We start from the raw sequence: 57,471 nt of genomic DNA, 5'->3' as shown, positions 1-57,471 counted from the left end.
GTCGTCGTCGAGCTCATCGTCATCGTCGATCTGGAGCGCGCTGAAGTCGTCGCCCTCGAGATCGTCGATCCCCGGGCGGTCGTCACCGTGGTCGGCCAACTGGGCTTCGAGGTCCTCGTCGCGTCCGCTCATCACCACTCCTTCTCGTCGGCTCCCATCGTGTCAGGTTCTGGGGCAGAACACACGCGGACTTCGCATCCTGGCCGGGCCCCCAACCCGCCGCCACCCCCGCCCGTGTGGGACGCCGACGACCCGGCGTCAGACACGGCGTCGGCCCGGCCTCCGCCCCGGCGTCCGGACGGCCGGACTCCCATGTCACGCGCGCAACGCATGTGGGAAGCTGACCCCGTGGAACTCATCGATGTCGATCACCCTCTGGTCGCACACAAGGTCTCGCTGCTGCGCGACGTCAACACCGACTCCCCCACCTTTCGCAACCTGGTCGCCGAGCTCGTCACGCTGCTCGCCTACGAGGCGACGCGGCGCGTCCGGGTCGAGCCCCACGATGTGGTGACGCCCGTCGCGCCCGCCCGCGGCGTCCATCTGAGCCTGCCGCGGCCGCTGGTCGTGCCGATCCTGCGCGCCGGGCTGGGCATGCTCGACGGCATGATGCGGCTGATCCCGTCGGCGGAGGTCGGGTTCGTCGGCATGGTGCGCGACGAGGAGACCCTGCAGCCGTTCACCTACGCCGAGCGACTGCCGAAGGATCTGTCCGGACGCCAGTGCTACGTCCTCGATCCCATGCTCGCCACGGGCGGATCGCTGGGCGGCACGGTGCAGTTCCTCGTCGACCGCGGCGCCGACGACGTCACGTGCATCTGCCTGCTCGCCGCCCCCGAGGGCATCGAGAACATGCGCAAGCTCGTCGACCCGATCGGCGTCCCGTGCACGCTCGTCGTCGCGGCCGTCGACGAGCGGCTGAACGACGTGGGCTACATCGTCCCCGGCTTGGGCGACGCCGGCGACCGCCTCTACGGGCTCGCGCAGTAGCGAGGGCACACCCGGGCGGGTGGAAAGACTCCTCCGGGTGGTTTTTTTGTCGGACGCCGCCGCTAGCGTCGTCTTCCACAGCAACGCGTCCGAGGAGGAACCATGCCTGACAACGACACCAACCAGCCGAACCCCGCCGAAGAGGTCGAGGGCCAGCTCGACGCCGAGGGCGTCGAGACCCAGGCTGACGCCGAGGCCGCCCAGGGCTCGCGCGACGAGAGCAAGGCTGAAGACGACATCTCGTCGGGCCAAGCCGACCTCAGCGGCCAGGCCGGCGAGACGACCGACGAGAAGGCGGCGAACATGCTGGCCGACGAGGCGTCCGCGGAGGGTCGCGCCTGAGGCGTCCGGCCTGATGCGGGGGTGACGCTCGCCCGCCCGGGGCGTCCGGCCGGTCGGCCGGTGCCCCGCGCGGGCGCGCCCCCGCGGCGGCGTCCGGGGGTCTGATCGCGGTCGAGGGGCTCGTCGCGGCCTCGATATGCTGTCGGGGTGCTGACGATGCAAGATGCCCTTCGACGCCTCAACGACTACTGGACCAGCCGGGGCTGCCTGGTCGTCCAGCCTTTCAACACGGAGGTGGGCGCCGGCACGATGAACCCCGCCACGGTGCTGCGCGTGCTCGGCCCCGAGCCGTGGGACGTGGCGTACGTCGAGCCGTCGGTGCGTCCCGACGACTCCCGGTACGGGGAGAACCCGAACCGGTTGCAGACACATACGCAGTTCCAGGTGATCCTGAAGCCCGAGCCCGGCGACCCGCAGGAGCTCTACCTCGGCAGCCTCGAGGCGCTCGGCATCGACCTGGCGGCGCACGACGTCCGGTTCGTGGAAGACAACTGGGCGCAGCCGGCCATCGGCGCGTGGGGCCTGGGCTGGGAGGTCTGGCTCGACGGCATGGAGATCACGCAGTTCACCTACTTCCAGCAGGTCGGCGGGCACAACCTCGACCCGATCCCGGTGGAGCTGACGTACGGCGTCGAGCGCATCATCATGGCCGTCCAGGGGGCGACGCACTTCAAGAACATCGTCTACAGCCTGGCGCCCGACGGCACCGAGATCACCTACGGCGAGGCGTTCGGCCAGTCCGAGTACGAGATGAGCCGCTACTACCTCGACGACGCCGACGTCGAGACGAACCGCACGCTGTACGAGGCGTACGTCTCCGAGGCGACCCGCATGGTCGAGGCGCGGCTGCCCGTGCCGGCGCACACCTACATCCTGAAGTCGTCGCACGCGTTCAACGTGCTGGACGCCCGCGGCGCCATCTCCACGACCGAGCGCGCCAAGGCGTTCGCGACGATGCGCCGGCTCATGCGCGAGACCGCGACGCTGTGGATCGAGCGGCGCGAAGAGCAGGGCTTCCCGCTGCTGAAGCAGGTCACCGACGAGGTGGCCGAGCCGGAGGCGTCCGACCGGGCGGGGCTCGGCGACGAGCCGCGCACGCTCGCGCTCGAGATCGGCCTCGAGGAGCTGCCGCCGCATGTCGTCGGGCAGACGATCGAGGCCGTCCGGGCGGCGCTCACCGAGAAGCTCGGCGCGACGCGCCTCACGCACGGAGAGATCACCGTCGACGGCACGCCCCGGCGCATCGTCGCCCTCGTGGACGCCGTGTCCGCCGTGGAGCCCGATGCCGAGCAACTCAAGAAGGGCCCGCGCTGGCAGGCCGCGTTCGACGCCGACGGCAACCCGACGAAGGCCCTCGCCGGCTTCATGCGGGGCCAGGGCGTCGGCGTCGACGAGATCGTGAAGGCCGAGTTCGGCGGGAACGAGCACGCGGCCGTCCGCATCGCGATCGCCGGGCGGCACGTGCTGGACGTCGCGGCGTCCATCGTCGAGGACGTCGTCGCCGGGCTGCGCGCCGAGAAGAACATGCGCTGGCGCGACCCCGAGTTGTCGTTCAGCCGGGCGATCCGGTGGCTGGTGGCCCTGTGGGGCGACGCGGTGGTGCCGGCGCGGATCTCCGACGTCGTCGCCGGTCGCACCACGTACCTGCAGCGCGTGACCGCGGGCATGACCGGCGGCCGCCGCTCCGACGGCGCGCTCGTGGGGCATGTGGACGTCCCCTCCGCCGACGAGTTGCTGCCGACCATCGGCGCCGGATCCATCGAGGTGTTCACCGGTCAGCGGCGGTCCGCCGTGGTCGAGCAGGCCGAGGCGCTGGCGTCCGGGGTGGGCGGCACGATCGACTTCGAGGGCGAGTCGGCCCTGGTGGACGAGATCACCAACCTGGTCGAAGACCCGCACGCCGTGCTGGGTCGCTTCGACGAGCGCTACCTGGAACTGCCCGCGCAGATCCTCACCACGGTGATGCGCAAGCACCAGCGGTATCTGCCGCTGTACGACGCCTCCGGCGCGCTCATGCCGGCCTTCGTGACCGTCGCGAACGGGCTCTGCGACGACGACCTGGTCGCGCGGGGCAACGAGGCGGTCGTCCGGGCGCGGTTCGAGGACGCGCTGTTCTTCTGGAACGCCGACCTCAAGACCGAGCGCGTGGACTTGTTCGTGCCGGGCCTCGAGAACCTGATGTTCGAGAACAAGCTGGGCTCGGTCGGCAAGCGGGCGCGGCGCATCGCCGACGTCGCCGCGGCGCTGGCCGGGCGGGTCGAGGTGTCGGACGCCGAGCGCACGACGTTGACGCGCGCCGGGGAGCTCACGAAGTTCGACCTCGCCACCCAGCTCGTGGTGGAGATGTCGTCGCTGGCGGGCTTCGTCGCCGGAGAATACGCGGCGCGGCGCGGCGAGACGCCCGAGGTCGCGCAGGCGCTCGTGGAGACGGAGAAGCCGCGGACGGCGTCCGATGAGGTGCCGGCGTCGACCGTCGGCGCGCTGCTCGCCGCCGCCGACCGCGCGGACCTGCTGGTCGGCATGTTCGCCGTCGGCGCCCGGCCGACCGGGTCGTCGGATCCGTTCGGGCTGCGGCGCGCGGCACTCGGGCTCGTGCGCATCCTGCGGGAGGTGCCGGCGCTGGCGGCGGTGCGGGTGTCCGACGTGCTGGCCGCCGCCGGCGAGCGCTACCGCGCCGAGGGCGTCGCCGTCGATGACGAGACGCTGGCCGCCGCCGGCGAGTTCGTGCTCGGCCGGTTCGGGCAGCTCATGCGCGACGAGGGGCTGACCGTGGGCCAGGTGGCGGCGGTGGAGCCCAGCATGGACGTTCCGGGGGCTGTGGCGGCGCTGTTGGACGACCTGCGGCAGGCGTCCGGGGAGGCCGGGCTGCAGCCGCTGGTGGAGGCGCTCGTGCGGATCGACCGGATCGTCCCCGAGGGAGTGGAGCCGGGCCTGGATGAGGCGCGGCTCGCGTTGCCGGAGGAGAAGGAACTGGCGCGGGAGGCGTCCGAGGTCGGGCACGCGGGATCGCTGGCCGCCTTCGCCGCCTCGTCGGGACCGCTCGTCGAGGCGATCAACACCTTCTTCGACAAGGTGCTCGTGAATGACCCCGACCCCGAGGTGAAGGCGGCGAGGCTGGGGCTGCTGGCGTCCGTCCGGGAACTCGCGCCCGCCGGGCTGGACTACGCGGCGGTGGATGCCGAGCTCTGACCCGTGGGCGTTTCTACCTGACGTTTTCCACCCTCTGAGGTGGAGAACGTCACACGCCCCCAGGCGAAGCCGTGCCTCAGTTCGGGCGGGCGAGATCGTCGACGCGCTCGGCTCCCGGCAGCTTGAGGAGATCCGCCCCGGGCAGGAACAACTTCGACCCACGGATGCCCGAACCGATGCACACCCACGGGACGTCCGCGGCGGCGGCGTCCACCCAGATCGGCCAGTCCTCCGGGACGCCGACCGGCGTGATTCCGCCGTACTCCATCCCGGTGGCGTCGACGGCGTAGTCCATGGGGGCGAAGGACGCCTTCCGCGCGTTCAACTTCTTCCGGACGAGGCCGTTCACGTCCACGCGACGGTCGGCGGGCGTCATGCAGACAACGTGCTTCTCGACCCCCGCGCGCGTCCCGCGCACGACCACCGCGTTGATCGAGGCGTCCAGCGGCACGTCGTAATGCGCGCACAGGTTCTCGGTGTCGGCGTACTCGGGGTCGATGGCGGCGACATAGGCGTCGAGGTCGAGCGAGCGGATCGCGTCGCCCACCGGCGGGGCGAGCAACTCCGGGTGGTCGGCGGCGGGCAGAGGCTCGAGACGTCCGGCGACGCCGGAGTTCAACAGCTGCTGGCTCATGCTCCCACCTTGTCACAAGGGCACCACCCGTGACGCGGCGGCCCCACGGCGAGGCATCCCCGCGCCGCTCGCTGCACCGTTGGGGTTCAATGGAGCCGTGACGTCGATCCCGGAGATCTTCCCCCCGCGCGGCCTGCGCATCACCAGCGGGCCGCTGGAGCTTCGGGGCATCGGCGAACCCGAGATGCTCGCTCTCCTGGACGTGGTGCGCGACGGCGTCCACGACCCCGCGACGATGCCGTTCAGCTTCCCCTGGACGGACGCGCCCGCCGACGAACTGCCCCTCAACTACCTGCAATGGTGGTCGCGGCACGTCACCGACTGGACGCCCGCCGCCTGGTCCATCGACCTCGCCGCGGTGTGGGAGGGCGAGGTCGTCGGCGTCCAGGGCGTCACGACGCGCGACTTCCTCGTGACCCGCGGAGGCGAGACCGGCTCGTGGGTGGGACGTCGTTTTCACGGCCGCGGCATCGGCACCGCGATGCGCCGGGCATGGGTGGCCTTCTTGTTCGGTCATCTCGGGTTCGAGTACGTCACCTCGTCGGCCTTCGTCGACAACGCCGCGTCGCTGCGGGTGAGCGAGAAGCTGGGGTATCGCCCCAACGGAAGCGTCTGGTACGCGCGCCGCGGCGAACGCGCCGAGTGCCGGCGGCTGCTGTTGCGGCGCGAGGACTTCACCGGCGCCCCGCCGATCGCGGTCGAGGGCGTCGAGGCGGCGCGACGGTTCATCGGCATCGTCCCCCGCTGAGAGGGCGAAGACCCAGCGCGGTGCCGGGCACCCGCTGGCTGAGGCTGCGGTCTTGAGAAGCGTCGAACGGGCCGTCCGATCGAGATCACGAACCACCGCCCTCGTCGCTGAGAGCGCAGGTGTCACCAGCACACCAGTCGACAGCGTTCGTCGCGCTCGGCTCCACTCCGGGACGCCGATCGAGTGGTGCGCTGGTGACATCCAGGGCAGAACAGCCCCTCTGCCCACCGCGGCGGGCATTGCGAACGAACTCAGACGAACTGCCCCAGCAACGCGAGCGCGTCGGGCATGAACGGCTTGTCGGGGTCCTCGATCCAGGCGCGCAGATCGTCGGGCGTGAGCCAGGCGCCCCAAGCGACCTCCTCGGCTTGGTGCCGGATCGGCCCGTCGTACACGCATTCAAAGCGGAACCCGTAGTAACGGGTGTGTTCGTCGGCGTAGAAGCCCTCGCCCAGGCTCCGCAGTGCGACGCCGGCCACACCGAGCTCCTCGCACGCCTCGCGGACGGCCGCCTCCCGCGGATCCTCCCCCGCCAGCAGCACCCCGCCCGCCGTGAAGTCGTAGTAGCCGGGGTAGACATCCTTGGTGTCGGTGCGTCGGTGGACGTAGATCCGCCCCGACGAGTCGCGCACAATCACACCGGTCGCCCCGTGAATCAGGTTCTCGCCCCGCACCTTCCACCGCGGAGCCGAACCCACCACGGCCCCGGTTTCGTCGAACAGCGCCACGATCTCGTCCCTGGCCACGCCCTCACTCTAGGACGCCGGGGCGACGTCAGTCCGATCCGTTCGCGGTCGGCGTCAGTAGTAGTAGGGAGTCAGTAGTAGTAGGGAAAGCGCGACCAGTCCGGACGCCGCTTCTCCAGGAAGGAGTCGCGCCCCTCGACCGCCTCGTCCGTCATGTAGGCGAGACGGGTGGTCTCGCCGGCGAACACCTGCTGCCCGACCAGGCCGTCGTCGATCGCGTTGAACGCGAACTTCAGCATCCGCTGGGCGGTGGGCGACTTGCCGCACACCGTCGCGGCCCACTCGAGACCGACGTCCTCGAGGTCGGCGTGCCGGACGACCCGGTTCACCGTTCCCATCTCATACGCCCGCTGCGCGTCGTAGGTCTCCCCGAGGAAGAAGATCTCCCGCGCCACCTTCTGCCCCACCTGCCGCGCGAGGTACGCCGAGCCGAAGCCGGCGTCGAAGCTGCCGACGTCGGCGTCCGTCTGCTTGAAGCGCGCGTGCTCCTCGGACGCCAGCGTCAGGTCGCTCACCACGTGCAACGAGTGCCCGCCGCCGGCCGCCCACCCGTTGACCAGGGCGATCACGACCTTCGGCATGAACCGGATCAGCCGCTGCACTTCGAGAATGTGCAGCCGCCCGCCCTCCGCGAGCGCCCGCCGTTCGTCGACGGTCTCGGCCGTCTCGCCGGCCGCGTATTGGTAGCCCGACCGGCCCCTGATGCGCTGGTCGCCGCCCGAACAGAACGCCCAGCCGCCGTCTTTCGGCGAGGGGCCGTTGCCCGTGAGCAGGACGCACCCGACATCCGCCGACTGCCGCGCGTGATCGAGCGCGGCGAAGAGCTCGTCGACCGTGTGCGGCCGGAAGGCGTTGCGCACCTCCGGGCGGTCGAACGCCACCCGGACCGCCGGAACGTCCTTCGCGCGGTGATAGGTGATGTCGGTGAACTCGAACCCGGCGACGGGCTCCCACACCTCCGGACGGAACGGGTTGGCTTCCATGTGCGGCACCCTACCGGGCACCTCCGCCCTCGGACGCCTCCCCCGGGTCGCCCTCGGCCGCCGGCCGGCCGGCGCCGTGGGCGTCCCTCTTCTTGTGGGGGATCAGGTGCATCACGCCAACCACGATCGCCCCCACGACCAGGCCGATCACCGCGGACGCCAGCGTGTTCACCAGCCAGCCGAGGAACCCGCCGAGCCCGCCGGGCACTGCGTGGGCGACGGCCTCCTCGGCGTGATGGACGAACTCGTACACCGGGTGCCAGCCGAGCTCGTTCACCCCGACCAGGATGATGTGGCCACCGACCCAGAGCATCGCCGCGATGCCGACGGTCGAGAGCACCTTCATCACGATCGGCATCGCCTTCACGAGGCCGCGGCCGAATGTTTGCAGTGCGGGCGAGGGACGCCCGGCGAGGTGGACACCGATGTCGTCCATCTTCACGATCAGCCCGACGACGCCGTAGACGAGCAGGGTGATCACGATCGCGACGATCACGAGCGCGGCGGCCCGCAACCAGAACTCGTACTCGGCCACCTCGTTCAGCGAGATGACCATGATCTCGGCGGAGAGGATGAAGTCGGTCCGGATCGCGCCGGCGACCATCTTCTCCTCCGCGTCGCCGCCTTGGACGGCCGCCGTCTCCTCCGTCTCCTCCTGGTGGCCGGCGAGGCTGCCCCAGATCTTCTCGGCGCCCTCGAAGCAGAGGTACGTCCCGCCGAGCATGAGCAGGGGCGTGAGCGCCCACGGCGCGAACTGACTCAGCAGCAGGGCCACCGGCAGGATGAACACGAGCTTGTTGCGCAACGACCCGACCGCGATGCGCCGGATCATGGGCAGCTCGCGCTCGGGCTTGAACCCGTGCACGTACCGCGGCGTCACCGCCGTGTCGTCGACGACCACCCCCGCCGCCTTCGCGCTCGCGCGACCGGCTGCCAGGCCCACGTCGTCGATGGACGCCGCGGCCATCTTCGCCATCGTCGCGACGTCGTCCAGCAGAGCGGCCAGCCCCCCGCTCATCGGCTGCCCCCCTGCGCATCGATGTAGGCCTTGATTTCAGCGACCGCGTCGCGCAGTTCGCCGTGGGTGGCGGCCTGCTCGTCGCGCTTGAGGTCGACGCTCAACTCGCCGCCGGGGATCAGCTGGGCCAGCTCTACCTCGGCCGGGCCGTCGGCGCCCGACTTCATGAGTCCGGCGTTGAGGTCGTGAACGCTGAGGCCGACGCGTGCCAGGGCGGCCTTGTCGACCTCGCCGTCGCGGATGATCGTCGTCGGGCCCCCCTCCAGCAGACGCTCGATCCGGGGCCAGCGCTGGGCCACCCGGTCCAGCACCGCGTTCGCCGCGACCAGCACGACCGCCCCGAGGATTCCGCCCACCAGCGAGTTGTCGGGCCCGATGATCGCGTTCTGGACCACGTTGCTGAGCAGCAGGACGACCACCAGGTCGAGGTTGTTCATCTGTGCCAGCAGCCGCTTGCCGCCGAGGCGCACCAAGATCAAAATGCCTAGATAAACCGCGGTCGTGCGGACGATCTTCTCGACCGGGGGAATGTCCATCCCCGTGAGCAACGCGGCCCAGTCAACGTTCATGGCGGCACGCTACCCGCTTGGCGGCGGCGCGACGAGCGCCCGGCCGGGCGGTCCGGCTAGGGTGTGCGCACGCCCCGCCTCGAGGAGGAACCCATGGAGCACCGAGGCCCCCTGCCCGACATCGACGTCCCCGACATCGGCCTCTACGAACTCCTCTGGGAAGGACTCACCGACGCGGACGCCGCGAAGGTCGCCGTGCTCGACGAGGCGTCCGGGGTGCGTCGCACGTTCGGCCAGGTGAAGCGCGACGTGGACGCCTTCGCGACGTGGCTCGCGGCCCGGGGTATCGGCCCGGGGGACGCCGTGGCGATCGACCTGCCGAACGGCCCCGACTACCTGTCGGCCTTCCACGGGATCGTCCGGGCGGGCGCGGCGGCGACGCCGGTGAACGCGGCGGCGACGGCGTCCGAGATCGGGCGTCAGCTCACGACCACCGACGCCCGCATGATCGTGACCGCGCCGGCGCTGGCCGAGCGCGTCGTCCGGGGGGCGGCGCAGGCCGGGCTGGAGGCGTCCGCGGTGCTGGTGACGGGCGAGGCCGGCACGGAGGCGTCCGGGTGCGGGTCGTTCGCCGAGGCGCTCGCCACCGAACCGTCGCCCCCGGAGATCAGCATCGACCCGGCGACGCACCTGGCGTGCCTGCCGTTTTCGTCGGGGACGTCCGGGCTGCCGAAGGCCGTGATGCTCAGCCACCGCAACCTCGTCGCGAACATGCTGCAGTTCAACGAGGTGCTGGCGCCGCTCGGGGACGAGGTGAGCCTGGTCGCGTTCCTGCCGTACTCGCACATCTACGCGCTCACGACGAACCTCAACTACGGCCTGCTGCGGCGCGCCACCCAGTACACGATGGCCGGGTTCGACCCGGCGCTGTTCCTCGGGATCGTGAGCAAGCACCGGCCCGCGATCCTGTTCGTGGTGCCGCCGGTGGCGGCGTTCCTGGCGAAGCATCCGGCCGTCGACAAGGCCGATCTCAGCTCGGTGAAGCTCATCGTCTCGGGCGCGGCCCCGCTGGACGGCGCCGTCGGTGACGCGCTCGCGGTGAGGCTCGGGGCCCGGGTGATCCAGGGGTACGGCATGACCGAGCTGTCGCCGGTCACCCATGTCATCCCGCTCGACTGGCCCGACCCCGACCTCGGCACGATCGGCACCGCGATCCCGAACGTGCGGTTCCGGGTGGTGGACCCGGACAGCGGCGAGGACGTCGCGGTGCCGGCGTTCGGGGAAAGCGAGCCCGGCGAACTGTGGTGCTCCGGGCCGAACGCGATGCTGGGCTACCTCGGCGAGGTGCCGGACGCCGACGCGGTGCGCGACGCCGACGGCTGGGTGCACACGGGGGACCTGGTGGTGGTGGACAGCCGCGGGGTCGTCCGGATCGTCGACCGGATCAAGGAGCTGATCAAGCGGCGCGGCATGCAGATCGCGCCGGCGGAGTTGGAGGCGCTGCTGGCGTCCCACCCGGCGGTGGCGGACGCGGCGGTGCTCGGCGTCCGGACGAAAACGGGCGAAGAGGTGCCCCACGCCCTCGTGCAGCTCGCACCGGGGGCGGAGGCGTCCGGGAGCGAATTGCGCCAGTTCGTCGCGGGCACCGTGGCCCGCTACAAGCAACTCGGAGGCGTCACGTTCGTCGAGAAGGTGCCCCGCTCGGCCGCCGGGAAGATCCTGCGGCGCGAGCTGCCGGCTCTGGTGGGGTCGGGCAGGTAGGCCTCAGCCTCGCACGTTCCGGGCGCGGCGCGGTACGTCGGTGATGATGGCGTCGACGCCGCGATCGATCATCGCGCGGATGTCCTTCTCGGCGTTCACGGTCCAGACGTGGACGGACAGGCCGCGCTCCTGGCTTTTGTCGATGACCTTCCGGTTGGCCCAGCGCATGGGTGGATGGATCGCCCCGACCCCCAGCTTGTCGACGTACTTCCACGGCTTGAACAGCGGGTCGGAGTAGAGGGCACCCAACTCGGTCGAGGGCCGGAGACCGAGGATGCGGCGCAGCGAGTAGTGGTTGAACGACGACAGGATCACCTGATCTTTCGCCCCGGCCTCGGCGACGATCTGGAGCACGCGCTCCTCAAGCCCGTGGTAACGCAGCTTGTTGTTCTTGAGTTCGATGTTGACGAGGCGTCCGGCGCCGGCCACGAGGTCCAGCACCTCACGGAGCAGCGGGATGCGCGCCCCGGCGAACCCTTCGCGGCCACCGCTGGCGTCCAGACGCCGGAGCTCCTCGAGACTGTGGTCGGCCACCCACCCGGCGCCGTCGGTCGTGCGCTCGAGCGTTTCGTCATGGATCACGACGACCTCGTCGTCCCGGGTGAGCTGCACGTCGAGTTCGACGCCGTCGGCACCCTGCTCGAGGGCCTCTTCCATCGCGGGGAGCGTGTTCTCGGGGGCGTCTCCGCTGGCCCCGCGGTGAGCCCAGATCTGCGTCATGTCGGTCACGATGCCAGTCTCCCGGCGCCCGTCCGCCGTCCGCGCGGGGGGCCACGCAAGGTTCACCCCCTCTTCGCCCCGCGGTCACCGGGACCGGCATCGAGGGACGGCTGCGGGCCCGATCCGCGAGGGACGAGACGCGTGGCGTCGGCCGGACCGGTTTCGGGTGGGCGGCCGGTCCGCCGCCGGGTCGCGGTGGGGGGCGGCGGGTTCTCGGCACCCTGTCACCAGCACACCGCTCGACGCGTCTCCCGGCGCCACCTCCCGGGCAAAGACGGGTTGAGCGGTGCCCTGGTGACACCCGACTCAGCAGCCCGGCCTCTGCCCATCGCGCATGCACGCCGACGTCACCGCGAGGCACCCCGCGATTCCCCCACCCCGACGGGACGCGCGGGGTTTCACACGAGCTTCCGGGACTGAAAATGTGAACGGCCCGACGTCACGGGCACGCCCCAACGCGCGTGAAGGCCCGTGTAGTTTCGCGTGGGTGAGAGCCCCGACACCCATCGACAAGATCGCCGACGACTACACGCGCGAGCTCGCGACGCTGTCTCCCCTCCTCGCGACCGACCTCGGGCTCCCCGGCCACGACCACCTCATGGGCGACCACTCTCCCGCGGGCCACGCGGCCCAGGCCGACCTCCACCGTCGGACGCTCGCCCTCCTCGACTCCGCCACCCCGCTCGACGACACCGACCGCGTCACCGTCGCCGCGATGCGCGATCGACTCGGCCTCGACATCGAGGCCTACGAGGCGGGCGACCACCTGCGGGCGGTCTCGAACATCGCGTGCCCGGTCCAAGAGTTCCGCGACATCTTCGACCTGATGCCCACCGAGACCGCGGACGACTGGGCCAACATCGCGTCGCGGCTCGCCCAGGTGCCCGATGCGATCGCCGGCTACGTGGAATGCCTCCGGGTCGGCGCCGACCGCGGCCTTCTCCCCTCTCGCCTCGGCGTCACGGACGCCTTCGTCCAGGCGCGCATCCTCGCCACCGAGCCCGACTCCTTCTTCGCGACGTTCTGGCGCGACGCCCGTCCCGGCGGCTCCGAGCCGGCTCCCGCTCTCGCAGCCGATCTCGAACGCGGAGCGCGGGCGGCGGCCGACGCATACGGGGCGCTTGCGGACTTCCTCCACGACGAGCTCCTCGGGCAGGCCAAGCGGGACGCGGCGGTCGGCCGCGAGCGCTACCAGCGCTACTCCCGCCTCTTCGTCGGTTCCACCGTCGACCTCGACGAGACCTACGACTGGGGCCTCGACGAGCTCGCCCGCATCGCCGCCGAGCAGGACGCCCTCGCCGCCGCGATCGCCGGGCCCGGCGCGACCCTCACCGATGCCGTGGCCGTCCTGAACGCCGACCCCGCTCGCCTCCTCCGCGGCACGGACGCCCTCCAAGCCTGGATGCAACACGTCTCCGACCAGGCCATTCGCGAGCTCGACGGCACCCATTTCGACATCTCCGAACGCATGCGCACCCTCGAATGTCGCATCGCCCCCACCCAGACCGGAGGCATCTACTACACCGGCCCGAGCGCGGACTTCTCCCGCCCCGGACGCATGTGGTGGTCCGTGCCCGCCGGCGTCACCGAGTTCTCCACCTGGAGCGAGCGCACCACCGTCTACCACGAGGGCGTCCCGGGTCATCACCTCCAGATCGCGCAGGCCGTCGAGAACGCCGCCGAGCTCAACCTCTGGCGCGGCCTCGCGTGTTGGGTCTCGGGTCACGGCGAGGGCTGGGCGCTCTACGCCGAGAAGCTGATGGACGAGTTCGGCTACCTCGACGACGACGGCGACCGCTTCGGCCTGCTCGACAGCCAGCGCCTGCGCGCCACGCGCGTGGTGCTCGACCTCGGCTTCCACCTCCGCAAGGACGCCCCCGCCTCCTTCGGCGGCGGCCGCTGGGACTACGACAAGGCCTGGAACCTCCTTCGCAGCAACGTCGCCATGGAGGAGAAGTCCTTGCGGTTCGAGCTGCACCGCTACCTCACGTGGCCGGGGCAGGCGCCGTCGTACAAGATCGGCCAGCGCGTCTGGGAACAGATCAGGGACGCCGTCGCGCGCGACGCCGCCTCCCGCGGCGAGGAGTTCTCGCTCAAGGACTTCCACACCCGCGCGCTGAATCTCGGGGCGCTCCCTCTCGACGTCCTCCGCGAGGCCCTCGTCGGCTGAGCGGCCTCACGAGGAGGCACGCGGCCAGGGCTGTTCGATCGAACCGGACGACCACGCCGAGCTTCTGACGCGACCGACACGCGTCGCGATCCGCCGTCCGGTCATGGCCGCTGCGCGCGCCGGGACGCTCGCTACAGTGGGCGAAACCTCCACGAAAGGACCATCGTGCCCCAGAAGTACGTGCTCGGAATCGACCACGGGACGACCATGACCCGCGCGATCGTTTTCGACACCGACGGCAAGGTGATCGGCAGCGGCCAGCGCGAGCACAAGCAGTACTATCCCCGCGCGGGCTGGATGGAGCACGACGCCCGGGAGATCATCGACAACCTCGATCGGGTGGTCCGCGATGCGATGCGGCGGCTGCGCGTCCGCACGACCGACCTGTCGGCCGTCGGTATCGCGAACCAGCGCGAGACCGTCGTGGTGTGGGACAAGCGCACCGGCAAGCCCATTCACCGGGCGATCGTGTGGCAGGACACCCGGACGCAGAAGCAGGTCGACGCCCTCGCCGACGGCGACCCCAACCGCTTCCGCGAGAAGACTGGCCTCACCCTCTCGACCTATTTCGCGGGCCCGCGGGCTGCGTGGATCCTCGACCACGTCCGCGGGGCGCGCGCGAAGGCCGAGCGCGGCGACCTCGCGTTCGGCACGATGGACTCCTGGATCGTCTGGAACCTCACCGGCGGCCCGCGCGGCGGCGTCCACGTCACCGACGTGACGAACGCCTCCCGGACCCTCCTCATGGACCTGAACACCTGCCAGTGGGACGCCGACCTCTGCGACGCCGTGGGCGTCCCGCCGGCGATGCTGCCGACGATTGTCTCCAGTTCCGAGGTGGTCGGCGAAGCCGGCCGCCGGACGTCGCTCGCGGGCGTCCCGATCGCCGGCATCTTCGGCGACCAGCAGGCCGCCGCGTTCGGGCAGGCCGCGTTCGGCCCGGGCGACGCGAAGGGGTCGTTCGGGACGGGGGCGTTCCTCTCGATGAACACGGGCGTCCGGCCGATGATCAGCGAGAACGGCCTGGTCAGCACCGTCGCGTACCGGCTCGGCTCGAAGCCGCCGGTCTACGGCGTGGAGGGCTCGATCGCGGACGCCGGCTCGGTGCTGCAGTGGATGCGCGACGAACTCGGCCTGTTCGCGCGCATCGCGGACGCCGACAAGCTCGCCGCGTCGGTGCGCGACTCGGGTGGCGCGCACATCGTCCCGGCGTTCTCGGGGCTGTTCGCGCCCCACTGGCGTCCGGACGCCCGCGGCACCATCGTCGGCCTGACCAGGTACGTCACCAAGGCACACCTGGCTCGGGCGGCGCTGGAGAGCTCGGCCTTCGCCGCGCGCGAGGTCGTGGACGCGATGAACGCCGACGTCCTCGCGACCGGGCTCGGCGCGCCGGTCGAGGAGCTGCGGGTCGACGGCTCCCTCACCACGAACGACGACCTGATGCAGTTGCTGGCCGACCTTCTGGACGTCCCGGTGGTGCGTCCCGAGGTCGTCGAGACCACCGCGCTCGGGGCCGCCTACGCGGCCGGCCTCGCGGTCGGCCACTGGGAGAGCCTCGACGACATCGCCCCCAATTGGACCTCCGACAAGCGGTGGGAGCCCTCGCTGCCCGTCCCCGAGCGCGACCGCCGCCTGCGCGTCTGGAAGAAGGCCGTCGCCCACGCCGTCGATTGGGTGGATGCCGATACGACCCCCGACGACCTGGTCACCACCTGACAGGCCGGGCCCGGGCCGCACTCAGGCCCGCCGCAGCCCCACCGCGGTCGGGACCGGCTCGGTCTGCCCGCCCACGTGCTGGATGCGGTCGCCCCGCACGGTCACCTGGCTGGCGTGGCAGCGCAGCGCGCCGGCGATGCGCTCGTTGAGGTCGGGCCGAACGACCCAGTACCCCTCCGGTCGCGGCCCGTGGTCGGCCCGCGACACCGAGATCACCTCCACGAACGGAACCCCCACCTCGGACGCCGCCGCCCGCGTCGCGCCGGCGAGGACCACGTGGTCGGGATGCCCGTATCCCCCGCGCTCGTCGTAGCCGACGATCGCCTCAGCACGGACGGCCCTCGCGTAGGCGGCGATGTCGGCCGCGATGTCAGCGGGATCCGCAAGGCTGAGCGCGTCGGGGCCGGCCTCGTCGCCGGGGCCGGCGGTGGTCTCCTCCGCGTCGACCCAGCGCATCCCCGAATCGGTGTAGCGGCGGGGCTCGCCGGCGCGGGCCGGCGGCGTCCCGAGGAAGCAACGCTCCGCCACCCCGAGGACGCGAGCGGCGGCGTCCAACTCGCGCTCGCGCTGCTCGATGAGCGCGGGCGTGCCGACGAGCGCCGGGTCCACGGCCGGCGTCACCTCGCCCGCCTCGCCGCGGCAGGCGGTGAGCAGCGCCACGTGGACGCCGGCGTCGGCCAACTCGACGATCACGACGCCCGTGCTCAGCGTCTCGTCGTCGGGGTGCGCGTGGACGAACAACACCCTGCGATAACCGGCCAGCGGGTTGGTCATGCGCCCAGGGTAGGCGACGACGGATTCGGCGTGCGGGGGTCGTCGCACACCCTCGGCCGAGTTGCCCGCCAATAAGAATGTGCAACTTCCGGCATGTTCGTGCCCCACACCGCCGAATCTTCCGCTTCTCTCAGCGCCCGGCTCCTATGGTGACAGGTAGTCGCCAAAATCTGGGAGTCAGAGATGCCAGCACACCCCCGCGCGCGGACTCTCGCCTTCGCGCTCATCGCCGCGCTCGCGCTGTCGGCCATCGGCTGTGGAACCCAACCTCCCGGAAAGCCGACCGCCGCCACACCGGAGCCCGTCGCCCAGGTCACGCAGGGCGGGGCCACGGCGTCCCCCTTCGCGAACCCACGGACCAGCCGATCGGCGACCCCCGAGGTACCCGCGGCGTCCCGGATCATCTCGCCCACCGACACCCCGTCGCCGGGCACGCCGTCCCTCAGGACCGCCCCGCTGCCCGCGCACACCCGCATGGCCGTGGCCGACCCGTCGGGACTCGTCGCACCGTCGTGCCCCCGGCCGTCGTCGGTGTTCAAGACCGTGGCCATCAGCGACCTCGCCAACGCGGACGTCGGTCCCACCGACGACTCCCAGAAGCTGCAGGACGGCACGAACCACTCGGTCGCGGCGTCCGCGTGGGCGTACCCGGCGAGCCAGGTGCACGACTGGATGGAGGGGCGCGGCGCACCCCCCGGCAAGAAGATCGCGTTCCTGACGTTCGACGACGGGCCGACGGGGGTCACGACGCCGCAGATCCAGAAGATCCTGCGGGACGAGGGGGTTCATGCGACGTTCTTCGTCGTCGGACGCCAGGTGAACGACAAGACCGCGCCGGTGCTGCGGCAGTCGATCGCGGACGGCCACGCCGTCGCGATCCACTCGTACGGCCACGACTACCACTACCTCTACCCTCAGCGCGTCGCCAACGCCCAGCACATCAGCTGCGACCTCGACTGGGCGCGGGCGGCCGTCCGGGCGGCGCTGGGCCTGGGCTACACGTCGCAGGCGTTCCGCTACCCGGGCGGCTCGCTCTCGTGGAAGGGCCTCGCGGCGAGTGAGGCGGCGGCGAAGGCGTCCGGAATGACCTGGATCGACTGGAACTCCCTCTCCGGGGACGCCGACGCCCACTGGCCGCACGCCACCCCGGACGACCTCGTCTCCAACGTCTTCCGCAGCGCGCAGCTCGAGCCTGCCGCCCAGCGCAACGCGCTGGTGATCCTGAACCACGACTTCTTCCCGAACCCGAAGACGGTCGCCGCGCTGCCCACGATCATCCGCAAGCTCAAGGCCGCCGGGTACGAGTTCGGGATCATCGACTGACGCCCCAGCGGACGACCGCCGCGGGCGGGAGGCGTGTCGCGACCGGGACGAGCCGCGGTCCGGTGGGCCGTGGGGGTCGGGCCGTGACAAGGTGGTGGGGTGCGCATCCTCATCGTTTGGGCCCATCCGGACCCCACCAGCTTCACCCATGCCCTCGCCGCGCGGACGGCCGAGACCGTCCGCGCGGCGGGGCACGATGCGATCCTGCGCGACCTCTACGCGGACGGCTTCGACCCGATCCTCCCCGCCGCCGAGCAGCATCGCGCCACCGAGCTGCCGCCCGATATCGAGGCGGCGACCGCGGAGGTCGCCGGCGCGGACGGGCTCGTCGTGATCCACCCGAACTGGTGGGGCATGCCCCCCGCCATCATGACCGGGTGGATTGACCGGGCTTTCCGGCCCGGCCGGGCATACGCGTTCCAGGCGCAGGATTCGGGCGAAGGCATCCCGGTCGGGCTCATGCGCGCGCGGACCGCGATCGTCTTCAACACGGCCAACACCTTCCCCTCCCGCGAGGAGGCGGTCTTCGGCGACCCGCTCGACCGCATCTGGCGCGACTGCATCTTCGGGCTGTGCGGCGTCACGGACGTCCGCCGCCGCACCTTCACCCCCATGGTCGTCAGCGGCCCCGATCAGATGCAGGCGTGGCTCGACGAGGCGTCCGCCCTCGTCATGGACGCCTTCGGCGCCTGAACGCCGATGGGCCTGACCCAAGGAGGTTCGGCAGCCGGGGCCGGACTCGGCCGACGCGAGCGCCGCGAGATCGACCGGCGTCTTTGGGCGTTGACCGTCCCGACGTATGCGACGCTCGTCTCCGAGCCGCTGATGGTTCTCGCGGACTCGGCGTTCGTCGGGCATCTCGGCGTGGCCGAGTTGGCCGGGCTCGGCATCGCGGGCAGCGTCGTGTCGCTGCTCGTGGGGCTGTCGGTGTTCCTGGCCTACGGCACGACCGCGACCGTCGGGCGTCGGCTGGGCGCCGGCGACCGCCCAGGTGCGCTGGGTGCGGGCATCGACGGCATGGCGCTCGGGCTGATGCTCGGCGCAGCGCTCGGAGTCGGGGTGGCCGTGCTCGCCGGCGAGATTCCGCGGTGGTACGGCGCGACAGACGCCGTAGCCCGGGCGGCGGCGTCCTATCTGCGGATCGTGGGGTTCTCGCTGCCGGGGGCTCTCGTCGTGCTGGCCGCGACGGGGGTGCTGCGCGGCCTGCAAGACACGCGGACGCCCCTCGTGGTCGCCGTGTCGGCGAATCTGCTGAACATCGCGCTGAACGCGACGCTGATCTACGGGGCCGGGCTGGGCATCGCCGGGGCCGCCCTGGGGACGACTCTCGCGCAGTCGGCGGCCGCGGTCGTCCTGGGGGGCGCGGTGCTCCGGACCGCGCGCGCGGCCGGGGTGGCGCCCGGCGTCCACCCGGGCCCGATCCTGGCGGCCGCGAGGTCGGGGAGTTGGCTGGTGATCAGGTCGGCGTCCCTCCAGGGGGCCATCGTGGCGGCCACGGCCACGGCGACGCGGCTCGGGCCGAGCGCGCTGGCTGCGCACCAGGTGACGAACGCCCTGTGGACGTTCCTGTGCTACGCGCTCGACGCCATCGCCATCGCTTGTCAGGCCCTGATCGGGAACCGCCTCGGGGCCGGCGAGATCGCCGAGACCCGCGCCATCATGGGCCGCAGCATCGGGTGGGGGCTCGCCTTCGGGGTCGTGACGGCGGCAGCGCTGGCGCTGGTGCGTCCGGCGCTGGGGCCCCTGTTCACGCCCGACCCGTCCGTTCAAGGATTCCTGCTCGGCTCGGTGCTCCTGCTCGCGGCGATCGTCCCGGTGGGGGCCGTGGTGTTCGTGCTGGACGGGGTTCTGATCGGGGCCGGTGATGCGCGCTACCTGGCGTTGGCGAACTCGATCGCGACGGCATGCTTCTTGCCGATGACCGCGTTCGTGCCGGGCGACGCCGGCGGGCTCGTGTGGCTGTGGGTGGCGTATGGCGGGTACATGTGCGTCCGGGGTGTGACGCTCGTGGTCCGGGCGCGCACCGACGCCTGGCTCCGGGTCGGCGCCTGACCCGCTCCCCAAGTCAGGGGCTACGGCTCCCCATCGGGCCTTACCTGGCCGCAGTGTCACCAGCACACCCCTCAACGCCTGCGGCCGAGGCCACCGCCGCTTCCGCAGGCGGGTCCTGAGGTGCGCTGGTGACACCCCCCGGGGGAGAGGCTCCGGGACAGCCGCCCCACGGCTGCGACCCACAGCACGAGGCCCCGGCCCGCGAAAAGCGGACCGGGGCCTGTCGGTGATCGGGACTCAGTACCCCTGGGTGGGATCCACGACGTTGCGCAGCGGCGCGCCGTCGAGGAAGGCCCGGAGGTTCTCGCAGAAGATCTCGCAGATGCGCTCGTCCTCCCGCGTGTCGAGGCCGCCCGAGTGGGGGCTGACCAGGACGTTCTCCATGTCCCACAGCGGGGAAGAGGCGTCCAGGGGCTCCTTTTCGAAGACGTCCAGCGCGGCGAACCCCACCTGGCCCGCGCGCAGGGCGTCGACGAGGGCGGCCTCATCGATCACCGTGCCACGCCCGACGTTGACGACCGTGACGCCGGGCTTGGCGGCCTTGAAGATGTCGGCATTCAGCAGCCCGGTCGTCGTGGGCGTGCCGGGCAGCGTCACGACGATGTGGTCGGCCCGCCCGACGATCGAGCGAAGGTCGTCCAGCGGGTGCACCTCGTCGACGTTCTCGACCGGCTCGACGCGGCGCTTCATGCCGAGGACGGTCATCCCGAGGGCTTTGGCGCGCTTCGCGACCTGCTGCCCGATGCCACCGAGGCCGAGCACGAGGATGGCGCTGCCCTCGATCGGGCGCCCCACCACACGGACAGGCCACTCGTGCGCCCGCTGCTGCCGTTGGAGCCGGGGAAGATCCTTCGTGCCGCAGAACACCCCGAAGATCGCCCATTCGGCGAGCGGGATGCCGTGCGCACCGGCGGACGTGGTGAACACGATGCGGGCGTAGTCGTCGTCGACAAGACCGGCGGCCACCACCTGGCTGCCGCCACCGGCGGCCATCGTCTGAACCCAGCGAAGGTTGGGGTTCGCCGCGACGGTCCGGGCGAGCTTCGCCGGGTCGACGTCCGGGATTCCGTAGAGCACGTCGGCCGTGTCGCACATTGCGTCGAAGCGGGCCTCCTGGTCGGGGGTTCGCGCGAAGGACGGGTCGCCCGAGAAATCCGCCGGGTGGCGCATCGGGGGAAGCAGCTCCTGATCGACCACGACCTCGACCCGCGGGTCGACGGCCGCGACGCGGTCGCAGAGCTCGGGCGCGAGCGGGGTGGCGACAACCACCCGGACGTTTGACTCAGTCATCAGCGCTCACCCGCGTCCGCGAGGTCGACCAGCGAGCGGCCGCGGGTCTCGGGCGTCACGAACGTGGTGGCGAACGTGATCAGCGAGAGCACCAGCGAGTAGGTGCCGATGGTCCACCAAGCGTTGTTCGTGGCGGCCAGGAACACGGCGCCCAGCATCGGGGCGATACCGCCGGCCAGGACCGCGGAGATCTCGCGGCTCATCGCGACGCCGGTGTAGCGGTGCGCGTTGCCGAAGAGCTCCGGCAGCATCGAGCACTGCGGCCCGAGCATGCCCTGGACACCGATGCCGATGCCGACCGCCATCACCAAGATCACGAGCCAGGGGTTCCCCAGCGTGATCAGGTAGAACCCGGGCAGCGCGATGATCGCCTGGAACAGCGCCGCGTACCGGTAGACCTTCACGCGCCCGAGCCGGTCCGAGAGCGCGCCGAACGCCACGACCGTGAAGATCGAGACGACCGCCGCCACAACCGCCCCGACCGGTCCGATGTTCGCGCCCTTGTAGACCGCGATGGTGCCGATGAAAGCCAGCAGCAGGGCGGAGTAGATCGACGAGTTCCCGTTCTCGGCCATCCGCAGGCCGATGCCGATGAGGATGTTCTTCCGGGACGTCCGCAGCGCCTCGCCCAGCGAGATCTTCTCCGGCTCGATGCCCTCCTGCTCGAGCACCTCGAAGGTCGGCGACTCCTTCAGCTTCGCCCGGATCCAGACCGCGACCAGGATCAACACGGCACCGAGCAAGAACGGCAGACGCCACAGCCACGTGTGCAGGACGTCCTGGTGCGCGAGGGCGAGCAGGGCGAACGTTCCCGCGCCCAGCAACGTGCCCACCTGGATACCCACGAACGGAAGGGCCGCGAAGAAGCCGCGCCGTTTCGGCGGCGCGAACTCGGAGATGAGCACCGCACCCGCCTGCTCGGCTCCGGCGCCGAGGCCCTGGAAGATGCGCGCGTCACCAGCAGAATCGCGCCCAGCATGCCGGCCGTTTCATAGGTGGGGAGCAGGCCGATGAGGAAGCTCGAGCCGCCCATCAGGGCGATCGTGATGATCAGGATCATCTTGCGGCCGAGCTTGTCGCCGAGGTGTCCGAAGACGAGGCCACCGATCGGGCGGGCGGCGAAGCCGACGGCGTAGGTGCCGAACGAGGCGATCATGCCGCCCGCGGGACCCAGCGGCTGGAAGAAGAGCGGGCCGAAGATCAGCGCGGTGGCAAGGCCGTAGATGTAGAAGTCGTAGTACTCGAGAGCCGAGCCAACCGAGGACGCGAGCACTGCGCGCTTCAGTTGCTCCGGATCAACCTTCGGGCTCTCGGGCACCGTGGTGGAGTTGGTGCTGGATGACATGGCGTTCTTCCTTGGTCGTCATTGAGAGAGGAAGTCTCCCACCAGCAGTATGCACCATAGACGGAACAGAGTTCAATACATTGAACACGCACAGTTGCCGTCTCCCCAGGGGAGCAGGGGGCTGCCGTACCGCGGCGACGAGCCGGCGGCGTCCACAATCGCTCAGGAAAGAGCGTCCAGGGGGTTGCCGAGCGACTGGGCGAGCCCCCGCAGCGCCGGGACGAACCGGCGACGCTCCCGGTCCGAGAACGTGGACGCCAGCGTCGTGACGCTGACGGCAAGCTTCGCCGCCCGGACGCCTCGGGCGGGCACGACGACCGCGAGCCCGACGACGCCCTCGGACGCCTCCTCATGGTCCTCGCCGTAGCCCCGGCCCCGGATGTCCCGGATGTCAACCATCAGCTCGGACAGGGTCCGATGGCTGTGGCGGGTCATGCGCGGCAACTCGGCCACGCCGTGGTAGAGCCGCTCGATCTCGTGGTCGTACAGGTCCGCGAGCAGCGCCTTGCCCTGCGCCGTGACGGACGCCGGAAACCGGTCGCCGATGCTCGCGGTGAACCTGATCGCAGGGTGGCCCTCGTAGCGGGCGAGGACGAGCGTGTCGACGCCGGCCTGCACGGAAAGCCGGAGCGTCTCGTCGTGAAAGACCTCGGACGCGGCGCAGAGCTCGTAGAACTCGCGCACCTGGTCCATCCCGGTGAGGTAGGCGCCGCCGAGTTCGACGAGGCGGCGTCCGAGGGAGTAGCCGGCGTCATCGCGACGGATCATGCCGCCCAGCTCGAGCGCGGTCAGGATGGAACTCGTCGACGACTTCGGGACGCCGAGCGCGCGGCTCAGGTCGCTGAGGCTCATGACCCCGTCGGGCGAGGCAGCCAGCGCGTCGAGGACACCGATGGCCCGGACGACGGCGGGGGCAGCTCCGGGGGGAGTGACGTCGGTTCCGCCGCGCGCAGGTGACATGGGGGCAGGATAGCGGGAGGGATGCGCGGTCTGGGTGGTGGGAGGCTCAGCCCTGCGCCGCGTGGAGCGAATAACCCTGGGACGCCGCCCACGCCACCGCCTGGCTCCGCCGGGTGATGCCGAGCTTGCGGTAGGCGTTCCGGACGTAGGACTTCACCGAGTTGATCGACAGGTGCAACTCCTGGGCGATCTCGGCGTTCGTCCGTCCCCGCGCGATGCTGAGGATCATGTCGAGTTCTCGTGGAGTGAGGCGTGGCAGCCGGGCCACGTCGCGCGGGCCGTCGAGTTCCCGCGCGATGACCAGTTCGCCGGCGTGGATCCGGCGCAGATCGGCGGCGAGATCGTCCGCGGACGCCCGCTTCGACAGGTACCCCGCCGCGCCTTGGATGAGGGCAGACTCGACCAGCACGGGATCGGCACTCCACGAGAAGCCGACGACCGACCGGACGCGAGGGTCAGCGATGAGACGCCCCAGACGGTCGTGCGGATTCCGCGCGGTGCAGGCCATGTCGAAGAGCGCGACGTCGACCCCGGAGGCGGGCAAGGATTCCACGACCCGCACGCTGCTCGACGAGTCGGTGAACAGCGATGCGAGGCCGGCGTGCAGCAGCGGGACGTCGTCGATGAGGGCTACCGTCGTCACCCCCGACCGGCCAGGTCGCTTCACCCCGCTCCTTCCGCCCGGAGCTCACCAGCCGGGCACGCGGGCTCAGGATAGCGGTCCTAGTCAACTCGTGTTCCAGACGGTTCAAAAGTGGCGCGAGCGGGTCGAACGTGCACGATGTTGCGCACGCCGAGGGGCGTCCCCGCGCGGGCCGGCGTCCGGGACGCACTGGCGCTCCGGACTAGGGCGTCGCCGCGAGCGCGACGCGAACCACCATGCTGACCAGCACGTAGATCGCCAGGCCGGTCGGCACCAGCCACAGCCCCCAGATCGCCACGGCGGGGCCCCGGGCGGGCCAGCCGAGGGCGTGCGCGTAGACGCGCAGGTAGCTGGGCGAGGCGGTGGCCATGATGCCCGGACGCCCCCCGGCCCGGTCCGCCTCGACGTAGGCCCCGGAAGCCCTCCAGCCCAGGACGGCGACGATCACCGCGAGGATTCCGATGAACGTGAGGTTGCCCTCGACGACGGTATTCACGACGAACAGCGCGAACCCGCCGGCGACCGCGAGCGAGCACCCCAGGGCGCGGCGCGCCGTCGGGGGGCTCGGAAGGCGCCGAGCCCCCGCGGCCACCTCTGGCTCGGCAGACATGGATCCCTCCTCGATCGTCGGGCTGGGCAATCCGCGCTTCGCAGGAAGCGTAAGCGCGCTGCACGCCCCGGGGGCTGCTGTACACGCTGACCGCGCAGCAGCGGGCACACAATCCCTCGGGTCCCTGGCCCGGGGATCGGCGCTCGCCTAGGCTTTTGTCATGACAGAAGATTTCGCAGAGGCGATCAGCAGCGACAACGTTCCAGTGCATCAGGACCGGCGCTACCCGTTGCTGGGCGACCCGGAAACCGAGGGGAATCCGAACTTCGAAACGCACGACGACGGCAAGAACAACGACGACGTCGACGCCGAGTTCTCCAACTCCGACTACCAGAACTGACACTCGGCTGTCGGCCCCTCACCCCGGCGCCGCCGGGGTACCCTGATGCGGAGCCGACCTGCCAGCGAGGTAACCGTGCGAGCGCTCTCTCCCCATGAGATCCGGGCGAGTTTCATCAATCACGACGACCCGGCGTCCATTCCGATGCCGTGGTGGATCGACGCGACGCTCTGGGACACCTTGGACTACCTGGGTTGGGTCGATCCCGCGTCACCGACCCGCGCCTACCTGGTCACCGAGGCGTCGCCCGAGATGCCGCTGCCCGCGGCCCCCGGGCGTCCCGATGACCTCGTCGGCATCGCGCTCCGGCTGCCGAAGACGTGGCAGTCCGGCGGACGCCGCGGGCTCTGCAATCTGTGCCGCACCCAGCACCGATCCGTGGACGCCGTCATGATGGTCGCCCCGCGCGCGGGTGCCGCCGGACGCAACTTCAACACCGTCGGCACGTATGTGTGCGCCGATCTCGCCTGTTCCCTGTACGTGCGACGCCTCCGGCGGGCTTCGGGCGGCGGCTTCCTCCCCGAGACCCTGGACGAAGAGCGACGCATCCTGCGCCTGCGTCGCAACCTCGGCTCGTTCATCGAGCGGGTCGCCGCGTGACGGACGCGCCGGGCGGACGTCCGAGCCGGCCCCAGCCCCTGAGTGCGTCACTCCCGCCGAGCGAGCGCGCCACCATCGCCGCGCGCTACGCCCTAGGGCTGGCGGTGGTGTTCTTCCTCGGAGTGGTGAACCGCTGGCTCGCGGACGGCGTCCACATCACCGGGGCCGATGTGACCGGTGGCCTGTACGCGACGCTCATCCTGGTGAATCCGGTCGCGAGCCTCGTCGCCGGGGCATTGCTCGGCTATAAGCACGGAATCATCTGGCTGTTCGCGCCGCTGGCCGGCGTCGCGTTCATTCCGGCCACCTACGTCGTCTACAACGAGAGCGCGATGCCGTACGCGATCGGCTACATGGTGTTCGCCCTCCTCGGCATGCTGGTGGGACGCCTCATCGACCGCGTCCGGTCGCGGCGCGCGTGACGGCGTCCCGACGGTGCTGAGCGGTCAGCGCAACGCGGCGATCTCCGCGACATCCGCGATGGTGTTCGCGGCCGCGGCGTCCATGTCGTCGCGGTACCGCACCACCCGCGCGAATCGCAGCGCCCATCCACCCGGGTACCGCGTCGAACGCTGCAGACCATCGAAAGCCACCTCGACCACCTGCTCGGGCCGCACGTAGACGGTGTAGTCGTCTCGCCGCGTCTCCAACGCGAGGAACCGCTCGGTCTGCCACGCCAGCATCGCGTCGGTCATGCCCTTGAAGGTCTTGCCGAGCATGACCCAGCCACCCCGCCCGTCCCTTGCGCCGAGGTGGATGTTCGACAGCATTCCGCGACGACGCCCGCTGCCCCACTCCACGGCCAGCACCACGAGATCCAGCGTGTGCACCGGCTTCACCTTCAGCCAGGCGCCACCGCGGCGTCCGGCGGCGTAGGTCCCCGACAGCGACTTGACGACGACCCCTTCGTGGCCCTGGGACAGCACGTGCTGGTTGAAGGCCTCGGCGACGAACGGCTGATCGGTGATCGTCCGCTCGATGACGAACCGCACCGGCGCGCGGGCCGCCAGCAGTTCGGCACGTTCGGTCAGCGGCCGATCGATGAGCGGCTCGCCGTCGAGGAACAGCACGTCGAAGAACCGCGGCGTGAGCTCGCCCTCCGGGACCGGCGCGTGCGAGGCCCCTGCGGCGGCCGTCTCCTGGAACGGGCGCGGACGTCCGTCGGTACCCAGAGCGAGGGCTTCCCCGTCCAGAATGACGCTCGTCGCGTCGATCTCCCCCGCCGCCCGCACCACTCCGGGCAAGCGCTCGGTGACGTCGTCCAACGATCGAGTGAACACCCGGACGCCTTCTGCGCTCTTGTGCACCTGAATGCGGATGCCGTCGAGCTTCGCCTCCACCGCCACCGGCTCGCCGCCGAGCTTCGACATGGCCGCCCCCACATCGGACGCCGACGCCGCCAGCATCGGACGCACCGGCCGTCCCACCTGCACGTCGAGGGCCGCGAGCGCGCGCTCGCCGCCCGTCAGCGCCGCGGACGCGATCGCCGTCGTCGATCCGGCCAGCATCGCCGCCCGCCGGACGAGCGCACTGTCGACCCCGGAGGCCACCGCCACCGCCTCGATGAGGACGCCGTCGAGCGCACCCTGTCGCACCTCGCCGGTGATGAGGCGAGCGAGGTAGGCCTGCTCCTCGGCTGTGGCGGATCCGAACAGCGCGCGGACGCCCTCCACCCGCAGCGCTTGGGAACCCGCACCCGACAGGTCCGCGAGCCGCTGCAGGGCCGCGTCCACGTCGCCCACCGTGAGGCTCGGCACGGCGGCCGGCTCGGGCAGCTCACGCAAGGACCTCCACCCCACCCCCGTGCGGCGCTGACGGAGCGAGCCACCCAGGTACGTGGCGGCGATCTCGACCTCGTCGCGGCCGGCCTGCCGCAGGATGTCGGCCAGCACCGCGATCTTCCGCGTTCGTGAACGGATACCGGCGACCTGAAGCGACGCCGCGGCCACCGTGTGGAACAACATGCGGGCCATTCTGCCCCTGGGACAGCCCTCATCGTCGACGCCGCCCGAGTTGGGTCAGCCGCTCGCGCACGATGGCCACGATGCGCTCGCGGACCTCGTTGGCGTCCTCAAGGACTTGCCGTGCCGAGAATCTGACGATCCACCAGCCGATCGAAGCCAGTTGCGTATCCCGATTCCGGTCACGCTCGAACGGTCCCTCCTCGCTGTGGAATGCACGTCCATCGGCCTCAAACCCAAGCTTCAACGGGATCAACGCCGCGTCGACATAGGCGCACCGCCCCGTGTCGCCCAGCCAGACCCGGTGGTTGGCCCGGAATCGGCAGGGCATCCGGACTGATCGCAGAATCTGGTGCAGGGAGCGCTCCGCCTCCGACCATGGTTCGTCGTGCGAATCCTCCAACAGGAAGCGACGCCGCGCGTCGCCGCGCCTCCTGCCGCGACCACGGAACGCCTCCCACAACTGAGCCATCGTGACGACACCGCGACGCAGAGCCTCATCGATCACCTGGCCGCCGAGCTCAGGTATCAACTCGAGCACCGTCGCCGCCACTGACGTGAACCGCAGTCGGTTGACCTCGATGACATCGTCGGGGTCGACGACTCCGCGACGCCACGCGAAGCCCTGCATCGGCGTCACCTTCGTCCGCCGCACCGCCGTGACCGTGCGGCACTCAAGTTCGGGCCACCACGTCAGACGGGCGGCGATGCGCCCGGTGAGCACCGCACCCGGATCGGCCATCTGCACGGCAGCTGCGCGCACCGTCAGATCATCGGCGTGCGCAGCCGCGGCCCAGACACCCGGCAACAACCGTCGGATGTGGCCGCGCCGCCCAGCCCGCGCCACGCGTTGGCGGGCGGCCGGGCCGAGCCGCCGCCCGTCGACGAGCGGCCCGTCACGAAGATCCTCCACACCCACACTATGGGCCTGTCGTTTCACCCCTTGTCAGGGTGCAGTCACCCGTGCCTCACGTCCAGCGTGACAAGCGGCGTGGATGACCCGGTGCACGTCCGCATCCGGAAGCGGAACCCTGGCCGATCCTGACGACCGGCGGGCGCCGTCTCCCACGCGGTCGTTGGTGCACGCGCGGCCACCTGTCACCACGACACCTCAGGAACGCAGCCGGACGCTGACGTCTCGCGGCGGCCCCCGCTTCTCGGGTGTCCTGGTGACAGATGCCCGGCAGCCACGCCACCGAACCAACCGCCTGGCACCGGCCGCCTCCCCGCGCAAGGCACGACGACTCCGGTCGACAGCGGATTCAGGGCGTCGCAGCCGACACGCAGCCCGCACCCCGCCCGGGCCGACGCGTCGCCCTACAGTGGCCCAGTGACGGAACGATCTCGCACCTGGCGGCCGGCGTGGCCCTGCCCCGTGGGCCAGGTGTGGTCGAACTGGCGGCGCGGCAGCGGCGACCCGACGTACCGCATCGACACCGCCGGCAGGCACTGGCGCGGCCTTCGTACCCCAGAGGGCCCGGTGACGCTACGGGTCCAGCCCCTGTCCGACACCGGCCGCATCCACGCCTCCGCCTGGGGCCCCGGCGCACACTGGGCGCTGGAGAACCTCCCCGCCATGCTCGGCGCCCACGACGACCCCACCGGCTTCCGCACCCGGCACACCGCGCTGGCCTCGGCCGCGAAGGCCCGCCCGCACTGGCGCGTCGGACGTGGCGGCTGCGTCATGGACGCCCTCGTCCCCGCGATCATCGAACAGAAAGTCACCGGCCACGAGGCCTTCGGCGGCTTCCGGCGACTCGTCAAGCGCTTCGGCCGGCCGGCCGCCGGTCCCGGCGCCTCCCTCGACCTGTGGATTCAGCCCGACCCGGCCACGTTGCGCCAGATCCCGTCGTGGGCGTGGCTTCAGCTCGGCATCGACGGCGCCCGGTCGGCCGGGATCATCCGAGCCGCGCGCGTGGCCGACTCGTTGGAGCGCACCCTGTCGGTCCCCCTCGACGTGGCGGATCGCCGTCTGCGTTCGCTCCCTGGCGTCGGCATCTGGACCTCCGCCGAAGTCCGTTCGCGCGCCCACGGCGACCCGGACGCCGTCTCCTTCGGCGATTTCCACGTCTCCCGCAACATCGGGTGGGCCCTCATCGGCGTCGAGCTGGACGACGACGGCCTCGACGATCTCCTCCAGCCGTACCGCGGTCACCGCTACCGGGTGCAGCGACTGCTCGAGCTCGCCTCGATCGGCCATCCGCGCCGGGGCCCGCGCATGGCCCCGCGCACCCACCTGCCCGTCCGCTGACCCACCCCTCGACACGCCGACCGCGTCATCCGACCGCCACCGGACGCCGAATCGCCAGGCAGAAGAGCATCGCCAACCCGCACAGCCCGGCCGACCCCAGCCACGCCCAGGTGTACGCGCCTGTCGCATCGCGAATCACGCCGGCCGCCGTCGCGACGACCGCAGCCCCCACCTGGTGGGACGCAAACACCCAGGAGAACACGATCGGACCGTCCTCTCCGAAAATCCGCCGGCACAGCGTCACGGTCGGCGGAACCGTCGCCACCCAGTCCAGCCCGTAGAACACGATGAAGGCCCACATCGGCGGTTGCACGGACGGCCCGAACAGCACCGGCAACACCCCGAGCGAGGCTCCGCGCAGCAGGTAATAGGCGGCCAGCAGATACCGCGCGTCGACCCGGTCGGTCAGCCACCCGGACGCCACCGTCCCCAGCACATCGAACACCCCCACCAGCGCCAGCAGACCGGCCGCGGTGGTGGACGGCATCCCGTGGTCGTGCGCAGCCGGCACGAAGTGAGTCCCGACAAGGCCGTTCGTGGAGGCACCACAGATCGCGAAACTGCCCGCCAGCAACCAGAAGGACCGACGCCGCGCCGCTCGCCCGAGCACCGCAATCGCGCGCGTGGCCACCCCGTGGTGCACGGCCGGCCTCGCCGCCGGCACGCCGGGATCGGCCCCGTAGGCGACGACGCCCACCTCGGCCGGGGAGTTCCTCATGAACGCCAAGACGACCGGCACCATCACGAGCGCTCCCGCCGTCACCACGATGGACGCCGCCCGCCACCCGCTCGCCTGCGTCACCGCCGCGAGCGTCGGAAGGAAGATGAGTTGCCCCGTCGCGGTCCCCGCGGTGAGGACGCCGGTCACCAGCCCCTGCCTCCGGACGAACCAGCGCCCGACGAGCAGTGCCACGAACCCCAGCGCCATCGAACCGGTCCCGAGCCCCACGAGGACGCCCCACAGCAGCACCAGCTGCCAGCTCGCCGACATGAAGACCGTCAGCCCGGCTCCCGCGCCGATGAGCAGCAGCGCCCCCGCCATCACCACCCGGATCCCCAGGCGCTCCATGAGTGCCGCCGCGAAGGGTGCGGTCAACCCGAAGAACAGCAGGTTCACCGAGACCGCCAGCGAGATCATGCCCGTGGACCACCCGAACTCCTGGTGCAGCGGCTGGATCAGCACGCCCGGGGCCGACCGCATGCCGGCAGCCCCGATCAGTGCCAGCAGGGCGACCCCCGCCACGACCCAGGCGGGGTGGAGGCGCCGCCCTCCGGTCCTGGTCATCGTGGCGTCAGTCGGTGCTGACGTGCGCGACGAGCCGCGCGACGAAACGCTCGCAAGCCCCCAACTGCTCGACCGACACGAACTCGTCGGCCTTGTGCGCCTGGGCGATGTCCCCCGGCCCGCACACGACGCTCTCGATGCCGGACGCCGAGAACACGCCCGCCTCGGTCCCGTAGGTCACCTTGTCGCCGCTGACGGCGAGCCCGAGTTCTTCGCCCAGTTCGACCACCCGAGAGTCTTCGGGCATCTCGAGACCGATGGTCGACGACAAGACGTCCACCGCAACGGACGCCTCCTCGTGCTCGGCCTTCATCCGGCGCTCCACGCCAGCGCAGAACCGGCGCAGCGCCTCGATCTCCGCCTGATCGTCCGTCTCCGCGATGGCCCGGAACTCCAGCGTCACCACGCAGGTCGCCGGGACGATGTTCTGAGCGGTCCCGCCCTCGATGCGGTTCACCGAGCCGGTCGTGTAGGGAATCGGGAAGCCCTCGTCGAACGGCCCCTCGTCGCGCCAACGGTCTGCGCGCTCCCGCCAGTACCGGACGACCTCCGCCGCGTACTCGATCGCATTGACCCCGTGACTCGTCAGCGACGAGTGCGAGGCGAGGCCGTCGACGGTCACCCGGATGACGTTGATCGACTTGTGCGCCCGGATCATCCGCATCGAGCTGGGCTCCCCCACGAACCCCACCTCCGGCGCGATCTCCGCCGCCGCGAGGGACCTCATGAACGGCTTGGCACCCTGGCAGCCCACCTCTTCGTCATAGGTGAACCCGAAGTGGATCGGCCGGGCCAACGTGGCCCGAGACGCCGCGCCCATCGCGTCGACGATGACGGCGACGAAACCCTTCATGTCAGCAGCCCCGCGACCGTAGACCTTGCCGTCGCGCTCCGTCAGCGTGAACGGGTCCGACGCCCAGTTCTGCCCGTCGACGGGGACGCAGTCGGTGTGCCCGGAGAGCAGGATTCCGCCGTCGATCGAGCCGGACGCATCCGGCACCGACACGATCATGTTGGCCTTGCTGCCGTCGTCGGTGGGGAAGAGCCGCGGCTCCAGGCCGAGGCTTCGGGCATGGTCGGCGATGAGGTCGATCACAGGGAGATTCGACCCGCGACTCGTGCTGTCGATGGCGACCAGCTTCGTCAGCCAGTCGAGGACGGACGGGGACACGGTTCCGGAGCTCATGAGTCCTACCTATACCTCAGCAGACATCGGCGCCAACCCGCGTCCGACCCGCAGGAACCATCGACGGCGGGCCCGATCCCGACAAAAGCCGACGGCGTCTCCCCATCCGAAGGAAGACCGCTGCCGACCCTCCGGGCCCTCGACCTCCTCCCACTCCCCCACACTCCGCCCCCATGGCAACCAACTTGGCGCCTCCCGCGAGTGTTGCTACCCTCGGACATCAGTTGAAACTTCAACGAAAGGTTCCACGATGTCACCCCTCACTCGTTTCCGCGACGTCGGACTCCTCCTGACGCGAGTCCTCCTCGGCGTGATCCTCATCGCCCACGGCTGGCAGAAGCTGGTCACCAACGGCCTCGAGGCCACCGGCACCATGTTCGCCCAGGCGGGCGTGCCGCTCCCCGGCGTGTCCGCGGGCATCGCCGGCGGTGTCGAGCTTCTCGGCGGCCTCGCGCTGCTGCTGGGCGCGCTCACCCCGCTGGCCGGCCTCGCCGTGACCGCCGTCCTGTTCGGCGCCTTCCTGTTCGTCCACGCCGGCAACGGCATCTTCGCCTCCGAAGGCGGCTGGGAACTGGTGGCGGCCCTCGCCATCGGTGCCGCGCAGCTGGCCTTCGTCGGCCCCGGACGTTTCAGCGTCGACCACGCCATCCTGCGCGCCCGGCGAACCACCCCGGATCACGACTCCTACGACCGCGAGGAGGCCGAGGCCTCCGCACGGTGAGCAAACCGTGACGATCGAGGTCGCTTCGCACCGTCGATCGTCACCGAGACCATGGGGTCGCCCCGCAGTGCGGGCGCGACCCCGCCCCCGCGTGAGAAGAGGGCCCGGCTCCCCCAAGGCCGGGCCCTCGCGCATGTCCGCTCGTAGGCCGGGAAAAAGCCCACCCGATGCCCGCCGACCACGACATCATCGGTGGCGCGGCGCCTCCTGTTATCCGCCGTCGACGACCGAGAAATACAGGTGGGAACGCGGCTGCTTTCCGTGGCTTTCCGCGCTGAGAAGCTGGAAATCGACCCCGCCGCTCCGCATCCCCGAACCGGGCAGCCAGGTGCTGTAGAAGTGCCGCTTCGCGCGCTTCACGGCGGCCGGCCAGGCAATCCCCAACCGAGGGCGAAGCACCAAGTGGGCGAACAGCCCCGGCGGAATCCATGCCTGCTCGAGTTCGGGAAACATGCGCTCGCCGCCCACGAACAGCCGGAATTCTCCTTCGAGCCGGTCGTTCTCCGTCACCACAAATACCCGGCCCTGCTCGAACTCGCCCGGCTCCAGGAACTCACGGTAGAGACCCATCATCCCCGATACATCGCGCCTGACCAGCCGCAAGTCCGAATCGCGCCACAGGCCGAACAGCACCATGCCCTTCATGAGTTCGACGATGTCGATCTCGGGTTCCATCGGCCTCCTCCCGCGATCTCGCTGCCAAAACGTTCGAAAACGCATTCGATCCTGTCACCGGGACGTGAAGATTTCGACTTGGTTCGCTATCAGAGGACTGAGAATCGGCTAAGGAACTCGTCGATCTCGGCCGCGGTGGGCGCGGTTGCCGGACCCCGGCGGGTGACCTTCAAGGCGGCCCCGGCGTTGGCTCGGCGCGCGGCCTCGACCCACCCGAGCCCGGCCGCGACGCCCGCCACCAGGACGCCGGTATGCGCGTCCCCCGCCCCGTTCGTGTCCACCGGACGCTGCGGGAACCCCGCCACCTCCGTCACCTCACCGCCGATCGCGACCGCGCACCCGCGCGGCCCATCACGGACAATCGCCACGCGGCCCGGCCCCTCGCCGTCCCCCAGCATCCTCACCACGGACGCCGCGGCAGCAGCCATGCCCGTCTTGCCCGTCAGCGCGGACGACTCCTCCTGGTTCCCCGTCCACACGCTTGTCAGCCCGCGCATGGTCTCGCGCAGCCGCGCGTCCAGCCCGGCGAAGGCGTCGCCGGGGTCGAGCACGACGCTCACCCCGGACGCCAGCGTCGCGAGCCACTCCAGCAGCGGCTCCCGGGTGGACGCCACCGCGAGCGAGTAGCCCGTCACGCACACGAGGTCGCCCGCGACCGGCTCGGACGCGGCCAGCATCTCGACGGTGAGGCGTCGCTCCGCACCCAACGTCGTCACGAAGGTGCGCTCGGCGGACGGCTCCACCATGACGAAGCAGATCCCCGTGTCCAACTCCTCGACCGGGGCGCTGGCGAGCGTCACGCCCTCCGCCTCCAGCGCCTCGCGAATCAGGTCGCCGTTGCTGCCCCGCCCGTGCGCTCCCGCGTGCACCGTCGAAGCCCCTTGTCGCACGGCCGCCAGCAGAATGTTCACCGCCCCGCCGGCCGCCCGCGCGTAGGACGCCGCCATCTCGTTCGCGCCTCGGCGCGGCAGCCGCCCCACCTCCACGGTCTCGTCGACCAGCGCCTGTCCGGTATGGATCACCCGCCCCATCGCGCACCCCCTCTGAACCGGGGCGCCCGAGACGCCGCCGCACGCAGACCCCAGAAAACCAGCCGCTCCCCCACGGGGCAGGAGACCGGCCCCGGCCAAGAAGGCCGCTCAGCCCACGATCTCCTCGGCGGTCACGGTGAAGTATTGCAGCCAGGGGCCGCCGTAGGTCGTGGCGAACGCCACGTCGAGCGCGTCCCGACCGTGGCCGACCTTCACGCGCCCCTTGCGCCGGCGGTCGTGGCGCGGGTCGAAGGTCCACCAGCCGCCCTCGAGGTACACCTCGACCCAGGCGTGGAAGTCCATGGGCGTCGGGATCGGCGGCACGTCCATGTCGGGCAGGTACCCGGCGCAGTAGCGCGCCGGGATGTTCAGCGCCCGGCACATCGTGATCATCAGGTGCGCGAAGTCGCGGCACACACCGATTCCGGACGTGAACGAATCCAGGGCCGTCCACCGTGAGTGGGACGCGCCGGTGACGTAGGTGAGGTAGTTCTTCGTCCACCCACTGATCGCCTCGACCCGCGCCATGCCCGGCTCGTGCTGCCCGAACAGCTTCCAGGCCTGCCCCGACAGCACGTCCGACGTCACGAACCGGCTCGGCATCGTGAAGACCAGCGCCTCGTCGGGCAGGTCCCCCGGCGCGAGTTCGCGGGCGTCCGGATCCCGCGGATCCTCCGCGTCGGGCACCGCCGCGCGCACCGTGTAGACCACCTCGGTCACCCCGGTCTGCAGCACCAGCCGGTGGCAGAGGTTCCCGTGCAGGTCGTGATACTCGTGCAGGTCGACGCCCTCGCTGACGTCGAGACTCTCCTCGTCGAAGACGATGCGCGGATCCCGCTTCGGGACGAACTGGAAAACGGCCGCCGTGGGCAGTTGCGACGAGTACCGCAGGTGGCAGCCGAGCTGGAGCAGACGGGTGTCCACGTGCCCCCTTTCGAGGTCGGGATGGTGGTCCGGAAAGGGCTCAGCGTAGCCCCTGGTGTCCTACATTTCTTCCGCCGGGATCAAGCGCCGGACGCCCTCGTCCGCGTCGCATCGCAGAGCCCGCTGGGCGAGCTCTTGGCACTGACCGAACGACAGCTCGCGCACCTGGCTTTTGACCGCCGGGACGGTCGGCCCCGTCACCGACAGCTCGTCCACGCCCAGCCCGACCAGCACCGGCACGGCCTGCGGATCGGCCCCCAGCCCCCCGCAGATGCCCACCCACCGGTCGCGCTCGTGGGCCGCGCGGACGGCGTCCGCGATGAGCCGCAGGACCGCCGGGTCCAACCCGTCGACCTGGGGGGCCAGCTTGGGGTGCCCACGATCCATCGCGAGGGTGTACTGCGTGAGGTCGTTCGTGCCGATCGAGAAGAAGTCGGCCTCCTCGGCGAACCGGTCGGCGAGGAGGGCGACCGACGGCACCTCGACCATGATCCCGATCGGCACAGGCGATGCCCCCAGCGAGCGGCGCTCCCCCTCGACGAGTTCGCGGGCGCGCCGGAAGTCGCGCAGGGTGGCGATCATCGGGAACATCATCCGCAGCCGCGCTCCCGCGGACGCCGCCCGCAGGATCGCCCGCACCTGAGTCCGCAGGATCTCGGGCCGGGCGAGGCCCACCCGGATGCCGCGCTCGCCGAGGGACGGATTCTCCTCCCGCGGCATCGGGAGGTAGGGCAGTCGCTTGTCGCCGCCGACGTCGAGGGTCCGGATCACGAGCGGCTGCCCCGGGTCCAGCGTGCCTGCGACCTCGGCGTAGAGCGCGGCCTGCTCGTCTTCGCCGGGGGCGGTGGGGCGTCCGAAGAAGAGAAACTCCGACCGCAGCAGACCGACGCCGTCGGCGCCGTGCGCCGCGGCGTCCCGAGCGTCCTGGGGGCTGCCGATGTTGGCGACGACGCCGACGCGGTGTCCGTCGGTGGTCAGGGCGGGCTCGAACGCCTCGGCGAGCTCGCGCTCGCGGCGCTCGGCGAGCCGGCGTCGGCGCTCGGTGACGCGGACGCGCTCGTCGGGCGAGGGGTCGATGCGGACGACGCCGCGGAAGCCGTCCAGGATCGCCGGTGTCCCCTCGGGCAGGTCGAGCACGCGCGGGTCGATCCCCGCGATCGACGGGATGTCGAGCGAGCGCGCCAGCATCGCCACGTGCGAGGAGGACCCGCCCTTGGTGGTCGCGAAGCCCGCGACCCGCGTCCGGTCGAGGGACGCCGCGTCGGACGGGGTCAGGTCCTCGGCCACCAGGATCGCCCCGAGGGGCAGGTCCTGGCGCCCCATGCGGTGGCCGGTCAACTCGCGCAGGACGCGGAGCCCGGCGTCCCGGACGTCGGCGGCCCGGCTCGCCAGCACCGGATTCGGCCGCCCCGCGAGCCGGTCGGCGTAGGCCTCGTAGGCGGCCCGCCAGGCGAAGGGCGCCGAGCGTCCCGCGTCGATGGCGCTCGTCGCGAGATCGAGCAGCTCGGGGTCGGACAGAAACTCAGCATGGGCGGCGACGATGCCGGCGTGACCGGCGTCGGTCTGCTCGGCGAGCGAGTCGGCGAGGGCGCGCAGGTGCAGGTCGGCGCGGTCGAGGGCGGCGTTCAGCAGCCGGCGCTCTTCATGCTTGTCGGACGCGTCGGCCGGCACGGCCACGTCGTCGCGACGCACCTGGACGATCGTCCCCTCGGCGACGCCCGGCGACGCCGGGACGCCCGCGAAGACCCCCGCCTCGAGCGGGGCCGGCACCCCGTCACCGTCCGGGACGCCCACGCCCTCCACCGCGGACGCCTCCCCGGCGCCCTCCCCCAGCCCCTCGGCGAGCGCGCCGGCCAGGTGCGCCACCGCGTCCGCGGCGTCGGGGCCGTGCGCGGAGACGACGACCTTGTCGCCGCCCCCGACGGCCAGCGCCAGGATCGCGGTCAGCGACTTCGCATTCGCCGACTCGCCCTCGTGCTGCAGCAGGATCTTGCTCTCGAACCGCTTCGCCAGCGCGGCCAGCAGGGCCGCGGGCCGGGCGTGCAGGCCGGCGGGGTTCGGGACGAGGATCGACTCCGAGACCGCCGCCCGCCGGGACGCCCCGGCCTCCGGACGCCGCTCGCGCACGGCCAGCACCAGCTCGGCCGCTACGTCGCGTCCCTCCCGGACGGTGCCGGTGTGCGGGATGACCTGGGTGACGAGATCCATCGTCGGGACGACCATCTGCGTCAGCAGGCTGCGGGCCGCCGACGCGACGCGGTCGAGGTCGAACTCGAGCAGCAGATCCCCGGCGCGCACCCGGTCGCCGAGGGCGACGTGCGGCGTGAAACCCCGGCCGAGCAGAGAGACCGTGTCGAGGCCGACGTGCAGCAGCACCTCCACCCCGGACGCATGCGTGATCGTCACCGCGTGATGCGAGGCGTGCACCTGGGTCACCTCGCCGTCGCACGGCGCCACCAGGCGGCCGCCGAGCGGGTCGAGCGACACCCCGTCGCCCACCATGTGCCGGGCGAACACCGGGTCGGGCACACGCTCCAGCGGCACGAGCACGCCGGTCACGGGGGCCCTGAGGGTGAGGCGGCTGCCGTCGGGCATCGGGCGTCCTCCTCAGCGTGCCGGGCGGGCGTCCCCGCGCCTCGGGAGCCCGACACTAGCGGGTTTCGCCCACCCGGACAGCCGGACGCGAAGATCGCCGGGGACGGCGTCCGGCACCCCGTCCCGGGCGGCCCGCCGCACTCGGTAACACCCGTCGGCACCAGGGGTATCCGCCGTCTCAACCGGCCCGGACCCGCCGGCGGACGGCCTACGCTGGCCTCCTCGGAGGGTTTGGCCCTCCCAAGGGGGGATTTCACATGAGCGCGCGTGTGCACGCGAGCGCCGACGTCGACGAAACCGCCGTCCTGGGGGACGGGGTCGCCGTCTGGCACCTCGCGCAGGTCCGCGGCGGGGCTGTGCTGGGCGACGGCTGCATCGTGGGGCGGGGGGCCTACGTCGGGACGGGCGTCCGCATGGGACGCCACTGCAAGCTGCAGAATTACGCCCTTGTCTACGAGCCCGCCGAGCTGGCCGACGGGGTCTTCGTCGGGCCGGCTGCGGTCTTCACCAACGACCTCCACCCGCGCTCGATCACGCCCGACGGGCAGCTCAAGCGCGGCGACGACTGGGACGCCGTGGGCGTCACCTGCCGCGAGGGGGCGTCCGTGGGGGCGCGGGCGGTGTGCGTGGCGCCCGTCACGATCGGGCGGTGGGCGATGGTGGCCGCCGGGGCGGTCGTGGTGCGCGACGTGCCCGACTTCGCGCTCGTCGCCGGCACTCCGGCCCGGCAGATCGGCTGGGTCGGGCGCGCGGGCGTCCGGCTGGAGCGCGCGGACGACGGCGCCTGGGTCTGCCCCGAGACCGGCGCCCGCTACACCGAGACCGACGGAACCCTGCAGGAGGGGCAGTGACCGACTTCATCCCACCGGCGAAACCGCTCATCGGCGACGAGGAGGTGGCGGCTGTCGAGCGCGTCCTGCGCTCGGGCATGCTCGCGCAGGGCACCGAGGTCGCCGACTTCGAGCGCGAGTTCGCCGAGACCTTCGAGCTGGGGCGCGGGTGCGTCGCCGTGAACTCCGGGACGTCGGGGCTGCACCTGGGCCTGCTGGCCGCCGGGGTGGGGCCGGGGGACGAGGTCGTCGTCCCGAGCTTCACCTTCGCGGCGACGGCGAACGCGGTCGCGCTCACCGGGGCGACGCCGGTCTTCGCCGACATCGATCCCGCGACGTTCTGTCTCGACCCGGCGTCCGCGGAGGCGGCGATCACCGACCGCACCAAGGGCGTCCTGCCGGTACACCTCTACGGCCATCCGGCCGCGATGCCCGCGTTCGCGGCGCTCGCGGAGCGCCGCGGCGTCCAGGTGTTCGAGGACGCCGCGCAGGCGCACGGCGCGACGCTCGGCGGGCGTCCGGTAGGCACGTGGGGACGCTTCGGCATGTTCTCGCTGTACCCGACGAAGAACATGACGTCGGGCGAGGGCGGGATGGTCGCGTGCGCGGACGCCGACACGGTCCGGACGGTCCAGCTCCTGCGCAACCAGGGCATGCTGCAGCAGTACCACAACGAGCTGGTGGGCCTGAACAACCGGATGACGAACATCCACGCGGCGATCGGGCGCGTCCAGCTCACGAAGGTGCTCGCCTGGAACGAGCGGCGGCGCGAGAATGCGGCGTTCCTGTCGGCGAACCTGGCGGGCGTCCGGACGCCCGCCGTGGCCGAGGGCGCGGTGCACGTCTTCCACCAGTACACGGTGCGCGTCCCGGACGACCGCGACGGCTTCGCCGCCGCGCTGAAGAGCGAGTACGCGATCGGGTCAGGGGCGTTCTACCCGGTGCCGGTTCACCGGCTCGCACCCTTCGCCTCCGCGGACGCCGACCTGCCCCAGACGGACGCCGCGGCCGCGCAATGCCTGTCGCTGCCGGTGCATCCGAGCGTCGGTCCGGCGGAGTTGGAGCGTATTGTGACGGCCGTGAACGCCCTGGCACGGGCGGGCGGCTGACGCGCGCGGCGTTCCCGCCGCCGATCGGACTATCTTGAGCAACACCAACGGATCTAGGGGGAGAACCGCATGGTGCCCAACGCAGGCGACTCTTTGAGCGACGCGTCCGGCGAGAGGCTGCTGGGGTCATTCGTGATCCCGTGTTTCCGGGAGGAGGCGACCGTCGCGCGCACGATCGCGGCGCTGGACGAGCTCGCCCGCAGCAAGCCCGAACTCGACTGGGAGATCATCGTCATCGACGACGGCTCCGACGACGACACGGCCGGCGAGGCGACGCGGGCGGCGTCCGGCATCGGGACGCCGGTCCGGCTGTTGCGCCACCGGCGCAACGCCGGCCTGGGCGCGGGCATGCGGACGGGCATCCAGGCGTCTCGGGGCGACGTCGTGATCGCGGTGGACTGCGACCTCAGCTACAGCGTCGGCGACATCGAGCGGCTCATCGACACGTGGCTGGTGAGCCACCCGCACATCGTGATCGCGTCGCCGTACATGGAGGGCGGGGCGACCGAGCGCGTTCCGCACGCGCTGGAGGTGCGCAGCCGGGCGGCGAACCGGTTCCTGAACTTCGCGGCCTACCACGACGTCAAGACGCTGACCGGCATGGTGCGGGCGTACGACGGGCCGTTCATCCGGTCGCTGTCGCTGAAGGCCGAGGGCGCGGACGTCATGGTCGAGATCATCTACAAGGCCCAGATTCTGCGGGCGCGCATCGAGGAGGTCCCGGCGACGCTGTCGTGGGCCGGCCTCGAGACACGCGTGGCGCGCGGCTCGCTGACCTCCACGACGAGCCGGCTCACGACCTACCGGCAGCTCATCAACGGCTACCTGTGGCGGGCCTATTGGGTGCCGCTGGTCCCGGGGCTGTTCTTCGGGCTGATCGCGGTCGTCCTGACGCTGACGGGGCATCTCGGCTGGAACGGCGTCGCCGTCGCGTCGGCGGTGCTGTGCGTGTCGCTGCTGGTCATGTCGCTGATGAGCCTCCAGGCGAAGCGGTACTTCGAGGAGTTGTACAACCTCGGCTTCGGCCTGAAGCGCGTCGCCGGCGTCGAGCCGGTGCGGACGCCGATCGTCACGCACCGCGTCCCGCAGCCCGCGCGCGTCCGGCGCGACGACGAGGCGACCGGCGCCAAACAGGGCAACCTCTCACTGGACGCCGAGTGGGTCGATCCGGACGCCGCGGGCGCCGGATCGGACGACGTCACCCCCGCGGCCCACCGCTCCGAGGGGGACGCCGACTAGGGACGCGCACCGGCGTCCGGCGTGACCGCAGCCGCGTTCCGCCCTCTCGCTCGGCGGCCTACCCCTTGCGCAGCAGGCTGCAGGTGTACAGGCGTGGCATCAGCGGCAACCATCGCGGCGGAAACGTCGTGACCGCCTCCTCGCGCAGCACGGCGCGCAGGGCGGGCAGGATGGTGCCGCGCCGCCCCTGGAACGTGTCCTCGGGGTTCTCGCCCGTCAGCACCGTCAGACCGAGATCGAGCAGCCGCCCCTGGCCGGGCGTCACGACGACGAGCGCTCCGCCGGGCCGCAGGACGCGGGCGAGCTCGCGGGCGGCGGCGTGGATGTCGTCGACGAACTCCAGGGCGCTGACGACGACGGCGACGTCGACGGAGGCGTCCGGCAGCGGCAGCGATTCGACCGACCCTTGCCGAAGGTCGGCGTCCACCCCGACCCGGCGCAGGGCCGCCGCCACGGCAGCGGCGTGCGGGTGCACGTCGATGCCGAGCAGCGTGTCGCACTGCCGGGCGAGTTCGGGCAGGAACAGCCCGCTGCCGTAGCCGACCTCGACCAGGCGGCGGTCGGGTTGTCGTTCGAGCCGGCGCAGCGCGGCCAGCACGAGATGGAAGCGGGCCCGGGACGCGATGCCCAACGGCCCCCGCGCGTACGACCAGGGCGCCTGGTCGAGTTCGCTCGTCTTGACGAGCAGCCCCTTGGGCAGCAGATTCACGTGTGTGGTCTCCCCGCCGCTGCACCCTCCTCGTGAGGTTGCAACCGAAATGCGAGGGTCAGCGTACCCCCCAGGGCGACGGCCGCGCCGAGGGCCATCGGCCAGGCCATCCCCGGCCGCGGCCACTCGCCCAGCAGGGTCAGCCCGACGGCCGCGGGCAGGCACACCTCGAGGAAGTACATCGCCGCCAGCACGGGGGCGGCGTCCGGCGCGGAGAGCCCGCGCGTGAGGTGCATCTGGCCGAGCACGATCGCCCCGACCGTCAGGACGCCCGCCGCCCAGTTCTGCCACGGCAACTGCCAGAACACCCACGGCGGGTGCGCCGGGTCGCCCATGACGAGCCTCGCCCCGATCGCGCCCACCGAGTAGCCCCACCCGGCGAACGCGCCCGACAGCAGCGGCGGCATCCGGACGAACCACAGCGCCCCCGCCACGACCGCGCCGACGACCAGCAGGGCCAGATGCACGGGCTCGATCGCGACCGACGGCCCCGTCTCGGACGCCGTCGCCACCACCGCCAGCGACACGACCACCAGCCCGATCAGGGACGCGGTGCGGGCCGAGAGCCGCCGCACGCCGGTCAGGTGCTCGTACACGGCGGTGACCGCGAGGCCCGCGCTCGTGACGGCCTGCACGAGCAGCAGCGGCAGCGCCCGCCGCGCGACCAGGGTGAACAGGAAACCGACGGCCTGCAGCGACGTCCCGAGCCACCACTGGCCCGACCTCAGCGCGCTCCCCTCCGCGCGCGAGCCGCTGTGCAGCTTCGCGCCGGCGACGCCGTAGGCCAGGACGCCGGCGACGAGCAGCAGGCCGCTGAGGACGGTCATGCGGCCGGCCAGCGCCGATCGATCTCGGCCAGGATGCGTGCGCTCGCGTCACCCTCGCCGTACGGCAGCGGTCGCGCGGCCAGGGACGCGGCCCAGCCGGGGGCGTCCGACCACGCCTGCAGCATGGCCGCGGCGGGCTCGGCGTCGCCGAGCAGGCGGCACCAGCCGTCGAGCAACTCGGGGCGCTCGGTGGAATCGCGGACCACGAGCAGCGGCCGGCGGAAGAGGCACGCCTCCTCCTGCACGCCGCCTGAGTCGGAGACGATCAGCCCCGCGGACGCCTCCAGCGCCATGAAGTCCTTCGGCGGGAGGGGCGCGGTGCGGCGGACGCGACCGAGGGCGTCCGACAGGCCGAAGGCGGCCAGCCGGGACGCGGTGCGGGGGTGTAGCGGCAGCAGGACGTCCGCGTGCTCGGCCAGCGCGGCGAACCCGCGGACGAGCCCGGCGAGGGCGTCCGGGTCGTCGACGGTGCCGGCGCGATGGACGGTCGCGAGCACGTACTCTCCCGCCCGGACGCCGTGCCGCTCGAGCGCGGACGCCGACTCCGCGGGCGTCGCGGCCAGGACGCCGAGGGCGTCCGCGAGGGTGTTGCCCGTGACGAGGATGCGGTCGCCGGCCACGCCCTCCGACCGCAGTTGCGCGGCGTTGGCCTCGATCGGCGCGCAGCAGAGGTCGGCGACGGCGTCGGTGAGGACGCGGTTGAGCTCCTCGGGCATCCGCCGGTCGTGGCTGCGCAGGCCCGCCTCGACGTGCACCACCGGCACCCCGGACGCCGACGCGGCCAGCGCCCCGGCGAGCGTGGAGTTGGTGTCGCCCTGGACGACGACCGCCCGCGCGGGATGGCCGGCGAGGTAGCGGGTGAGGGCGGTCGTGGCGTCGCCGATCTGCTCGCCGCGGCTGCGGCCGCCCACGGACACGTGCTCGGCGACGGAGACGCCGGCCAGGTCGGCCAGCACGTCGCCCCACATCTCCCGGTCGTAATGCTGCCCGGTGTGCAGCACCCGCCCGCGCTCGCCGAGCGCCCGCGCGAGCCCGGCCAGCTTGATGGCCTCGGGCCGGGTGCCCATGACGAGGAGGATCTGATCGGCGTCCTGCGCGGCGTCCGCCATCACTCGCGCCCGCGCGCGAGGACGTCGACGTGCCGCTCGGCCGTCGCGGACGCCGCCGTGCGGCGGGCGTGCTCGGCGAGGTTCACGACGTCGAAGTGGGACGTCATCTCGGTGAGGATGAAGTCGAGCACCTCGCGCTTGCGCGACAGCGGCAGGTTCATGCCGGGGAAGAACTGCAGGCCGGGGGCGTCGCCGGCGTCCAGGAGATCGAGCGGGTGAAGCAGCAGGCTCGGCTGCGTGCCCGTGAGCCGGCAGGCCGCGAACGCGGCCTTGACGTACGCCTTCGCGACCGGCATCGAGTAGCCAGACAGGTAGATGACGTAGCTGGCGTGCATCGGGACGCGGGCCATCGGGAACACCGTCACCGGGATCTCCGTCAACGAGATCGGACGCCCGTCGTCGGTGGCCGCCTTCCAGGCGAAGCCCTTGTTGGGCAGCGCGACGTCGGAGAGCGCGCCGAACAGGCCCTTGCGCTGCTCGCGCTCCTCGGCCGTCAGGTCTTTGTTCGTGCGCAGGTAGTACTGCCGCGCGAACGGGCCGATCCACGTGGCCAGCACCGAGCAGTCGTAGTCGTAGTCGAGCTCGACCAGCGCGCGCATGAGGTCGGGCGACATCGAGAACCCGGGGGCGCGGAGGCCGCGGGGCTTCGGGGCGCCGGCGGCCACGATGGCGTCCTCGCTGCGTTTCAGCTCGTCGCGGAGCTCGTGCGGGCTGTACAGGTGCAGCCACGGCTCGTGCTCGTAGCTGTGGTTGCCGACCTCGCAGCCCATCTCGAGCAGCGCCGAGACGAACTCGGGGCCGTCGGCGGCCGCCGCGTCCGACCCGACGACCATGACGGTCGGGTGCAGCGCGTGGGCGGCGAAGAACTCCTGCATGCGGCCGGCGAGGGCCATGAGGTACGAGGGGCGCTCGACCCAGTCGGCGTCGCCGTGCGTGCGTTTGTACGACCAGAGGTTGTCGGCGTCCAGAGAGACGCTGGCGACGGTCTTTGCGTGGGATTTCATCAGTGGTCCTGACCCCCGAGGGTGGTGAGAGCGGCGTCGGCCATTTTAAGCGAGCCTTCGACGTTGAGCGTGCCCGTCCGGTTCTGGGCGGTCGACACGACCCGCACGCCGGGGATCGACGTCTCGTACGGCAGCGGCGGCTCGGCGCGCGGCAGGGGCAGCGGGACGACGTAGGGGGCCTTGTTGACCGCGCCCGCCAGCACGCGTCCGGAGTAGCCGGGGAAGCAGCGGCGCATCGCGACGACGAGGCGGTCGGCGAGCACGTCGTCGTCCTCGCCGAACCACGGGTCGTCGGACGCGCAGTAGTGCGGCAGATACACGAGGTAGCCGCCGCCGGTGCGCTCGGGCGGCAGCAGGGCGTGCATGCCGATCACGCCGGTGAGTCCGACATCGTCGACGAGGTAGGTGATGTAGGAGTCGTTCGGCGGAGTGTCGAGCAGAAACACCCCGCAGACCACGCCGAGGTACGGCTGGCTCGTGAGCTGGCTGCGTTCGCGGGCGGTGAGCTGCGGCACGATCCGGGTGGTGACGGGGCCCGGCGTCGTGAGAAACACCTCGTCGGATTCGAGCGTCGTGCCGTCGGCGAGACTCACCCGCACCGGGTGGCCGGGGCCGGGTTCACGCTCGACGGTCGTCACGGGAGAACCGGTGAGCAGGCGTCCACCCTGGGCGACGAACCGCTCGCGCATGGCCGCGAAGACGGGCTCGTAGCCGCCCGGCAGGACGCCGAACCGGTCGCCCTCCCCCTTCAGCCGAGCCTGGATGAGCCGCCGGAAGGTCGACACGATGAAGGACGCCGACACCCGGTCGGCCTGCGTGCCCAGCTTGGCGCGCAGGATCGGCCCCCAGAAGTTCTTGTAGGCGCTCGCGCCGGCCGTTCGGCGTAGCCAGGACGCCGACGTCGTCCGGTCGGCCAGGCTCAGCGGCAGGGCCAGGGACGCCGCGAGCGACGCCCCGATGCGCGCGCGGTCGGCGAGTTCGAGCGCGGGAAGCATCGCCATCTGCACGATGCTGGACGCCGGATACGGCGTCCCGTCGGCGATGAGTTCGGCGGGGGCGGACGTCCAGAGGACGCGGTCGGCGAGGCCCAGGTCGTCCAGCAGCGCCCGGACCGTCGTGTCGGACTCCATGATCACGTGGTAGAAGCGGTCCACCCGCACCGTCTCGTCGCCCACCTCGAGCGCCTGCGTGCTGGTGAGGCCGCCCAGGTCGGCCCGCCCCTCGACGAGCGTGACGTCCTCGCCCCGCTCCAGCCCGGCCAACGCCAACCGCAGCCCCGACACGCCCCCGCCGACAATGATCACGATCTTCCTTCCCCCCACGGACGCCCCAGGCTACGCCGCCGCGGAGGGCGGCGTCCGGGACGCTCAGCGGCGGTGCCAGCCCGAGCGCGGCGTCAGCAGCGCGGAGTAGCGTTCCCCGGACGCCCGGCAGATGTCCACGGCGATCTGGCCGCGGTCGTTGATGCCGCCCACGCCGCACACGGAGTCGGCGCCGCGCAGCCCGATCACGCGCGTGAGGTGCTCGGCCCGCCCGGCCCGGACGAGGACCGCTCGCACCTGCCCGCTCGCGTCGACGGTGCCGACGACGTCACCCTGGTCGTTCACGCCGACTGGCGTGAAGCCCTGCGGGGCGCCCGAGAGCCGGGAGGCCGAGCGATCGGTCCAGAGCGTGGCGCCGAGGTCGGCGGACGTCCCGACGATGCGGCGTCCCTGCGGCGCGATGGCCACCGGCGTCGGGGAGGGGTCGCCGGGCGTGGTCAGCGGGGCGACGGTCTGCCCGTCGACCGTGAACGCGCGCGTCGACGGCTCGTCGCCGGGCAGGTGCAGAGAGCCGCGGCCGACCACGCGGCCGGTCGCCGCGATGTCGGCGAACAGGTAGCCGTTCGGGCTGTCGTAGGCGTCCAGGCGGGTCTCGACGCCCGCGGGCGAGACGCGCGTGCCCGCCTTCACGTATCCGGCGTAGTCGCGGTTCGCCGCGATGGTGCCGCTGCGGTCGATGCCGGCCACAGAGATCCAGGTTCCGCGGCGCAGGGGCGGCGGGGTCGCGGGCTTGATCAGCCCGACCGGGGTCGCGGACGCCGTGGCCCAGCGCAGCAGGGCCCCCGTCCGGTACGCGGAGATCGTCGGGTCGGGGCCCGACACAAAGGCCGCGCCGGCCGCGATGCTGCCGTCCGGCCCGACCCGGATCGCCGACTGGGCGACGTCGAACACGGTGCCCGCGGCGTCCTTGGTCGGGAGCAGCGCGCCGCGCCGGCCACGCACGGACACCCACGGCCCGGACGCCGACTGGCCGACGACGTCCCCGCGGTCGTTCAAGTCGTGGACGCGCGCGTCGGACGTCCCGGCGGGCGACACGCGCTGGCTGGTGTAGAGGGTGCGCGGCGTGGCGTCCGCCTGGGTTGCAAGGCTCGCACCACTCAGCAACAGCGCCGCGACCGACAGTCCGGTCCCCCAGCGAAACGCAGAAACCTTCATCGAATCCCCCTCAACAACGGTCAAACATAAGTCGAAATGAGCATATGACCCGATTCCTGGCGCCGCCATAGCGACACGTGAATTGCATCACCGGCAAAACAAAGGGCGCGCCCGCGCTTGCGGAAAGAAAACTGAACAAGTGAGTGGTTCCTTGATAGCGACACCATGTCGCTTAAGTGCTACGTTCTGCGTCGGAGTCGCCGCCCCCAACGCTCCCCAGCCGAAAGGGTTTCGCCGGTGGTCCCTCACCTCCGAGACGGCCGCAGCAGCGCCGTCCTCCGTCTCGCGTCCGCGGTGGCCGCGCTCGCGCTCGCCTTGACCGTCAGCGTCACCGGCTCGCTGCCGCCGCAGCAGGCGTCCGCTGCCACGACCGATTCGCTGCCCGGAACGATGGTCTGGGCCCACATGATCCCCCACGGCCTACCCGACTACACCGAACGCGGGGCCTCTCCCTACGGCGACCAGTTCCCGCTGGACCTGATTCCGGGCGATTGGGAAGCCGCACCACGGCCGACGTCCGGGGTGCCGCGGGCCCGGCAGGCAGGGTTGAACGGGATGCAGATCTTCCAGATCGAGGGCGTCAACAAGGGCACCGACTTCGTCGATTCCTGGATGAAGGAAGCCGACCCGCTGTGGGCCGATACCGACCCGAAGAACAACTTCGCCATCGCGCCCTGCCTGCTGGTGTGGACGCCCGACGGGGCCGTCCGGATGATCAAGGAGTACGTCGCCGGAATCCCCGGGCATCGCTCGGCGGCTCGCTCGTCGCAGGGGCGTCCGATCGTGTTCGTCTACGCGATCAGGTCCATGGCGGCCTCGGACTGGGCAACGGTGCGCTCCAAGCTCGCGGCGGCCGGGATTTCGGTGTTCCTGCTGGGGGATATCCAATCCGACAGCAGCCAGCACGGAAATCAGATTCCGACCAGCCTGATCGACCCTTATCTCCCCTCGTTCGATGCGTTCTGGATGTTCGACGACGGCGCGGAAACGGTCTTTCGCCAGGCGAACGCCTACCTGAGCGGCAAGGGCAAGACCTTCATCGGCGGCGTGATCCCGGGCTACAACCGGGAGACGTCCGCGGACGGCGGCTTCGTGGACGCCCGCGCGACCAAGAGCTTCCGGAATCTGTGGCATCAGCACCTGGACGCGGCCCTGCGCTGGGTGAACATCGTCTCCTGGAACGACACCGTCGAGCACCACGACATCAAGGCCAACAGCAACTGGAACATCACCCGCCAGGACATCAACGCGTTCTTCGGTGCGAAGCTGCGCGGCGAGGCCTTCCCGAAGCCGCGTCCCGAGTTGTACGCGACGACTCCGACGTTCGGGGTCGTCGGTCAGTCCGTCGAGGCCGAGGGCCTCGTGCTGAACGGCGGCTCCGCGCCGGTGCAGGTCACCACGCGCCTGCTGGACGCCTCCGGCGCCACCCTGGCGACCGCCACGGCCACGGTGGCGCCCGGAGCGGATGGGGACGCGACCCCGCGGTGGACGGTCCCGTCGGGCGCGGCGAACACCACGGTGTGGGCGGAGACGACCACGACCACGGCCGCTGGGGCGATCGTCCAGTCGGTGCGCAGCGCGCCGATCGTGCTCTACACGAGCGCGGACGTCACGGCGTCCCAGCTGCGGCGCGGCTACTACTCGATCCCGGCGGCGAAGGCGTTGCCGGCGGGCGTCCGGATCGCGCTCACCAACCGGCAGGCGGTCGCGACCGGCGGGGCGACGGCCACGGTGACGTCCGATCTGGGGACGGCCGCGCGGTTCGTGGACGTCCTGCAGAACACCCGCGAGGCGGCGCGCGGCTACGACGTGCGGAGCGTCTCGGCCGCGGTCTCGATCGGGCAACGCACCATCTCCGGCGGTCAGGTCGTGAAGCCGGCAGCTCAGGGCTTCTACGTGGGCCGGGTCATCGACGGAGACGAGCGCGTCGGCTACTCGCTGCCGGTGCGTCCGGATCAGGCGGACGCCCCTACCGCCCCGCTGCCCGGCGTCGTCGTCACAGCGCCCCGCTACGACATTGAGGCGGGCCCGGCCCGGGCGGCGCAGGTCTCCTGGGCGCCGGTCGCGGCGGCGTCCGGGCTGCAGTACGACGTGGAGGTGCGACCCATCACGGTGGCCGCCGACGGCACCCGGACCGCGGGCGCGGCCACCCCCTGGCTCACCGCGACGGTCGCCCGGAGCCAGACGTACGCGGGGGCGTCCGGGGCGACGGTCGAGTTCCGGGCGCGGGCCCGCAGTTCCGACGGACGCCTCGGCGCCTGGTCGTCCTGGACGCGCACTTCCTTCGCCTGCGACGAACGCGAGTGCGGCACGTGGGGCGGCCGCTGGGTCTCGGTGCAGGGCAACGACACCTACCTGCGGACGTCCCGCGCGAGCCACACGACCGGCCCGACCTGGTCGTACGGGCCCCAGTGGACGGACCAGGTCCGCCTCTACGGCTCGGTCGGTCCCCGCGGCGGCAAGGCGGCGCTCTACGTCGACGGCGCGTACGTGACGACGGTCGACACGTACGCCCCCACCGTCGGACGCCGCCGTCTGCTGGCCACCGCGAACGTCGCCTGGGGACGCCACGGGTTCCGGCTGCTCGCCCAGGGCACGACCGCGCGGCCCGAGGTCGTCGTGGACGCCGTCGTCTTGGGCCGGTGATCCAACCACGGAATCTGAGGCCGCTACCGGCTATGACTACGCTGGTGGAGTTCACCAAGGCTAGGAATTCTTGTGCGCACCATCTCGCGTCGGCGGCTGCTGGGGCTCGGGGCCGTCGCGGGCGGCCTCAGCCTCGCCGCGTGCACGGTCCCAGCCCCCCCAGATCCGCCCCGCGTCCCACCCTCCCCCTTTCAGACACGTCAAGTCTGGGCACATTTGGTGCCCTACGGGCTCCCCGATTACGTCGAGCCTGGGTCGCCCCCCTACGGAGCCGCGTTCCCGCTGGATCTGGTAAGCGGAGACCATGCTGCGCCGGCACGGCCATCGTCCGGATTGGCGCGGTTGCTAGAAGCCGGCTTCACGGCGCTGCAAGTCCTGATCCTCGAGAGCGCGGGTAGCTCTGGCTCCGACTTCGTGCTGGACTGGATTGCTGAAGCAGACCGCACCTGGACGCCCGGTCGATCCCGCGATCGCTTCATTGTCGCGCCCTGCATTGCCCCCACCACGCCCCAGGGCTTCGTGCGCATGGTGCGGCAGTACACGGCTGCGGCCCAGTCTCACCCAGCCGCCGCCAGAGTCCAAGACAAGCTGGTTGTCTTCACATTCGCCCCACGGGAACTGTCCGCCACCGACTGGACCAGCATTCGTGCACAGCTCGCGGAGGATTCGCCCGGCATCTTTCTCATCGGTGACCTTCAGCCGGATAGTAGCCAGACGGGCGGGCGCCTTCTCGAGGCCCCGCTCCGTCCGTACCTGAGTTCGCTGGACGCCACGTGGGTATTCGACGACCATCTCTTGGAGATCTGGCCATCGATGGTCCCGTTCGTTGCCCGGAACGGGCTGCCGCTCGTGGGGAGTTTGATGCCCGGCTACAACCGCGAAACGTCTCAGGGAGGCCTGGTCGATCCCGGCGGCACGAGCCGTTTTCGCGAGCTGTGGCGCAGGAACCTGGAGGCCGGCATTCCCTGGACTGTCGCAATCACCTGGAACGACGTCGTCGAACAGACTGACATCAAGCCGAGTAGCAATTGGAATCACACGCGGCAAGACATCAATCGGTTCTACGCCGAGAGGTTTCGCGGCATCGCACGGACCGTGACATCGCCGCGCCTCTACTCCAGCAGCGTCTCGCACGCATGGCCCGGTCAGGCCGCACGCGCCGAAGCCTTGGTGATCAATCCAGGAGACACTCCGGTCGACGTGACGGTCGGTCTTGTCGATGCGACGGGAAAGCCAGTCGGAAACGAAGTGCACGCTGTCGTCCCACCCAACTCGTGCGGGGCCGCCACGGCAAACGTCGCCGTGGACGCGCACGTTGCTCAGGGCCGGCCGACCTTCCTGCGTCCCCGCAGTGTCGCAACCATCGCAGGCTCGCCAATAGCACACGTGACAGGCGCTCCCATCTTGCTGTACCTCAACGCGGAGCAGGCCGGGAGGGATCGCCAGGATTGGTATTCGGTCCCTGCCCACCGCGCGATAGAACAACCGGTGGGCCTGACGACAGCAGCAGGTACGGGTAGCGCCACGGTGGCTTCCCCCGCTGGACGTGCACGCTTCCTCGATCTACTGCTCAATACGAGGGAGGCAGGACGCGCCTACGACGAAGCACGACACACGTTCGCAGGAAGGTCCGTGACCCCCACTATCGTGGGCCCCCAGGACGTATCCGCGCCTTCGACCGGTTTCTTGGTGGGCCGCGTCATCACCAACGACGAACGCGTGGGTTATTCCGACCCGATCTGGCTCGACTGATAGGCGGTCCCGCGGGTTCGCATGCTCAGAAACGCCGCCCACGCTCCCGCTAAGAAAACGCATGCCACGTCAGCAACGTCCGCCGGGGTCTTATCAAGACCCAGGGCAAGTGTGATGCGGTGGAGGTGGGCGATCGGTATCGCCGTGAGCACGACGAGAATCAAGGTGTGGACGTCTTTGTGTCGCACCAACAGGGCGGCTGCCGCCGCCGCGGGAACGATCATGAGGGCGATGTCATAGCTCAGGTTGACGGGCAAGAGGTAGACGCCCATGACGACGATCGCGGGGAGCAGCTCCTGACGAGGCTTCACGAGAGCTACGAAGACCAACAACCCGACAAAAACCGTGACAACCACGGCATACAGCCACACCCCGGGCACTTCCCCCACGACCCGCGTGTACAGCCCTGCCACATCCGTCCTGAAACTCTCGCTGATCCCCAGTCCTGTCGGAGAGGCCCCGGACGACGCGTGCTGGACATCGCGGATGATCGAGTCGACGAACTGAGCGGGCCCGCCAGCCGCGATAGTGCAGGCGACCATGGTTGGCAACGAGGCGGCTACCTGCACCACGATTGCGCGTAAGACCAACTGCCAAAGACCGTATGCGAGAAGGAACAGCGCAACCGGCACGCCGAGTTGCGGTTTGATCACCAGCACCGCGAGGCCCACCGCTCCAAACCAACTCGATCGGCGATCGGCCCCCTTCGCGAGCTGCCACATGAGGAGCGCGAACCCGCAGACGCATATGAAAGAACTGCCCAAGACACGCATTGGAAACCAGATCTGACCCCACGACGCGATCGCTGGGCCAAGCCACCAAGCCTGCGCGGGCGAGATCCATCGGGCCAGCATCTTGCATGTCGCGAAGCTGAGCGCACACACCGCCACCAAGTAGACAAGGGCCGACGCGGCCAAGGGGAGCCACCCGATTGCGATCGAAATCAGCAGCCAACTCGGCAAGTAGGGATCAAACTCCTGCGCCCACGGGTTAGCGGCGAGATAGAGCGCCGGGTCGTAAGGATTTCCGCCGGCAATCAGAAAGCGGCCAGGGAGGACAACCAAATCTCGAAAGTCGAGGAGGACACCGTTCGAATCCTGCCACGGCTGCGTGAGAGGTGTCGCATTCCTGACCGTCGTGACGATGTTCACCACACCCAGCGCGGCAGGGATGATCCAGACGAGACCAAGCCGCCGAAGGGTCGAGAACATGCCGGTCTTCACCTACTCGCCGCCAGTCTGAATGATCGCATGTCTAAAAGTCTCCGCGAACTCCTCAGGAGTGTGTTCGAGAATCTCCGGTTCCGCGATCCGCCCGCTGTACTGCGCCCGTGCGCGCCTGAGGGATGGCCCGAGGTCAGCAGGACCGGAGGCGATGAAAACCCCCTCCATGTCCCGGACGGACGGAACCACGCCGCAGTTCTGGGTGACGACCACCTGGAGGCCGGCGGCAAGCGCCTCATTGACGACGAGCCCCCAGACCTCCTCGGACGAGGGGAGGACCAGGGTGTCGGCCCGGGCGAACTCCGCTGGCATGTCGCTGTTCGGGACGAAGCTCTCCCATGAGACACGCCCGGCGATCCCGAGACGGGACGCCAGCGAGCGGAGATCGGACTCCAACGCTCCCCGCCCGATGATGCGCAGAACGTCCTGGGGCTCAGCCGCGTCCGCGAACGCCTGCAGGAGCGATCCCACTTCCTTTCGAGGAATCAACTGCCCCACGTAGATGAACCGGTGCGCGTTCTCTCGACCGGGCGCGTGACGCACCTGCGCAAAGCGTGCGGAGTCCACCGCATTGAATCCCACGTGGATTCGAGCGGCATCCACACCCATAGTCTCGACGGCCTGCGCCGCTGCCGGCCCTGGGACCACGACTCCGTCGAGCCTTGCAAAAAACCAGCGCCGCGCCCACGCTATTGGCCCCGTCGCGAAGCCCTGCGTTGCCAGAGTGCTCTCATAGAACCCGATGGTCCTCTTCCGTAAAGCCTTGGCGGCGAAGAGGAGTTGCCAGTAGGCGGGCGATTCCCACCCCCCGAGGACGACCGCATCCGCTGTCGCCAGCCGTCGAAGGGTCCGCGGGTCACTCAGGAAGTAGTACCGTCCCTCGCCACGCTTGATCCGCGCGGTTCGCGCCTCACGAACGGGGAATCCTGCGTCTCCAGGCACCCAGTCGCTGCCTCGGTTGGCGCCCTCGTCAACCGCGAGACGCTCGCGGGGCTCCAGCAACTCCACTTGAAGGTCGACCTCCTCCGCCAACCTTCTCCAGACGGGCAGCCGGTAGGGGGCCGCCAGGTTGGTCACCCACAGCACACGCGCCTTCCTCTTTCTCCCCCGAACGTCGGTTTGCACCCTACTCACCATCCTCATGAGGTCTGCCTCGTCCTATTCACGCTGGTCTCGTCACTACGCTCATCGCACGCCGATAGGCAACCGTCCATCCAGCCAGCGCCAACAGTGCGCTCATAAACATCGTCGTGCCGATCGCGTCGCTCCATGGAACCCAGGTGTGAACTGACTGCGGAAGGCTGATCACCACGGACAGGACCAACACGGTCCCACGGATCAGCGCGCCCGCCTTGTGGTACCCAAGTGCGAGCGCTCCCGCGTTCGGAGCTGTCGTGGCCGCCCCCATCACCGCAGCGATCCCCACCACGATCATGATGCGCCCTAGATCAGGATCATGGAGACCCGCGACCCAACCCATAACAGGGAGCCCGGCGCCCACATAGAGCCCACTCATGCCAATCATCACCAGTGTCAACCGCCGCACCCTACGTCCCAGACGCTGCAAGCCGTGCGTGTCCGCGGCTTGCCAGGCATCCAGACTGAAGCTGGTAATGACCGTGGTGTGAATGATATTAAGCGGCCCGAGCGCGGTCTGTAATGTTCGGTAAACCCCGGCAGATCCCCCACCCACGACGAGAGCGGCCACGAAGATCGGAAGGAGGCTTCCCACGGCGGCCAGAGAACTGTCGAGTGCCGCCCAACGGCCAAGTTTCCAGGTCTCGCGAAGGCTCTGCTGCTGAACATCCTCGCCACCCCTCTTCTTCGCGAGCAAGTAGCCGATCGCGATAAGGAGGGCTCCGAACAACGCGACCGCCCAGCCATACAACGTGCGGAACTCCGATCCGTGAAAGAACCCGAGGGCGAAGAGCGATCCCAGGAACACCAATGCACAGGCATCCGCAACGATCGCCCCGGCGACAAGCTCTCGCGACAACAAGGCCGACCGGGTGGCATCGAGCATCAACGCGATCGTGCATGTCACGAACAGGCAGAGGATCCAGGGGACGAGCGCACCGCCGCCGGAGTTCACCACCGGTCCGAACGATAGGGCGATTCCAGCCGCCACCGGCACCGAGACCGTCACGATCCAGCGCGGAGGGATGACCGCGCGGCCCGTCGTTCGTTGGGCTGCCATCGCAGGACCGTAGATTGATGCCCGCACGATTCCGACGACCGTCACGACGAGTAGTTGGGCCACGGAGAAGCGGTCCAACTGGCCCGCCCCCAGCGAGCGCGCGGCCAGCACAACGACCACGATGCCCATGAGCGCAGAGAGACCGGTGTCGACCAGGAGGGCACCGTTCCGCGACCTGACAACACGCTGCACAGTGGAGGGGATCAGCTTCACGCAGGCCTCTGCATTCGACGGCTCACAGGCCGGTTTCATCGGGTCGGGTCCTAGAGTCCGGCGCAACCCAATCTGGGTGCATCGTCGAACGCTGAGAGAGTACCCCAATCGCGCAGATGAACTCACAGCCCGGTGACCACCAAGCGGGCGGCTAGACTCAACCCCGACCACGCTCCCGACACCCTCCGCGGCTCTGCAAGCTGGCAGGGAGAGGACACCCCATGGATTCACGCAGCCATTGCGCGATCAATCGACGCTCCTGCCTGGGAGGCGCATCGTGACCTTCGCTGACATCATCCGGATCGTCGTGAGGCGCTGGCCCATCGTCTTGGCGATGACGGTCGCAGGCGCGATCCTCGGAGGCGGGATTGCGGCCCGCGCCAACACCGACTACTCGGCGACGGCCTCCTTAATCATCAACCCCAGCGCGTCAGCCGCCCGGTCCGATCTTTCGGCTACGAGCACCTACATTCAGACGCGTATGGAGACCTTTCGAAGCCTCGCGACCACCGCGAAGGTGTTGACTCCGGTTCGGGATCGGCTGAACGTCGGATCCGACGAGCGCCTCGATTCGAAGATCACGGTCGATGTGCCCACGAACTCAGCCATCATCTCCATCACCGCCCAGGACCCCGACAGGGATCGTGCTGTCACGATCGCCGACAGCGTGATCTCGTCTCTCACCACTGCCATTCGCGAGGTATCGCCCGCTCCCCAAGGACGCGGATCTATCGTCGACGTCGCGGTGATCCAAGGGGCGGGTGACGGAGTCTCACACGGTCAAGCATCGCCCGTGATCGCCGCCCTGATCGGGGCCGTGATCGGGCTTGCGTTGAGTGTCACGGCCGTCCGCGTGTCGGAGTTGGCACGTCCGCGACGCCGGAGCAGCAGTCGCACATAGGAACAGCTGATGTTGGAGCCAACCAACGAGGAGCAGGCCCGGGGAGGGCTGTCCGTCGATCAGTTACCGATCGTGGGGCTCTTTCTGCTTCTCCTCCTCAACTGGGTCGGGGCGGACTACTACGTGCGTCACACCACCTTTACTGAAGCCACTCCCTTCGTACCGGTTTGGTCCGCGTACTCACGCGACGGCGCCGCCCACCTGGTGCCTTGGGCCCTCGGGGGGCTTGCGATCGCTCTCGTTTTCCCGCTGAGCGGACGGATGCCGCTGAACCAACTCACACTCCGCGTGCGCGAACCCGTCGCTCGTCTGTTTCCACTATGGGTGAGTGTCGCGATCGCCGGCATCGCGGTAAACCTGGCAGCAAAAGGCAGCTACCTATGGTGGGCACCGGAGTATCTCTCCTGGGCGATGCCCCAGTCGGTCGCGTCACTCGCGAACGTGTTGTTGCCGGTGACCCTCCTCGCCAGCGGGGTCGTGAGCACCCGCCGCCCAGTGTTTGGCACGCTCCTCATGGTCATGACGGGGACCATCATGTTCGGGTCGGCCACTCGGGTTTTCGCCGGAACTTTGGCACTCTTCGTGCTCGGACGATTCCTGGGCGGCGCGCGGATTGGCGCCCTTTCCTGGCTCGGCGCAGCAGTCTTCGGATTGCTTGCGCTGCCGATCCCCCTGTTCTCACGCGGGTTAGCGGCTCACGGAATTCTGCCCTATTCTGCGGCACTCACAGAAATGATCTCCCAGTCAAACTATCTGAGCTCGTCACTTCTTGCAGCGGCCGAGAATACGGGCTTCACGATTCCGTTACTTCTCTACACCGCAAAAGTTCCGGGGATCACAGTGTCGGACATGATGATTTCGCTCAACCCCATGCCGGGGGATGCTGCCGGCTGGGACCGCATCATGGAATCAATGCGAGTGCACGAGTACATCCCCTATTCGATGCTCGGCGAATTCGCGAGTTTTGGCCCGCCCGCTCTCCTCTTATGCACCTTCCTCTGGGGGCTCGTCATTCGCATCGCGCTCAACTCTGCCGCTCGGACGGTTCCTCTCCTGCTGCTGCCCTTCCTCGTCGGCCAACTCGGGCTGTCGCTGCTCACCATGGTGCAGATCACGCAGTACAACACCCGGGCGGTCGCGCGC

52 protein-coding genes and 1 pseudogene (1 of these 53 only partly in view) are annotated in these 57,471 nt (G+C 70.6%); 22 read left to right on the top strand and 31 right to left on the bottom strand.

What is annotated here, in order from left to right; translation table 11 throughout:
• Positions 1 to 132 carry part of the coding region annotated (locus WMJ97_RS03460) for a hypothetical protein (protein WP_347347566.1) on the bottom strand (this coding region is incomplete at its 3' end). Its footprint begins 161 nt before the window's first position, so 132 of the 293 annotated nt are shown.
• A 216-nt stretch (positions 133 to 348) separates the two neighbouring features.
• Between WMJ97_RS03460 and upp the strand changes: the two genes are divergently transcribed.
• The 3 genes from upp to WMJ97_RS03445 all read left to right on the top strand — a co-directional run bounded on the left by upp (position 349) and on the right by WMJ97_RS03445 (position 4,521).
• On the top strand, positions 349 to 990 hold the full coding sequence (upp, locus tag WMJ97_RS03455) for a uracil phosphoribosyltransferase (RefSeq protein WP_347347565.1): 642 nt from the start codon (positions 349 to 351) through the stop codon (positions 988 to 990).
• A gap of 102 nt (positions 991 to 1,092) precedes the next feature.
• Positions 1,093 to 1,332, top strand: a complete 240-nt coding sequence (locus WMJ97_RS03450) for a hypothetical protein (protein WP_347347564.1) — start codon at positions 1,093 to 1,095, stop codon at positions 1,330 to 1,332.
• 156 nt (positions 1,333 to 1,488) lie between these two features.
• Positions 1,489 to 4,521 carry a glycine--tRNA ligase gene (locus WMJ97_RS03445; protein ID WP_347347569.1) on the top strand — a complete coding sequence of 1,011 codons (3,033 nt, stop codon included), beginning with the start codon at positions 1,489 to 1,491 and terminating at the stop codon, positions 4,519 to 4,521.
• Positions 4,522 to 4,597: 76 nt separating this feature from the next.
• On the opposite strand, the gene WMJ97_RS03440 is transcribed toward WMJ97_RS03445, so the two are convergent.
• Positions 4,598 to 5,155 carry a YbaK/EbsC family protein gene (locus WMJ97_RS03440; RefSeq protein WP_347347563.1) on the bottom strand — a complete coding sequence of 186 codons (558 nt, stop codon included), beginning with the start codon at positions 5,153 to 5,155 and terminating at the stop codon, positions 4,598 to 4,600.
• Between the two features lie 97 nt (positions 5,156 to 5,252).
• Between WMJ97_RS03440 and WMJ97_RS03435 the strand changes: the two genes are divergently transcribed.
• Positions 5,253 to 5,903: a GNAT family protein gene (locus WMJ97_RS03435; RefSeq protein WP_347347562.1), complete on the top strand. Its 651-nt coding sequence runs from the start codon at positions 5,253 to 5,255 to the stop codon at positions 5,901 to 5,903.
• Positions 5,904 to 6,154: 251 nt separating this feature from the next.
• Here the strand turns inward: WMJ97_RS03435 and WMJ97_RS03430 are convergent, their stop codons facing one another.
• From WMJ97_RS03430 to WMJ97_RS03415, 4 genes are all read right to left on the bottom strand, one after another.
• Complete coding sequence (locus tag WMJ97_RS03430; protein ID WP_347347561.1) at positions 6,155 to 6,649, bottom strand: NUDIX domain-containing protein; 495 nt, start codon at positions 6,647 to 6,649, stop codon at positions 6,155 to 6,157.
• A 71-nt stretch (positions 6,650 to 6,720) separates the two neighbouring features.
• Positions 6,721 to 7,632, bottom strand: coding sequence for a 1,4-dihydroxy-2-naphthoyl-CoA synthase (locus WMJ97_RS03425; RefSeq protein ID WP_347347560.1), 912 nt, complete (start codon positions 7,630 to 7,632; stop codon positions 6,721 to 6,723).
• 10 nt (positions 7,633 to 7,642) lie between these two features.
• Positions 7,643 to 8,650, bottom strand: a complete 1,008-nt coding sequence (locus WMJ97_RS03420; protein WP_347347559.1) for a DUF808 domain-containing protein — start codon at positions 8,648 to 8,650, stop codon at positions 7,643 to 7,645.
• Entirely contained in the window at positions 8,647 to 9,219 is a 573-nt protein-coding gene (locus WMJ97_RS03415; protein WP_347347558.1) for a YetF domain-containing protein, read from the bottom strand. The genes WMJ97_RS03420 and WMJ97_RS03415 overlap by 4 nt, the downstream gene beginning before the upstream one ends.
• Before the next feature lie 93 nt (positions 9,220 to 9,312).
• On the opposite strand from WMJ97_RS03415, the gene WMJ97_RS03410 reads away from it, so the two are divergent.
• Positions 9,313 to 10,920, top strand: coding sequence for an AMP-binding protein (locus WMJ97_RS03410; protein WP_347347557.1), 1,608 nt, complete (start codon positions 9,313 to 9,315; stop codon positions 10,918 to 10,920).
• Positions 10,921 to 10,923: 3 nt separating this feature from the next.
• Here the strand turns inward: WMJ97_RS03410 and WMJ97_RS03405 are convergent, their stop codons facing one another.
• Positions 10,924 to 11,640 (bottom strand): glycerophosphodiester phosphodiesterase, encoded by a 717-nt coding sequence (locus WMJ97_RS03405; protein ID WP_347347568.1) that lies wholly within the window; start codon positions 11,638 to 11,640, stop codon positions 10,924 to 10,926.
• Positions 11,641 to 12,127: 487 nt separating this feature from the next.
• Here WMJ97_RS03405 and WMJ97_RS03400 point away from each other — a divergent pair, with 487 nt between their 5' ends.
• Complete coding sequence (locus tag WMJ97_RS03400) at positions 12,128 to 13,810, top strand: DUF885 domain-containing protein (RefSeq protein WP_347347556.1); 1,683 nt, start codon at positions 12,128 to 12,130, stop codon at positions 13,808 to 13,810.
• 162 nt (positions 13,811 to 13,972) lie between these two features.
• Positions 13,973 to 15,526: a glycerol kinase GlpK gene (glpK, locus tag WMJ97_RS03395; RefSeq protein WP_347347567.1), complete on the top strand. Its 1,554-nt coding sequence runs from the start codon at positions 13,973 to 13,975 to the stop codon at positions 15,524 to 15,526.
• 21 nt (positions 15,527 to 15,547) lie between these two features.
• Here the strand turns inward: glpK and WMJ97_RS03390 are convergent, their stop codons facing one another.
• Positions 15,548 to 16,300 (bottom strand): PIG-L family deacetylase, encoded by a 753-nt coding sequence (locus WMJ97_RS03390; protein ID WP_347347555.1) that lies wholly within the window; start codon positions 16,298 to 16,300, stop codon positions 15,548 to 15,550.
• Between the two features lie 183 nt (positions 16,301 to 16,483).
• Between WMJ97_RS03390 and WMJ97_RS03385 the strand changes: the two genes are divergently transcribed.
• The 3 genes from WMJ97_RS03385 to WMJ97_RS03375 all read left to right on the top strand — a co-directional run bounded on the left by WMJ97_RS03385 (position 16,484) and on the right by WMJ97_RS03375 (position 19,675).
• The gene (locus WMJ97_RS03385; protein WP_347347554.1) at positions 16,484 to 17,623 is read left to right on the top strand and encodes a polysaccharide deacetylase family protein; all 1,140 of its coding nucleotides are present in this window, start codon (positions 16,484 to 16,486) and stop codon (positions 17,621 to 17,623) included.
• A 99-nt stretch (positions 17,624 to 17,722) separates the two neighbouring features.
• Positions 17,723 to 18,316, top strand: coding sequence for an NAD(P)H-dependent oxidoreductase (locus WMJ97_RS03380; RefSeq protein ID WP_347347553.1), 594 nt, complete (start codon positions 17,723 to 17,725; stop codon positions 18,314 to 18,316).
• A gap of 90 nt (positions 18,317 to 18,406) precedes the next feature.
• A complete protein-coding gene (locus WMJ97_RS03375) occupies positions 18,407 to 19,675 on the top strand; it encodes an MATE family efflux transporter (protein WP_347347552.1) in 1,269 nt (422 codons plus the stop codon).
• 237 nt (positions 19,676 to 19,912) lie between these two features.
• Here WMJ97_RS03375 and WMJ97_RS03370 read toward each other — a convergent pair whose 3' ends face one another.
• From WMJ97_RS03370 to WMJ97_RS03345, 6 genes and pseudogenes are all read right to left on the bottom strand, one after another.
• Positions 19,913 to 20,965, bottom strand: coding sequence for a D-2-hydroxyacid dehydrogenase (locus tag WMJ97_RS03370; RefSeq protein ID WP_347347551.1), 1,053 nt, complete (start codon positions 20,963 to 20,965; stop codon positions 19,913 to 19,915).
• A complete protein-coding gene (locus WMJ97_RS03365) occupies positions 20,965 to 21,870 on the bottom strand; it encodes an MFS transporter (RefSeq protein WP_347347550.1) in 906 nt (301 codons plus the stop codon). Before WMJ97_RS03365 ends, WMJ97_RS03370 begins: the two co-directional genes overlap by 1 nt.
• A gap of 83 nt (positions 21,871 to 21,953) precedes the next feature.
• A pseudogene (locus WMJ97_RS03360) lies at positions 21,954 to 22,310 on the bottom strand (MFS transporter); the annotation flags it as partial.
• 162 nt (positions 22,311 to 22,472) lie between these two features.
• Positions 22,473 to 23,270 carry an IclR family transcriptional regulator gene (locus WMJ97_RS03355; RefSeq protein WP_347347549.1) on the bottom strand — a complete coding sequence of 266 codons (798 nt, stop codon included), beginning with the start codon at positions 23,268 to 23,270 and terminating at the stop codon, positions 22,473 to 22,475.
• Between the two features lie 46 nt (positions 23,271 to 23,316).
• On the bottom strand, positions 23,317 to 23,937 hold the full coding sequence (locus WMJ97_RS03350) for a response regulator transcription factor (RefSeq protein WP_347347548.1): 621 nt from the start codon (positions 23,935 to 23,937) through the stop codon (positions 23,317 to 23,319).
• Between the two features lie 178 nt (positions 23,938 to 24,115).
• The gene (locus tag WMJ97_RS03345) at positions 24,116 to 24,523 is read right to left on the bottom strand and encodes a hypothetical protein (protein WP_347347547.1); all 408 of its coding nucleotides are present in this window, start codon (positions 24,521 to 24,523) and stop codon (positions 24,116 to 24,118) included.
• A 160-nt stretch (positions 24,524 to 24,683) separates the two neighbouring features.
• Here WMJ97_RS03345 and WMJ97_RS03340 point away from each other — a divergent pair, with 160 nt between their 5' ends.
• The 3 genes from WMJ97_RS03340 to WMJ97_RS03330 all read left to right on the top strand — a co-directional run bounded on the left by WMJ97_RS03340 (position 24,684) and on the right by WMJ97_RS03330 (position 25,885).
• Positions 24,684 to 24,863 carry a hypothetical protein gene (locus tag WMJ97_RS03340; protein WP_347347546.1) on the top strand — a complete coding sequence of 60 codons (180 nt, stop codon included), beginning with the start codon at positions 24,684 to 24,686 and terminating at the stop codon, positions 24,861 to 24,863.
• Positions 24,864 to 24,938: 75 nt separating this feature from the next.
• Complete coding sequence (locus tag WMJ97_RS03335) at positions 24,939 to 25,463, top strand: FBP domain-containing protein (protein WP_347347545.1); 525 nt, start codon at positions 24,939 to 24,941, stop codon at positions 25,461 to 25,463.
• Between the two features lie 104 nt (positions 25,464 to 25,567).
• Entirely contained in the window at positions 25,568 to 25,885 is a 318-nt protein-coding gene (locus WMJ97_RS03330; RefSeq protein ID WP_347347544.1) for a hypothetical protein, read from the top strand.
• Positions 25,886 to 25,909: 24 nt separating this feature from the next.
• On the opposite strand, the gene WMJ97_RS03325 is transcribed toward WMJ97_RS03330, so the two are convergent.
• Positions 25,910 to 27,427, bottom strand: a complete 1,518-nt coding sequence (locus WMJ97_RS03325; protein ID WP_347347543.1) for an ATP-dependent DNA ligase — start codon at positions 27,425 to 27,427, stop codon at positions 25,910 to 25,912.
• 28 nt (positions 27,428 to 27,455) lie between these two features.
• The gene (locus WMJ97_RS03320) at positions 27,456 to 28,337 is read right to left on the bottom strand and encodes a DUF559 domain-containing protein (protein ID WP_347347542.1); all 882 of its coding nucleotides are present in this window, start codon (positions 28,335 to 28,337) and stop codon (positions 27,456 to 27,458) included.
• A gap of 417 nt (positions 28,338 to 28,754) precedes the next feature.
• Between WMJ97_RS03320 and WMJ97_RS03315 the strand changes: the two genes are divergently transcribed.
• Positions 28,755 to 29,675: a DNA-3-methyladenine glycosylase 2 family protein gene (locus tag WMJ97_RS03315; RefSeq protein WP_347347541.1), complete on the top strand. Its 921-nt coding sequence runs from the start codon at positions 28,755 to 28,757 to the stop codon at positions 29,673 to 29,675.
• Between the two features lie 25 nt (positions 29,676 to 29,700).
• Here WMJ97_RS03315 and WMJ97_RS03310 read toward each other — a convergent pair whose 3' ends face one another.
• Positions 29,701 to 30,960 carry an MFS transporter gene (locus WMJ97_RS03310; RefSeq protein WP_347347540.1) on the bottom strand — a complete coding sequence of 420 codons (1,260 nt, stop codon included), beginning with the start codon at positions 30,958 to 30,960 and terminating at the stop codon, positions 29,701 to 29,703.
• A gap of 7 nt (positions 30,961 to 30,967) precedes the next feature.
• A complete protein-coding gene (argE, locus tag WMJ97_RS03305; protein WP_347347539.1) occupies positions 30,968 to 32,146 on the bottom strand; it encodes an acetylornithine deacetylase in 1,179 nt (392 codons plus the stop codon).
• A gap of 250 nt (positions 32,147 to 32,396) precedes the next feature.
• Between argE and WMJ97_RS03300 the strand changes: the two genes are divergently transcribed.
• Positions 32,397 to 32,867: a DoxX family protein gene (locus WMJ97_RS03300; RefSeq protein WP_347347538.1), complete on the top strand. Its 471-nt coding sequence runs from the start codon at positions 32,397 to 32,399 to the stop codon at positions 32,865 to 32,867.
• A 210-nt stretch (positions 32,868 to 33,077) separates the two neighbouring features.
• On the opposite strand, the gene WMJ97_RS03295 is transcribed toward WMJ97_RS03300, so the two are convergent.
• The 4 genes from WMJ97_RS03295 to ptsP form a co-directional block, all read right to left on the bottom strand.
• Complete coding sequence (locus WMJ97_RS03295) at positions 33,078 to 33,542, bottom strand: hypothetical protein (protein ID WP_347347537.1); 465 nt, start codon at positions 33,540 to 33,542, stop codon at positions 33,078 to 33,080.
• A gap of 89 nt (positions 33,543 to 33,631) precedes the next feature.
• On the bottom strand, positions 33,632 to 34,573 hold the full coding sequence (locus WMJ97_RS03290; RefSeq protein ID WP_347347536.1) for a PfkB family carbohydrate kinase: 942 nt from the start codon (positions 34,571 to 34,573) through the stop codon (positions 33,632 to 33,634).
• Between the two features lie 108 nt (positions 34,574 to 34,681).
• Positions 34,682 to 35,497, bottom strand: coding sequence for a transglutaminase family protein (locus WMJ97_RS03285; RefSeq protein ID WP_347347535.1), 816 nt, complete (start codon positions 35,495 to 35,497; stop codon positions 34,682 to 34,684).
• Positions 35,498 to 35,557: 60 nt separating this feature from the next.
• A complete protein-coding gene (gene ptsP / locus WMJ97_RS03280; protein WP_347347534.1) occupies positions 35,558 to 38,092 on the bottom strand; it encodes a phosphoenolpyruvate--protein phosphotransferase in 2,535 nt (844 codons plus the stop codon).
• Positions 38,093 to 38,349: 257 nt separating this feature from the next.
• Here ptsP and WMJ97_RS03275 point away from each other — a divergent pair, with 257 nt between their 5' ends.
• From WMJ97_RS03275 to WMJ97_RS03265, 3 genes are all read left to right on the top strand, one after another.
• Positions 38,350 to 38,943: an acyltransferase gene (locus WMJ97_RS03275; protein ID WP_347347533.1), complete on the top strand. Its 594-nt coding sequence runs from the start codon at positions 38,350 to 38,352 to the stop codon at positions 38,941 to 38,943.
• A complete protein-coding gene (locus WMJ97_RS03270) occupies positions 38,940 to 40,031 on the top strand; it encodes a DegT/DnrJ/EryC1/StrS family aminotransferase (protein WP_347347532.1) in 1,092 nt (363 codons plus the stop codon). Before WMJ97_RS03275 ends, WMJ97_RS03270 begins: the two co-directional genes overlap by 4 nt.
• A gap of 69 nt (positions 40,032 to 40,100) precedes the next feature.
• Entirely contained in the window at positions 40,101 to 41,270 is a 1,170-nt protein-coding gene (locus tag WMJ97_RS03265) for a glycosyltransferase (protein ID WP_347347531.1), read from the top strand.
• Between the two features lie 58 nt (positions 41,271 to 41,328).
• Here WMJ97_RS03265 and WMJ97_RS03260 read toward each other — a convergent pair whose 3' ends face one another.
• The 6 genes from WMJ97_RS03260 to WMJ97_RS03235 all read right to left on the bottom strand — a co-directional run bounded on the left by WMJ97_RS03260 (position 41,329) and on the right by WMJ97_RS03235 (position 47,396).
• Positions 41,329 to 41,979 (bottom strand): class I SAM-dependent methyltransferase, encoded by a 651-nt coding sequence (locus tag WMJ97_RS03260; protein WP_347347530.1) that lies wholly within the window; start codon positions 41,977 to 41,979, stop codon positions 41,329 to 41,331.
• A complete protein-coding gene (locus WMJ97_RS03255) occupies positions 41,976 to 42,806 on the bottom strand; it encodes a hypothetical protein (RefSeq protein ID WP_347347529.1) in 831 nt (276 codons plus the stop codon). Before WMJ97_RS03255 ends, WMJ97_RS03260 begins: the two co-directional genes overlap by 4 nt.
• A complete protein-coding gene (wecB, locus tag WMJ97_RS03250; RefSeq protein ID WP_347347528.1) occupies positions 42,803 to 43,915 on the bottom strand; it encodes a UDP-N-acetylglucosamine 2-epimerase (non-hydrolyzing) in 1,113 nt (370 codons plus the stop codon). The genes WMJ97_RS03255 and wecB overlap by 4 nt, the downstream gene beginning before the upstream one ends.
• On the bottom strand, positions 43,915 to 44,919 hold the full coding sequence (locus WMJ97_RS03245) for a polysaccharide deacetylase family protein (RefSeq protein ID WP_347347527.1): 1,005 nt from the start codon (positions 44,917 to 44,919) through the stop codon (positions 43,915 to 43,917). Before WMJ97_RS03245 ends, wecB begins: the two co-directional genes overlap by 1 nt.
• The gene (locus WMJ97_RS03240) at positions 44,919 to 46,223 is read right to left on the bottom strand and encodes an FAD-dependent oxidoreductase (RefSeq protein ID WP_347347526.1); all 1,305 of its coding nucleotides are present in this window, start codon (positions 46,221 to 46,223) and stop codon (positions 44,919 to 44,921) included. The genes WMJ97_RS03245 and WMJ97_RS03240 overlap by 1 nt, the downstream gene beginning before the upstream one ends.
• 63 nt (positions 46,224 to 46,286) lie before the next feature.
• Positions 46,287 to 47,396, bottom strand: a complete 1,110-nt coding sequence (locus WMJ97_RS03235; RefSeq protein ID WP_347347525.1) for a hypothetical protein — start codon at positions 47,394 to 47,396, stop codon at positions 46,287 to 46,289.
• Positions 47,397 to 47,633: 237 nt separating this feature from the next.
• On the opposite strand from WMJ97_RS03235, the gene WMJ97_RS03230 reads away from it, so the two are divergent.
• Positions 47,634 to 50,042, top strand: coding sequence for a hypothetical protein (locus WMJ97_RS03230; RefSeq protein WP_347347524.1), 2,409 nt, complete (start codon positions 47,634 to 47,636; stop codon positions 50,040 to 50,042).
• 342 nt (positions 50,043 to 50,384) lie between these two features.
• A complete protein-coding gene (locus WMJ97_RS03225) occupies positions 50,385 to 51,794 on the top strand; it encodes a hypothetical protein (RefSeq protein WP_347347523.1) in 1,410 nt (469 codons plus the stop codon).
• Here WMJ97_RS03225 and WMJ97_RS03220 read toward each other — a convergent pair.
• From WMJ97_RS03220 to WMJ97_RS03210, 3 genes are read right to left on the bottom strand one after another with little or no spacing between them, the layout of a single operon-like run.
• The gene (locus tag WMJ97_RS03220) at positions 51,767 to 53,017 is read right to left on the bottom strand and encodes a hypothetical protein (RefSeq protein ID WP_347347522.1); all 1,251 of its coding nucleotides are present in this window, start codon (positions 53,015 to 53,017) and stop codon (positions 51,767 to 51,769) included. The two genes, WMJ97_RS03225 and WMJ97_RS03220, sit on opposite strands and share 28 nt — an antisense overlap.
• Complete coding sequence (locus WMJ97_RS03215; protein ID WP_347347521.1) at positions 53,018 to 54,160, bottom strand: glycosyltransferase; 1,143 nt, start codon at positions 54,158 to 54,160, stop codon at positions 53,018 to 53,020.
• Between the two features lie 19 nt (positions 54,161 to 54,179).
• Positions 54,180 to 55,427: a hypothetical protein gene (locus tag WMJ97_RS03210; protein ID WP_347347520.1), complete on the bottom strand. Its 1,248-nt coding sequence runs from the start codon at positions 55,425 to 55,427 to the stop codon at positions 54,180 to 54,182.
• A gap of 277 nt (positions 55,428 to 55,704) precedes the next feature.
• On the opposite strand from WMJ97_RS03210, the gene WMJ97_RS03205 reads away from it, so the two are divergent.
• Positions 55,705 to 56,328 (top strand): Wzz/FepE/Etk N-terminal domain-containing protein, encoded by a 624-nt coding sequence (locus WMJ97_RS03205; protein WP_347347519.1) that lies wholly within the window; start codon positions 55,705 to 55,707, stop codon positions 56,326 to 56,328.
• 9 nt (positions 56,329 to 56,337) lie between these two features.
• The coding region (locus tag WMJ97_RS03200) for a hypothetical protein (RefSeq protein ID WP_347347518.1) at positions 56,338 to 57,471 on the top strand (1,134 nt) is incomplete at its 3' end.

Source organism: Nigerium sp., assembly GCF_039811905.1.
In the GTDB taxonomy this organism is placed as follows: Bacteria; Actinomycetota; Actinomycetes; order Propionibacteriales; family Propionibacteriaceae; genus Propioniciclava.
This window is presented reverse-complemented; position numbering and strand designations above follow the sequence as displayed.

Bases quoted from the DNA above. Each gene is read 5' to 3' on its own strand.
- WMJ97_RS03450 (WP_347347564.1), top strand. From the start codon at position 1,093: ATGCCTGACAACGACACCAACCAGCCGAACCCCGCCGAAGAGGTCGAG.
- WMJ97_RS03445 (WP_347347569.1), top strand. From the start codon at position 1,489: ATGCAAGATGCCCTTCGACGCCTCAACGACTACTGGACCAGCCGGGGC.
- WMJ97_RS03440 (WP_347347563.1), bottom strand. From the start codon at position 5,155: ATGAGCCAGCAGCTGTTGAACTCCGGCGTCGCCGGACGTCTCGAGCCT.
- WMJ97_RS03425 (WP_347347560.1), bottom strand. From the start codon at position 7,632: ATGGAAGCCAACCCGTTCCGTCCGGAGGTGTGGGAGCCCGTCGCCGGG.
- WMJ97_RS03420 (WP_347347559.1), bottom strand. From the start codon at position 8,650: ATGAGCGGGGGGCTGGCCGCTCTGCTGGACGACGTCGCGACGATGGCG.
- WMJ97_RS03415 (WP_347347558.1), bottom strand. From the start codon at position 9,219: ATGAACGTTGACTGGGCCGCGTTGCTCACGGGGATGGACATTCCCCCG.
- WMJ97_RS03410 (WP_347347557.1), top strand. From the start codon at position 9,313: ATGGAGCACCGAGGCCCCCTGCCCGACATCGACGTCCCCGACATCGGC.
- WMJ97_RS03405 (WP_347347568.1), bottom strand. From the start codon at position 11,640: ATGACGCAGATCTGGGCTCACCGCGGGGCCAGCGGAGACGCCCCCGAG.
- WMJ97_RS03390 (WP_347347555.1), bottom strand. From the start codon at position 16,300: ATGACCAACCCGCTGGCCGGTTATCGCAGGGTGTTGTTCGTCCACGCG.
- WMJ97_RS03385 (WP_347347554.1), top strand. From the start codon at position 16,484: ATGCCAGCACACCCCCGCGCGCGGACTCTCGCCTTCGCGCTCATCGCC.
- WMJ97_RS03370 (WP_347347551.1), bottom strand. From the start codon at position 20,965: ATGACTGAGTCAAACGTCCGGGTGGTTGTCGCCACCCCGCTCGCGCCC.
- WMJ97_RS03355 (WP_347347549.1), bottom strand. From the start codon at position 23,270: ATGTCACCTGCGCGCGGCGGAACCGACGTCACTCCCCCCGGAGCTGCC.
- WMJ97_RS03345 (WP_347347547.1), bottom strand. From the start codon at position 24,523: ATGTCTGCCGAGCCAGAGGTGGCCGCGGGGGCTCGGCGCCTTCCGAGC.
- WMJ97_RS03340 (WP_347347546.1), top strand. From the start codon at position 24,684: ATGACAGAAGATTTCGCAGAGGCGATCAGCAGCGACAACGTTCCAGTG.
- WMJ97_RS03325 (WP_347347543.1), bottom strand. From the start codon at position 27,427: ATGTTGTTCCACACGGTGGCCGCGGCGTCGCTTCAGGTCGCCGGTATC.
- WMJ97_RS03310 (WP_347347540.1), bottom strand. From the start codon at position 30,960: ATGACCAGGACCGGAGGGCGGCGCCTCCACCCCGCCTGGGTCGTGGCG.
- argE (WP_347347539.1), bottom strand. From the start codon at position 32,146: ATGAGCTCCGGAACCGTGTCCCCGTCCGTCCTCGACTGGCTGACGAAG.
- WMJ97_RS03300 (WP_347347538.1), top strand. From the start codon at position 32,397: ATGTCACCCCTCACTCGTTTCCGCGACGTCGGACTCCTCCTGACGCGA.
- WMJ97_RS03295 (WP_347347537.1), bottom strand. From the start codon at position 33,542: ATGGAACCCGAGATCGACATCGTCGAACTCATGAAGGGCATGGTGCTG.
- WMJ97_RS03290 (WP_347347536.1), bottom strand. From the start codon at position 34,573: ATGGGGCGGGTGATCCATACCGGACAGGCGCTGGTCGACGAGACCGTG.
- ptsP (WP_347347534.1), bottom strand. From the start codon at position 38,092: ATGCCCGACGGCAGCCGCCTCACCCTCAGGGCCCCCGTGACCGGCGTG.
- WMJ97_RS03275 (WP_347347533.1), top strand. From the start codon at position 38,350: ATGAGCGCGCGTGTGCACGCGAGCGCCGACGTCGACGAAACCGCCGTC.
- WMJ97_RS03265 (WP_347347531.1), top strand. From the start codon at position 40,101: ATGGTGCCCAACGCAGGCGACTCTTTGAGCGACGCGTCCGGCGAGAGG.
- WMJ97_RS03255 (WP_347347529.1), bottom strand. From the start codon at position 42,806: ATGACCGTCCTCAGCGGCCTGCTGCTCGTCGCCGGCGTCCTGGCCTAC.
- wecB (WP_347347528.1), bottom strand. From the start codon at position 43,915: ATGGCGGACGCCGCGCAGGACGCCGATCAGATCCTCCTCGTCATGGGC.
- WMJ97_RS03245 (WP_347347527.1), bottom strand. From the start codon at position 44,919: ATGAAATCCCACGCAAAGACCGTCGCCAGCGTCTCTCTGGACGCCGAC.
- WMJ97_RS03235 (WP_347347525.1), bottom strand. From the start codon at position 47,396: ATGAAGGTTTCTGCGTTTCGCTGGGGGACCGGACTGTCGGTCGCGGCG.
- WMJ97_RS03215 (WP_347347521.1), bottom strand. From the start codon at position 54,160: ATGAGGATGGTGAGTAGGGTGCAAACCGACGTTCGGGGGAGAAAGAGG.